Annotated in this window: 28 protein-coding genes and 1 tRNA gene; 15 read left to right on the forward strand and 14 right to left on the reverse strand. The window is 49.7% G+C overall.

All coding sequences use genetic code 11. The annotated features are described in order from the left end of the window. Positions 1-777: T9SS type A sorting domain-containing protein (locus tag BLR09_RS24810; protein ID WP_093209170.1), on the forward strand; the 777-nt coding region annotated here is incomplete at its 5' end. A 72-nt stretch (positions 778-849) separates the two neighbouring features. On the opposite strand, the gene BLR09_RS24815 is transcribed toward BLR09_RS24810, so the two are convergent. Beyond that, complete coding sequence (locus tag BLR09_RS24815; protein ID WP_143011218.1) at positions 850-1521, reverse strand: hypothetical protein; 672 nt, start codon at positions 1519-1521, stop codon at positions 850-852. Positions 1522-2550: 1029 nt separating this feature from the next. Between BLR09_RS24815 and BLR09_RS24825 the strand changes: the two genes are divergently transcribed. Beyond that, positions 2551-3198, forward strand: a complete 648-nt coding sequence (locus BLR09_RS24825; RefSeq protein ID WP_176785667.1) for a response regulator transcription factor — start codon at positions 2551-2553, stop codon at positions 3196-3198. On the opposite strand, the gene BLR09_RS24830 is transcribed toward BLR09_RS24825, so the two are convergent. After that, a complete protein-coding gene (locus BLR09_RS24830; RefSeq protein ID WP_176785668.1) occupies positions 3184-6495 on the reverse strand; it encodes a ligand-binding sensor domain-containing protein in 3312 nt (1103 codons plus the stop codon). The genes BLR09_RS24825 and BLR09_RS24830 overlap by 15 nt on opposite strands. Positions 6496-6600: 105 nt before the next feature. Further along, positions 6601-7923, reverse strand: coding sequence for a TIGR00341 family protein (locus tag BLR09_RS24835; RefSeq protein ID WP_093209184.1), 1323 nt, complete (start codon positions 7921-7923; stop codon positions 6601-6603). Positions 7924-8850: 927 nt separating this feature from the next. Between BLR09_RS24835 and BLR09_RS24840 the strand changes: the two genes are divergently transcribed. The 4 genes from BLR09_RS24840 (at position 8851) to BLR09_RS25385 (ending at position 13733) form a co-directional block, all read left to right on the forward strand. Further along, positions 8851-11535 (forward strand): DUF4347 domain-containing protein, encoded by a 2685-nt coding sequence (locus BLR09_RS24840; RefSeq protein ID WP_093209186.1) that lies wholly within the window; start codon positions 8851-8853, stop codon positions 11533-11535. A 2-nt stretch (positions 11536-11537) separates the two neighbouring features. After that, the gene (locus BLR09_RS24845; protein WP_093209189.1) at positions 11538-12596 is read left to right on the forward strand and encodes a T9SS type A sorting domain-containing protein; all 1059 of its coding nucleotides are present in this window, start codon (positions 11538-11540) and stop codon (positions 12594-12596) included. Positions 12597-13200: 604 nt separating this feature from the next. Next, entirely contained in the window at positions 13201-13470 is a 270-nt protein-coding gene (locus BLR09_RS24850) for a helix-turn-helix domain-containing protein (RefSeq protein ID WP_093209191.1), read from the forward strand. Positions 13471-13472: 2 nt separating this feature from the next. Further along, positions 13473-13733, forward strand: a complete 261-nt coding sequence (locus tag BLR09_RS25385; RefSeq protein ID WP_143011219.1) for a hypothetical protein — start codon at positions 13473-13475, stop codon at positions 13731-13733. On the opposite strand, the gene BLR09_RS25965 is transcribed toward BLR09_RS25385, so the two are convergent. Continuing rightward, positions 13682-13999: a recombinase family protein gene (locus BLR09_RS25965; protein ID WP_394331421.1), complete on the reverse strand. Its 318-nt coding sequence runs from the start codon at positions 13997-13999 to the stop codon at positions 13682-13684. The genes BLR09_RS25385 and BLR09_RS25965 overlap by 52 nt on opposite strands. A 757-nt stretch (positions 14000-14756) precedes the next feature. On the opposite strand from BLR09_RS25965, the gene BLR09_RS24860 reads away from it, so the two are divergent. After that, the gene (locus BLR09_RS24860; protein ID WP_093209197.1) at positions 14757-15029 is read left to right on the forward strand and encodes a hypothetical protein; all 273 of its coding nucleotides are present in this window, start codon (positions 14757-14759) and stop codon (positions 15027-15029) included. A gap of 317 nt (positions 15030-15346) precedes the next feature. On the opposite strand, the gene BLR09_RS24865 is transcribed toward BLR09_RS24860, so the two are convergent. From BLR09_RS24865 to BLR09_RS24905, 8 genes are all read right to left on the reverse strand, one after another. Continuing rightward, positions 15347-15434: transfer RNA gene (locus tag BLR09_RS24865), tRNA-Ser, on the reverse strand. Positions 15435-15481: 47 nt separating this feature from the next. Further along, positions 15482-16552: an asparaginase gene (locus tag BLR09_RS24870; RefSeq protein ID WP_394331420.1), complete on the reverse strand. Its 1071-nt coding sequence runs from the start codon at positions 16550-16552 to the stop codon at positions 15482-15484. Then, complete coding sequence (locus BLR09_RS24875; RefSeq protein WP_093209199.1) at positions 16549-17334, reverse strand: TatD family hydrolase; 786 nt, start codon at positions 17332-17334, stop codon at positions 16549-16551. Before BLR09_RS24875 ends, BLR09_RS24870 begins: the two co-directional genes overlap by 4 nt. 40 nt (positions 17335-17374) lie before the next feature. Then, the gene (locus BLR09_RS24880) at positions 17375-18100 is read right to left on the reverse strand and encodes a SanA/YdcF family protein (RefSeq protein WP_093209202.1); all 726 of its coding nucleotides are present in this window, start codon (positions 18098-18100) and stop codon (positions 17375-17377) included. Positions 18101-18140: 40 nt separating this feature from the next. After that, a complete protein-coding gene (locus BLR09_RS24885; RefSeq protein ID WP_093209204.1) occupies positions 18141-20786 on the reverse strand; it encodes a DNA gyrase/topoisomerase IV subunit A in 2646 nt (881 codons plus the stop codon). Between the two features lie 123 nt (positions 20787-20909). Next, positions 20910-21566, reverse strand: a complete 657-nt coding sequence (locus tag BLR09_RS24890; protein ID WP_245690016.1) for an NUDIX hydrolase — start codon at positions 21564-21566, stop codon at positions 20910-20912. Positions 21567-21745: 179 nt separating this feature from the next. Beyond that, positions 21746-23317 (reverse strand): NAD(P)/FAD-dependent oxidoreductase, encoded by a 1572-nt coding sequence (locus tag BLR09_RS24895; protein ID WP_093209207.1) that lies wholly within the window; start codon positions 23315-23317, stop codon positions 21746-21748. A gap of 856 nt (positions 23318-24173) precedes the next feature. After that, positions 24174-24635: a hypothetical protein gene (locus BLR09_RS24905; protein ID WP_093209211.1), complete on the reverse strand. Its 462-nt coding sequence runs from the start codon at positions 24633-24635 to the stop codon at positions 24174-24176. Positions 24636-24951: 316 nt separating this feature from the next. On the opposite strand from BLR09_RS24905, the gene BLR09_RS24910 reads away from it, so the two are divergent. After that, entirely contained in the window at positions 24952-25512 is a 561-nt protein-coding gene (locus BLR09_RS24910) for a helix-turn-helix domain-containing protein (protein ID WP_093209213.1), read from the forward strand. A gap of 1698 nt (positions 25513-27210) precedes the next feature. Next, positions 27211-28128, forward strand: a complete 918-nt coding sequence (locus tag BLR09_RS25820; RefSeq protein WP_245690017.1) for a glycoside hydrolase family 130 protein — start codon at positions 27211-27213, stop codon at positions 28126-28128. Here BLR09_RS25820 and BLR09_RS24925 read toward each other — a convergent pair whose 3' ends face one another. Together BLR09_RS24925 and BLR09_RS24930 are read right to left on the reverse strand one after the other, a co-directional pair. After that, positions 28129-30471 (reverse strand): glycosyltransferase, encoded by a 2343-nt coding sequence (locus BLR09_RS24925; protein ID WP_093209221.1) that lies wholly within the window; start codon positions 30469-30471, stop codon positions 28129-28131. A gap of 776 nt (positions 30472-31247) precedes the next feature. Next, positions 31248-36545 (reverse strand): SdrD B-like domain-containing protein, encoded by a 5298-nt coding sequence (locus tag BLR09_RS24930; RefSeq protein ID WP_218126717.1) that lies wholly within the window; start codon positions 36543-36545, stop codon positions 31248-31250. Positions 36546-37608: 1063 nt separating this feature from the next. Here BLR09_RS24930 and BLR09_RS24935 point away from each other — a divergent pair. From BLR09_RS24935 to BLR09_RS24960, 6 genes are all read left to right on the forward strand, one after another. Next, positions 37609-38268, forward strand: coding sequence for a response regulator transcription factor (locus tag BLR09_RS24935; protein WP_093209226.1), 660 nt, complete (start codon positions 37609-37611; stop codon positions 38266-38268). Next, entirely contained in the window at positions 38265-40235 is a 1971-nt protein-coding gene (locus BLR09_RS24940; protein ID WP_093209228.1) for a sensor histidine kinase, read from the forward strand. The genes BLR09_RS24935 and BLR09_RS24940 overlap by 4 nt, the downstream gene beginning before the upstream one ends. Positions 40236-40450: 215 nt before the next feature. Beyond that, positions 40451-41590 carry a sensor histidine kinase gene (locus BLR09_RS24945; RefSeq protein ID WP_218126718.1) on the forward strand — a complete coding sequence of 380 codons (1140 nt, stop codon included), beginning with the start codon at positions 40451-40453 and terminating at the stop codon, positions 41588-41590. Continuing rightward, positions 41587-42369, forward strand: coding sequence for a LytR/AlgR family response regulator transcription factor (locus tag BLR09_RS24950; RefSeq protein WP_093209231.1), 783 nt, complete (start codon positions 41587-41589; stop codon positions 42367-42369). Before BLR09_RS24945 ends, BLR09_RS24950 begins: the two co-directional genes overlap by 4 nt. 101 nt (positions 42370-42470) lie before the next feature. Beyond that, positions 42471-42869, forward strand: coding sequence for a hypothetical protein (locus BLR09_RS24955; RefSeq protein WP_093209233.1), 399 nt, complete (start codon positions 42471-42473; stop codon positions 42867-42869). Positions 42870-42876: 7 nt separating this feature from the next. After that, positions 42877-43475 (forward strand): dienelactone hydrolase family protein (locus BLR09_RS24960; protein ID WP_218126719.1); only part of this gene is annotated, 599 nt, incomplete at its 3' end.

Consider the following 43475-nt stretch of genomic DNA (forward strand, 5'->3'; position numbering starts at 1 on the left):
GCGGATGGATCTCAGGCCACCACATCCAATACTTCCGTCGCCCTGACTACCACCGGGCTGCCGGCCGGCAGTACCCTCTCCGGCAATACCGTCACTGTGCCTGGTCAGGGTACCTGGACCTATGATCCGGCGACCGGCAATCTTACCTTCGATCCCGAAACGGGCTTCGCCAGTGACCCCACTCCGATTACTTATACCCTCACCGAAACGGCGACCGGATTGACCAGCAATGGCACTGTTACCGTTGATTTTGACAGTCCGACACCGGTAACCCTTATCTCTTTCCGTGGAACGGACACGCCGAACGGTGCAGAACTGGTCTGGGTAACCTCGGAAGAGAGGAATTTCGATCGCTTTGAAATTCAGCGGGCCAATGACGACGAGTTACATTTTGCAGCAATCGGCACCGTCCGGGGCGGAAAGACCAATTACCGGTATACCGATGCATCGAAAGGCTCCGGCACAGTCTATTACCGACTGAAAATGATCGACCAGGATGGTACATCCAGCTATTCCCGCGTGGTTTCCATGCAGCGTGTTTATCTGGGAACCGTCTATCCCAACCCGTCGAAAGACTGGTCTGTCTTCCTTGACGTAGACCGTGTAGACTATTACCGGATAACCAATTTGAAGGGCCAGGAAATTGACGCCTCTGTTTCCCGGAAAGGAAGCCAGATTCAGGTCACGATCGGTCGCAATAATCCCGCCGGTATGTACCTGCTTACCTATCAAATTAACCATCTGCGTACGAGGGTCAAGGTAATCTTAACCGAGTAGCTTTATCTTTTAATACAAGAAAGGCGACGCGCTTCGGCGCGTCGCCTTTCTCGTATATATGCATTCATCCGGCTAAACCATCATGTTTCTTTGGCCGTACAAAAACTCGCTGATCGGATATCCTTCGAATGATCTCGCCTCTTTGCCGGTACAGTTATATGGCACGGCGCCGACGATACGCTGAGCCGTCAGGACATGAAACGGGAAGTGTTTATACGCCGGATAAAAACCGCCTACATGTTGCATCAGTTGGCGACATAATTCCCGTTCTCTGCCTGTTAGTTGTTGGCGGTACCAACTGCCAATATAGTTGGTATCCAGACCCGATAAATCACGGCAGTCCGGGGTTACGGGACAAGAGTCCGTCGCCATCACAAACCGATCCGAAAAGAAAACCGAAAAACAGGGTACCAGAAGGGACAGGTACACTTCAGCAAAGGTATCCCGTCTTACAATATCCCCTTTCTGGCAAGAGATGTGAAGCACTAGTTTCAGGCTTGGTTCCTGCAGGTGAGAAAAATCAGTTAATGCAAAATCCGGATACTCTCCTGCCAGGGTAGTGATCAGCTGTCCCCAGGGCACGAGGCGATTTTCCTTCCTCCGGGCCATTTTCCGGCCAACCAACACCTTCAACTCTTCGTATCCGGGAAAATCATCCCTCATCGAAGGAAAGCCAATGGGATAATAGTGGTTCAGGTCATGCAGCAGGGAATACAATGTATTCCGGTCGTCTTCAGAGCTCATGTGGCCGGATTCTGGAGTTTGGATAATTCGGGATCCGTTAATCAGCCACATTTCCAATAATTGAAACAGGGCGGATCCGGTCCTTCCTTTTCAGTCAGGCGGTTATCGGGAGCGGAAAACGCCGGCAATTTAGGTGTTCTCCGAGACCGGAGTGAGTCACAAAAGCTGGCAATCGCCGCTTTTATTTCTGACATTCTCAGCAGGATTGCGAAGATCTGATCCCTGACCGGAAAAACAAAAAAGACGCCGCTTCAGGGAAACGACGTCTTCCGACTTTCATTTATCCAACTCAAGAACTCTTTTGAGAAACTGCAACTTTTCCGGAGAATCTTCCCCGCTGTCGTCAAACAATTCAAAGCATATAGCCCGGCCGTCAGGTCAGGATCCCGTTGAAAGTGCTACCACTTCTGTAACTCATGCACAGACCGCGTATAGTGTTTACGGGGACTGACCATCGGAGTGCCCAAAAGACCTTTCATTTCCCCCTTACCTGAATAACTCGGTCATTTGCCGCTAACGGGTATACGTCTTTTTCAGACATAAGTGAATGTAGAGAGAAAAACCTGAAGAAACTCGTCACAATTGCATCAAAAAAAATTGTAATTGAATTGTGACAATATCAGTTTTTTGATACATTTTTCTTCAACAAATTCGGATAGTCTTTCAGCCCCCTTTTAGTGGCAAATGTGTTTCAGATTATTGGGCAAACGCATTGTTCATTTTCTTAAAAACTTCCCCAAAGACACCACAAAGGATACGCTGGATAACGACACGGTCCTACCCGCAGAATTACGTATCTTCTTTTTTAGTCACATCGGCGCCTCTGAAAAAGGACGAATTCCCTTCCCGGAGGCAGAATGGTCTGTAACAGCTTCGCCTTAAACAGCGTTTGACAGTATTTCATAGTCGTCTCCGGCAATTGATTTATCCGCAGAATAATTTTACCTATTTTGTCACATATTTGCGATACGTTTCCTCCCGGAAATTGGTGCAGATTTAGGGCATTTACTTGTTATGCCGATAAAATTGATGAAGAGAATTCTTATCGTAGAAGACCATCCGATTGTCGCAACAGCGACGACGCTGGCTGTCAGTCAATACCTGCCAGATGCAGTATGTGTTGATACCAACTCGTTCTGGAAAGCATTGGAACTGGTCGAAACCGAACCTTTTGATCTGGTAATTCTGGATCTGGGTATTCCTGGCGGAAACAGTATTCAGATGATCGAGAAACTTCGCAGCCGGCAGCCAAAGGTTCGCATCTTGATTTTCACCGGAATGGAGGAAAACGTTTACGCGCTACCGTTTGTTAAGGCAGGCGCTAATGGATTTCTTTCGAAAAAAGCATCTGATGCCGAGTTTCGGCGTGCCATCGATACGGTGCTGTTCCGAAACAAAATTTATGTCAGCGAAGACATTCACGATCTGACGCTCACTTCCTATTTCAAACCCAAAAAACGCGGCGGCGAAGAACTCGAAGCCCTGTCAGAGCGGGAAATGGAAATCCTGCAGCTGCTACACGCGCGAAAAGGAATTTCCGAAATCAGCACTATACTCAATCTTTCTACTTCTACGGTGAATACCCACCGCGTCCGGATTTTCCGTAAGATGGGCGTCGATAATTTGATTGACCTGGTAATGAAATACGAAGTCCTGATTCAATCACGTCAGCCATAAAGTCACAATAGTGCCATCGGAGCCTGATACTACTTCCAGTCGAACTCCGAGCAGATCTGTTATTTCTTTGACAATGATCAGCCCCAGCCCGAGATTAACCGGAACTCGGGGCGCCAGGTTTTCATTCTGTTCGGAAAACCGGAAATTTAGCCATTCAACAATTTCAGCAGGCATTCCGCTGCCAGTATCGGCCACGGTGATCAGCACGTCGCGGTTCGGTCCATACATTGCCTGTAGCGTCAGGGTACTTCCGTAAGTATGCTTAAGTGCGTTATCTATCAGGTTGTGAATGACGATTTCCAGCATCTGCTCACGCGTGGCGACCTTCACTGGTCCGTGATCAAGGACAACAATCCGTGTTTGGCTTTCTTCGGCTATTTCCTCGAAAAAGATTGCTTTTGCCCGAAGGATCGTCCTGACTTCCACATCATCCGAAAGAAGGCCATCGTTCTGCAGGTAGGTTGCCTTGGTGAATTTCAGAAGATTATCAGCGAAGTCGACAACTTTCCCGGTTGATTGGCGCAAACGCAGGCCGATTTGAGCCGTCAGTGAATCAGGTTTGGCGTTGTTGACCCGGTCTACGAAAACCGGAAGTGTCTTGTTCAAGAACCTAAGCGGCGTCAGCAAGTCATGATTCAGAGCACTGATGATCCGTAGCTGGATCTGAAGCTGCGTCTCCAGTGCGGCATCTGCTTTCCGGACATCGTCCAGCGCTCTCGAAAGATGTCGGGTGCGTTCGTCGACTTTTTCCCGGAGCGCTTCGTTTTGCCTTTTCAGGCGGAGAAAACGCCAGTGAATATACGCTCTGATCAGAACCACTAACATTAGCAATGCGGCCAACCAGAACCAGGCGCTCAGGTACCAGGGCGTGGGAATGTGTATGAAGATTTTCTTCTCAAGGTATTTTCCTTGAAAACCCGTCACTTTTTGTATCGTGAGCACATAATCGCCGGGCGCGAACGTATACAGCCGGAACGACTGATCCGGGTCGGCTTTTATCCAGCGTCCTTCTCCGGGTTCGTCACGTTTTTGTATCCGGTATTGAAACAGGAGATTTTCGCCGTTGTGAAACAGGGGAGTCGTAAGGCCAAAATTCACGTACTGGTAGTCGGACGGCAGTCGCAACGAATCGGCAACCGGTTGATCTGCCCCGTCAATTGAAATATGATCAATGAAAAAGGGGGAAGAAAGATCCGGTATCGGGACCGATTCGGGCCGAAACCATACCAGTCCGTTGATCGACGGAAAAGAGAAACGACCGTCGGCCAGTTTTGCCATACAGGGTTGACAGCCGCCGTTGAACTCATTGGTAATAAATCCATCACTGCGGTTATAATACACATAAAAGACAGAGGAAGCCCGCCCTTCCGCGTAGGCCAGCATGTCGGCTTTGTGTGCCCGAAAAAGTCCCTTATTGGTGGAAATCCAGAAGTCTCCGTTTCGATCTTCAGCGATGCAGTGCGCATGATTCAAAAATCCATCGGTATCAGACTGGATTCGGCGCAGATGCCCGTTATGAAACAGGTAGATTCCGTCTCCGTATGTCGTGATCCACAGCACACCGGGTGCCGAAGCATACAAGCTTCGAATAACGGCTCCCTCCAATCCGACAAAAGCCAGCTTACGGCGTGCCAGACTGGCAACAAACAAACCGCGCGTCGTACCAAACCAGTGCCTGCCCGGTATATCCTGGCATTGAAATCCAATCTGGGCACCGGTTGAAAATACGGAATCCCTGTAGATACCTTTCGCTGAAATATAGCCTACTTTACCCGTCCGGAACCCGAGCCATATTCCGTCGTCGAAGCCTTGATATAAATTGGCGGGGGCATCGCGAAAAGTGACCATCGATCTAATTGAACCACTCGCCGGGTCCACACGTACGATACTTCGTCCGTCCTGTATCCATACATTCCCGTCTCGCGCCTTCACCATGTTAAACCGGCCAAAAGCTCCTTTTACCTTCAGCTTTTCAAGCAGCCGCGTTTCTACCCTGTTTTCTTTTACTATTAATCCTTCAGGGATCATTATTCCGCCGTTTTTCAACGGCACCTGAGCATAAAAGACATTGTGAAAATCCTTGTTAACAGTATCCAGAAAGGTTTGAAAGGAATTTTGCCTCAGAACGAACAAACCCTTCGAGAAACTTCCCAGAAAGACAACCCGGCTCGCTTCATCGTAAAGCATGGTAGAAATCAGGTGCTCTTCCATGTCGAATCCAGAGATCAGGATTTGGGTTGTCAGGCTGCCGTCCTTCTCTGCGATGACCCGATAAAGATTATTTCCCAGAACAGCAAAAACCTGACCGTGGCACCTGTTTTGAAATAATCGGATCTTCTCCTTCTGCCTTGCGAAAAGGGGGTCCTGTCTGATCGCTCCCAGCAGTTGTTTCTGCTCCTGACCGTCAGAACGGAAACGCAGAAACTGGTCTCCCTCCCCATAGAGGTGATAATACAGTTCTCCTCCCAGACTGAAGAAATTATCCGAGCAGACAACCTTGCGGTTTTGGCGGATAACTCGATTACGCATGTTAGGCTCCGATGGAAATGGCTCAAAATAGGATTTCCCGGAAATACCCCGCTGGTACAAAACCTTCTCTTTATCAATCAGCGCCACCTTTCCCGGCAGAAAGACGAAATAGCGCCCGGATGAAGCAGGGATAGCAGCTGCCAGAGTTTTTTCCGGTAAACGAAGCAACCGTATAAACGGCCGGTCTATTACCGTTGCGGAATCGTAACGAACCTTACCCGCATGGATACGAAGAATCTCCCCATGCTCCGTTATTCCCACCAGAGCGCCGCCCTGAACCATCCGTGATAACCCGAATAATCTGTCACTCCTTGTCTTTAAAATGTCTTTGGAGAATGCCTGTATTCGTTGTCCGTCAAAGCGGGCCAATCCGGCTTCCGTAGCTACCCACAGGAATCCACCGCTTCCGACTGCAAGCCCTTTGATGCTGTTTTGCGGAAGACCGTTTTCGTCCGTATAATGCCGGACGGAATAGTGGGCGGTCTCCTGCGCACGAACGGTCAATGGCATCCGCAATCCAGTCAGGAGAAAAAACAGAAGTAACAAACGCGATCGTACTAACATGCGACCAGCAAATTGAAGGCAGGGCGGTGATTGTTGAAAGGAATTGAACGCAGCCAGGTTCCGGTTTTCCGGGTCCGGGACTAAGGCAGTTTCGCCCAAAACAAGGGGCCGTTTGTAAACATACCTATCTAAAGGAGAAGCGAAAAATAACAGTGGGAAATTTTTCAGTTTGCATGGCACATTTTCACTGCAACGTCTTTTCATCGTAGCTTGAAAATTTCCCTTCTTACCTGAATGAAAAGAAAACAACCCTCTTTTTATTGAATACATAGTCCATTTTCCAGCCGACTCCTTTTCTGGCAGACAGCCTTATTGTATAACCACCCTAAGCTCTTTCGCTTCGTACCTGGCACGAAGCCATTTGCGAAGCCTGTTTGCCTCTTTCGACGATATTGGCTTCCTGCTGGAAACCAGCGCGACCAGCGTCGTGTCCCGGGCCCTTCCATCTGCTCCGAAGAGTACCACGTCAGTCAATCCGAGCGAGCGGATTCCGGGATACAGTATATGCAGTTCCCTGGCAACAGCCGAATCAGCAGCGCGAATCCGGGATACTGCCGATTTCATCGTATCCGGCTTGCTTTGCCGGCCGAATACGTCTTCAAGGATACTGGCTTTAATTTGTGAGAAATCTATTTCCTGCCGGGCATTCAAGCCTTGTTTGACGTTTAGCCTTACCCGTGGCAGACCATATTCACGCAGATGTCCCGCCAGGGTATCAACTCTAGCTTGAGATATTTCCTTTCCGATAAGCAGTAAATTGATTTCCATACGATCCGGGTTGTAATTGAAGGATTTCAGGACAACCTGTGTATCCGGGAAACGAAACTTCTCTTCGACAAACCGGCGCGCATTACTTTCAAAAATGCTTTTATCGACGATGCGGTATGCCAGCAGAATACTCGGAAGAATGGTCACAAGAGTGATGCCGATCAGGTAGCGATTGACTCGCCTTTCAGTAGCACTATCCCGAAAATGCACGCGTTTGAGTCGCAGGTATCGCGCGATCAGAAAGGTGGCTATTGCAATGAAAACACTGTTGATGAAGTACAGGTAGATCGCCCCGAGTGAGAAAAACCAGTTCCCGTTTGCCAGACCGAAGCCCGTTGTACAAAGCGGTGGCATCAGAGCTGTTGCGATCGCGACGCCGGGAATCACATTCGTCCGCTCCTCGCGTGAGGCAGCCACCATTCCTGCCAACCCGCCGAAAAGAGCGATGAACACATCCCAGATCGACGGGGACGTCCGCGCCAGCAATTCAGATTGTGCTTCGTGAAGTGGAGTGATGCAGAAGTACAGCGTTGACGTCAGAATACTGAATAATGTAGCAATGAGCAGGTTTCTTCCACTTCTTTTTATCAGTCCGAGGTCATTGACGGCGATCCCCAGGCCTATTCCCATGACCGGGCCCATGATCGGGGAGATCAGCATGGCACCTATAATAACGGCCGTAGAATTGACATTCAAACCTATCGAAGCGATAAAAACGGCAAATATCAATGCCCATAGATTTGCGCCATGAAAGTCGACATTTTTTCGAATTCGTTCCTGAATCAGAGCATCGCCTTCCCTGCCATCCTGCAAACTAAAATTGCGGGCAAAAAAAACCTTTATTGTGCGAATAAAATCATTCATAGCCTGTCATCGAACGGGCCTCGGTGACGGGTACGGGGCCATAATAACACAGAAAGGAAAAGGCAAATCAAAACAACCTGTATCAATTCAGCTATTGCCGCCTGATTTTAACGAAGCGACAAATAACGCATAATAGAGAAGACCATTTTATCAGATAACTATTCCTCTGATGTCAGAATAATGTTACCATCTAGCAAAACAGATCGACTGTTTAGCGAATAATCGACATCGAAGATTTTCCGCGGCAATCCATTTTTGAATGCAAGTTACTTGAGGAAGCTGTCTTAGGCTCCATCAGAATGACATACCGGGCCGACGTGGCGGAACAAGCCGGACGGTATTGTCACCAATTTAGTTGAAAGGATAACGATAAACCTGGTTGTTCATGACGGCCAGGTTTTTTGCCTTACACACTAAGACGGCCCGTCCCCAGCTCAGAAGGGCAAAACGTCCGGTTAGGTGAACAGGAGCCTAAACCAGTTTTATAATATTTTTGCGACAAAACAGACGCTGCGTCTACAGGGAATTAACAGATTTATGATCCATACCTCATTTTCCTTTCGCGCATCTTTGCAACGTTACATGCTCAGCTGACATATTCCGATACGCCACCCTGTTCCGGCGTCCCTATTCAATCCGCCTGACCTGAAAATTACGCATATCTAAACGCGCGATTCATCGTCTTATATTGAAATTATTCCGCCCGTCTGCATCCGGTAAAATACATGTTTTGATGCTCTTTTGAGCCATTCAACGTTTAGAGTATCCCTGCCTGCGCGGAGTTATCGTCTGGCAACCCACCCGCCACTGATCGAATACTTTTTTCTATTCGTCGCGCGTAGATGAGGAGTCTATTGTTCCTGCTTTGTATGCAGTTCATCACACAGTTTAATATCATTTTCTGATTTATTCGAGCGTTCACAAGCAATGAAAAAATTAATACGTCTGACGAGCATAACAATGCTTGTTCACCTGATCTATTTGTCCTTGCCTGCTTTGGGAGAAGGCAATCCAATACTAATTGAGGGATTACCTCAATCGCAAATGCTTACTGAGGCGGCCTCCGGAGTGCCGGGTGTCCTGCATGTATTTGCACATGGGTGTCCTGGAGAACTCTGGCTCGATGGGGAGTGGGCAGATGCCGTCGCCATTGCCACAAAATTCCGCGACACCCGTCATCCTTTGGCGATCTGGGGTTGTGAGTTCGGAAAGGGGGACAAAGGCAGGCAGGCCGTTAGCTACCTTGCCCGCGTGTTGGGGGTTCCTGTTTCCGCTTCTGACGATATCACCGGAGCCGGCGGCGACTGGGAGCTGGAAGTCGGACCTCGGCTGGCCGTCAAACTCTCAGGCTATCCCGAAACCCTCCAGTGCCCTTCGTCCCCCACAGCCGACGATCCTGATACTGACGGCGACGGCATCCTTGATAGCCAGGATTTCGACGATGATAACGATGGCGTTCCTGACATTATGGAAGGTTTAACAACCAGCGGCAACTCGATCTTCAACGGCAATTTCGGAACCAACGGTACCTCTGGAAGCAATACTAACGGGTGGTCGGGAAACATTACCGGCTACGGGAGAACAGGCTGGGCCGCTCAGGGTGGTGGAGCCGGGACGTACGAGGATAACGCCAGCGCCTCAAATCTGTACCAAAATAATGTTGTCTTCAAGAGCACTGTTTCTCCGGCGCAGACAGCTACCTTTTCCGTTAGGGTAAACGCGAGCAATACGAGCGCGGGAGCGGGCGTAACTGTAGCCAATTCATATGGCTATCTGGATTTTTATCTCGGAACGGTAAGGATTTTCAGGGTATCTAATGCCGCAAGCGGTAGCCTCAATACTACAACAGCTACTATTACAAATATTGATGCTACTGTTGTTCAGACTCTGGCCGTGAATGGCAATCCCAGCAGCCGGAGTTTTCCAACGGGAACAACTTATGCTTCTATTGTCGTAACTGTTAAGACTGCATCGCTACCGATAAAAGGACAAGTGATCGCCCAATTTATTTCGGGGGCAGACGATTTTAACGTCGACGATTTCTCTTACACCTACCAGACGGGTATCGATACAGATGGCGATGGCATCCCGAATTACAAAGATCTCGATAGCGACAATGACGGCATCCCTGACGCCATAGAAGGCTGTGGAAACACCTCCGTCAGCCTGGATGCCAGTTGCCGTGTCACTTACAATGCGGCCACTGACGTCGACGGTTCCGATGCCGGCACCTGCAAGGATGGGTTGCCCGTTTCTACCTGCCCAACACCGCTCGATACTGACGGTGACGGTACGCCAGACTTTCTCGATACTGATAGCGACAACGACGGATGTGCTGATTTCAAGGAAGCAGGGCTGACCGCGGCACCCGTCTATAGCAGCGACGTCACCGGACTGACCAACGCCGCGTGCCACAAACCTGCCAATACCAACTGGATCAACGCATCCGCGAGTCCGGCTTGTATGCCTCCCGCCGCTGCTGATGATTCCAGTACCGGCAATACACCCAACACTGATGTCTCCGTCAATCTCCTGATCAATGACAAGCGGTCGGATGGCACACAGGCCAACATATCAAATACCTCCGTCACGCTCACTACTACCGGTTTACCCGTCGGCAGTACCCTCTCCGGCAATACCGTCACCGTGCCCAGTCAGGGTACCTGGACCTATGATCCGGCGACTGGTAATCTCACTTTTGATCCCCAAACCGGCTTCATCGGCAATCCCTCGACGCTCACTTATACCCTGACTGAGACCAGCACAGGCCTGACCGACAATGCGACGGTTTCCGTTACCTACAAACCCACTCCTCCCGTGGCTTCCGATGACAGGGGCTCGGCCGATATGACAGGCTCAAATGTGACGATTAACATCCTGACGAATGATTCCCTGGCTACTGGCAATCCAGCGTCCCCGACCACAACCTCTGTAACCCTCACCACAACAGGGTTGCCCGCAGGTAGCACACTCCTCGACAATACTGTAACCGTACCAGGACAAGGAGCCTGGACTTATAATCCCGCCTCAGGCCAAATCACCTTCGATCCCGAAACCGGCTTTAACGATGATCCTACTCCGCTCACCTATATCCTGACCGAGACCAGCACAGGTTTGACCGACAATGCCACTGTTACCGTGCATTACCTGGCAAGGCTTCCGGATTCATTTCCCGACCTCACTCCGTCTCAATTCTTCACTTCACTACAACTGAAAACGGCACAGTCGGTCGACTATGTCGTCGGTATCAGCAACGTCGGACCTACAGCCACTACTGGACAATTCGAGTTTTTCGTCACCCGATTCGGTACGGCGACAGGTCTTACCATGACACTGAAGACTTCCGCAACGGCCGTCATCGACGGAGAGACCTTTAACCTGGAAAATGATGCCTTTGATGTCACCCAGGAAACAACGCGATTCCGCTTTGTTTCAAAACCTGGCATTGTTATACCATCCCTGGCCGTCAAGTTCATCGGATTTACCATCTCACGCTCAGGCGGAACCAACGGTACCCTCAACAATACGGTCACCATTACCAACGGTACCGGAGGCGGCGAAACACCCACTAACAACAACGCCATTGCCAATCCTCTCACCAAAATCCCCTAACCATGCGCTTCCTGCTCAGACATCTCCTGCTTGTCCTGCTCCTGCTCTCCGCGTCTTCACGTCTGTGGGCTCAATCCGGTGACCTCGAGGTCGTATCGATTGATCCGGTCCCGGCCACCCTGGGTGTTGGCGCTCCCGGGGAGCTATTGCTTGTTGTGAATCAGAACGGCCCCGGTACGCTACCTACGGGATCCGCCCGGGTGACCATTACCATCAATACGACCGTCATCAACTGGCAAACGCCGTTTGCCATTACGGATGGTTGCGGCAGCCTCTGGAGCGTATTCACGACGACAGTAAACCCTACCACCACTACCATTCAGATCCGGAACAGCCAGCCACTCCCCATCGGAACGCAATGTGAGATTCATCTGCCGATCAGGGGTATGGTTGTCGGTTCTGCCGACGTGACCGTAGGTTCCACCGTGCTGGGCCCGGGTGTCAGCGATCCCCTCGGGACAAATCAGTCGGCTACTACAGTTGTTCTCGTGGAAGCGCCTACCCCTGTTACCCTGGCAGCCTTCCAGGCAAAAGCCAGCGGAAATAACGTCTATCTCGAATGGATTACGTCTGCCGAGCGCAACAATGCTTTTTTCGATGTACTTCATTCTTTCGACGGCAAAACCTTTGAGTCCATCGGACAGGTTGCCGGAAACGGCACTTCCAACCAACGGCATATCTATGATTTCATCCACCAGACCCCGGACAAGACACATATTCACTACTACCGCCTGCGGCAAGTCGACCTGGACGGCGCTTATCAACTTTCCGGAATCAAATCGGTGCAGTTTGATGGCTATACAGGCATTGCACTCTCGGCCTACACCGATCCGGCACGAAACGTTAAGGCAGTGGTTGTATATGGCGATGACCGCCTGGCCGCGGCAGCTACCCTGTCACTGCTTGATCTGAACGGAAGACCTCTGGCAACCCAGCCGGTACAACTTCAGAAAGGAAGGAATCAGGTAACCTTCCCTTCCGCCGGACTCAGTTCCGGACTCTATCTGGTGCGGTTCGAAAATGAAGCAAGACCTGCCTCGGTGCGCGTTATTATTCCGTAAATCAACTCTAAAAAGTGTTAACGGCCTCCTATCCAAATGATAAGAGGCCGTTTTGGCATGACAACACATGCTCTGATAGGAGGATTTGGAGTCTTGTTAAATGGCGACTGAAACTTGGGTGGTAAATCATCCGCCCCCCCATCATGCTAGATGAACCAACAGCTCCTACCTTTGCTTTTCCTGCACCATCTCAATCCTCTCATTCTTGGCTTGCCAGACATAGTCAACGTAATTCTGATATAGGATGTCACCTGCTTTTGGACAGGTCAAGCAGTAACTGTAGCAAAGGAAAACGATAAAAGTATTTTGATTGAACTATTTCTGGCAAATTTCTCCGTGAGGACGTTGGCCTAGTTAACCACATTTAAACATTCTCTGCTTTGTCTCTCAAAATCAACGTTTTGTGAGACGGTAACTCTAATTAATCAGTTGTCATAATACCATAGTCGCATCGACGAGGTATATTTTTAAAAGTTCCAGATATATTCGATATTGGTTTTGCCATTGACAGGCAAGTGGTTTTCGAAAAAATGATGTTTTTCGAAATTATTTTCACCATATATTCTTTCGCTTCTGATTGAGACACATATAATTTACTCTTTCCATGCAAGTCATCTGCCTCGAAGAAGCCGCCTTCTATGAATTAGTCGAGCAGGTCGTTGCCCGTCTGAAGGAAACAAATCAGCAGAATGTTGACAAATGGATTGACGACGACGAAGCCATGAGGTTGCTCGGGATCAAATCCAAGACCACGCTCCAGAAGCTTAGGGACGAAGGAAAAATTAGTTTCTCACAGCCGCAGAAGAAGATCATTCTCTACGACCGTGACTCCATCGATCGTTATCTCACTCAACACGCACGAAATACTTTCTAGCTATGGAAGATCAGAACAACACTCCTGATCCGCGCTACGTGCGTGGGTTCAACGATGGCTATCTCTTCACCAAATACCTGCCGGAGCTAGCGGAGAAACTCTCTCAGGCGGAAGCCAAAACACCTCGGATGGAAGGCTTTGCGGATGGAAGGAAAGAATATTTAGCCGAAAAGGCCAGAGACAAATTTCCGGACTGGCTTAAAGGCGACCGTCAGGAGCGACCATCGACAAAAGACAAAGGAAAAGATCTCGACAAATCTTGACGGGTTAATCTGCTATTTCTCCCGATCACCGATCTCTTTTGCTCTTCGGCGACTGCAGCGAGAATGTGGATGGTAAACCGGTTGGCATGTGGATTATCGACAACGATGATCTCCACATCCGATTTGACAATACCTGCAATCTCTTCGACGTCCCTGCCCAGTCTGTCCAGTCTGGCAACAATCAGTGCAACCTGTCGTTGACGGCATCTGTGCAACGCCTCCTGCAAACCGGGACGATCCTTTCGCGTTGACTTTACCTCTATCACTTCATCGATCAAACAAAGTTCTCCAAGCCGACAATAGCCATGTACAGCCTGAGCTGCGCTTCAAGCCCCAACCCACTTCTACCTTGACGGGAAGTAGAAACGCGGTAGTACGCGATAGTCTCTTTCATGAAAAACAACGGTCCTGTTCAGCAGTAAACGACCGTTTATATTTGAACAGATTTTCGTTAAAGAAAGGTTACCGTCCGCCAAAGCAACCTGATTATCAATAAATTATAGTTTCATTGATGGATCAGACTGACTGATTTCTGACTGGGAGTAAACGATGGTTTACTCCCGAACAAATTCGGGGAAGAATATTTTTTTGGCTGGGGGTAACTCCGTCAAACCCTAAGCAGTGCAAGCATCCGAACGAGGTCGTTTTTCCAGCCAGATCACATCCTGGAAGAAGTTCAGCGTATTCACCGAACGATACCATGCATCGGAACGGCCGAATTATTAGAGGTTGTGCGGGATTTTTTTCGGCGTCACCAGCTTAAACTTGGGCGCTATAAACTGCATAAGATGCTTAAAGACAATAAGATGCTGTCTCACAAGAAAAGCAAGCGCGTTAAGACAACTGATTCGGAGCATTGTTTTTACAAATACCCCAACGGGGCCAAAACACCTGCCCGATCGTCCCAACAGTCTTTTGGGTCGCCGATATGACTTATATTCCACTGGGTTCGGTTTTCATTTACCTATCCGTGATCATGGTACATATTTCCGTAAAATAGTCGAATGGCTTCTGAACAAAACAATGGCAGCCAAAGGCGCTGTGCAGGCCCTAGAAATGGCGCTGCAAGCGCGTGGCGAAACTGACGGTGCTCTGTTGCATCATTCCGACCCGGCCGTCCAATACTGCTCCTGGCGATATGTCGATCTGCTCCGAAACAACCATATCGCCGTCAGCATGACCAAAGCGGAGACACAAATGGAAATGCCATGGCTGAACCCGTTTTCTGAACCCTCAAGGAAGATTTTGCCCTCCGGGGCATCCTTTCTTTTCTGCGGCAAAAGACGCTACTCGTGACTCCATTCACCTCTATAACAGTACGCGGCCATAGATTGCCTTTTGTCAGGAATATGCGTTCAGCCTGCATTTTGAAACATTCTGCAAAGTTGCCTCCCCTATAAGGGGTGGCTACAGACTCAATTTCTTCGGCGAACAGCTAATATTAACCAGTTGGGATATCGCATAAGCATATTGATATATTATCCCTGTCGATAATAGCTGGCATCTTCCGCTTCTGGCAAAATGAGAAGTAAAAATGTTGTACCTATGTTGTACCAAGAATTTCAGGGAACAAAAAAGCCTGCGTTTCAGAAACGTAGGCTTACTTTTTCTTGCAGAGAGGAAGGGATTCGAACCCTCGATACCCTTTAGGGGTATACACACTTTCCAGGCGTGCTCCTTCAACCACTCGGACACCTCTCTTTGTGTTTGGGGCCGCAATATACACACAAAAAAGCCCCTTACGCAAGTTATTCCGTTAATTCTCCCCGGAGGGGTATGGCCAGCTCCTGCCTAATCTTCTCAGTGTCAGTTCCATATTTCCCCAGTAAGAACATAAATTTTGTCACCGCAGCTTCGGAGGTCAGGTCGGCGCCGCTGATCAGGCCGATTTCGTCGAGGTATTTGCTGGTCTGGTAGCGGCCCTGGAGTACCCGGCCGCCAATGCACTGCGACACGTTCAGGATCAGTACGCCCCGGTCTGATGCTTCCTTCAGTAACTGCAAAAACCAGGGTACGGTCGGCGCGTTACCGGCCCCGAAGGTCTCCAGTACGACGCCGCGCAGGCCTTCCGTCTTCAGCACGCTTTCGACAACCAGCGGGGATATTCCCGGAAACAGCTTCAGAATCACAACATGCGGATTGAGCGTAGTATGTGCCTTCAGCGGCACATTCGGGCGGTACGGCGCGATGTACGGCCGGTTGTACTCAATCGTCACGCCCGCTTCTGCGAGCGGCGGGTAGTTTTCCGACTGAAACGCATTAAACTGACTGCTTTCCTGCTTCCGGGCCCGGTTACCGCGCAGCAGCAACGAGTGGAAGTAAATGGCTACCTCGGGAACAAGCGGAGCGCCCGTCTCGTCGCACGCCGCCGCTATTTCCAGCGCGGTGATGAAGTTTTCGACGGCATCCGTCCGCGCCGCGCCGATCGGCAGCTGCGCGCCGGTCAGGATGACGGGCTTGCGCAGGTCTTCCAGCAGGAAACTCAGCGCCGATGCCGTATACGCCATCGTATCGGTACCATGCAGCACGACGAAGCTATCGTATTTATCGTAGTTTTTTTCAATGATAGTACTGATTTCCAGCCAATTGTCCGGTACCATATTCGACGAATCGAGTAGTTCATCCAGTACCAGTACGGTAATAGCAAACCGCAGGCGCGACAATTCCGGAATACGGTCCAATATCTGCTCAAAATCGAACGGAACGAGCGTCTGCAATTTCCGGTCATACACCATCCCAAAAGTACCTCCGGTGTAGATCACCAGAATCGAGGCATGGGGAAAATCGGGAGCGGCGGTATCTAGTTCAATGATTTTCAAGAGTGTATTGTATTGGTTGATGAAAGCAATGCAAGGGCGTTGGCCGTAGTCAGGCGGATTACCTCCGCAACGGAGGTCTCCTTCAGATCCGCTACCCGCTGAGCCACCAGCGGAAGATACGCCGGCTCGTTCCGTTTGCCACGGTAAGGTACCGGAGCCAGGTAAGGCGCGTCGGTTTCGAGTACCAGGTGTTCAAGGCCCACGTGGGGCAGAACCTTGTCGAGGCCGCCGTTTTTGAAGGTAGCGACGCCGCCGATCCCGAGAAGAAAATTCAGTTCAACCGCCTTGCGGGCCTCTTCCACCCCGCCGGAGAAACAATGAAAAATCCCCCGGAGATCAGGGTCGTTGTGCTGTTCGATGAGTTCGACCGTCTCCCAGAACGAGTTCCGGCAGTGTATGGCAATCGGCAGACGCAGTTCCCTTGCCCAGCCCAGCTGAATGAGAAAGGCCTCTTTCTGTTGTTCGACAAACGTCATGTCCCAGTAAAAGTCCAGCCCTATCTCCCCGATTGCCAGCCAGTTGCGGGAAGGGAGTTCGGCCCGTAACCGGTCGAGTTCTTCCCGGAAATTTTCCTTGACATAGGTCGGATGCAGTCCGATCATGGGCAGGCATTGCCCCGGATAAGCGTCGGCCAGGTTACAGAGGCGACCCAGCGTTTCAACGTCGCAATTAGGCAGCCAGAACTGGTTTACGCCGGCGTCGACAGCCCGTTGTATCATAAGCGCCCTGTCTTCGTCGAATTGTTCGTCGTACAGATGCGCGTGTGTTTCAATGATGTACATAATCAGACGAAAAACCCACGGCCGGAGCCCTGGGTTTCAGTTAAATCTCTTCCTGTGCCGGCGCCGGTTTCTTTTTCCGGTCAATCGGCTGGTTATGCCGGATTAATGGCGGGTTCCGGAAGAATACATCCACGACAGCCATCGGCCTGGCGAGGTATTCCCGGACGAGCGTCCGCACGGAGTAGCCGTTCGGTACATCCTGCGCCGCAAAAGCCACGGCCTCTACCCCCAGCTGATCCGCCAGAAACAATGCCCGGGCGTTGTGAAAGGGCTGGGAAATGACCGTAACATTTTTATGCTTGAAGACTTCCCGGCAGCGGACGATGCTGTCATACGTACGCTTTCCCGCAAAATCATGCTGAATCACGTTGGCCGGAACGCCCAGGCTGACCAGGGCCTGCTCCATATCGCGCGGCTCGTTGTAATACTCGGAATCGTTGTTTCCACTGAGTATCAGTACCTTAATCTTTCCTTCCCGGTACAGCCGCGCGGCGGCTTCCATCCGGTACCGGAAAAACAGGTTTTCCCTGCCGCTTGCTACGTATTTGCTTGTTCCGAGGACCAGCCCGACATCGTTGGCCGGAAGGCTTTTCACGAAGTAGTAGTTCTGGTCCCGCGTGCTCCAGACCACCCACACGTTACAGCTCAAAATCACGATGAGTACGACGAAACCCAGCTTGACCGACCATTTGATGACTTTTTTCACCCAATGGAGAGAATAGGTTCCGCGCCTGGACACACCGTAAAAGAGCGTTCGTACGTGCATAAGTCCGGTTAATTCTTCCTTCTAATCTCGGAAGAGTCTTTTATCCAAACAAATCCAACTGATTCTGGGACGATTTATCGCCGGCTTCGTCGGAGTCCTTTGAAAGGTCCTCCTCCCCTCCCGCGGACGCTGCCTGCGCCGTTACAGCCGGTTCGTCGTCCTCCTCATCGTCTTCTTCCCGCGTTTCTGCTTTTTCAACGATACGCGATGCCAGTTGCTTCACGTCCGTTACCTTAAAAGAAGACAGCTTGTTTCCAAGCGCTTTCCAGCCGCGTACTTCTACAAATTCTTCGACAAGAACTTCCACTTTTTCTACCGGGCCTTTGTCGGATTCTTTGTAGAGTACTTCAACTGTCGGGCGTTCGTCCACGCTGGCAAACAGCAATTTCGAGCCTTTGGATTCCCCGATGAAGTGGAATTTCTTATCGACCGTCGTTGTCTCAATCCGGAAGCGCTTCACGAAGTAGTTTTTCTGCCCGCCATCGTAATGCACAGCCGTGATGACGCCTTCGGGGTCAAACTTGGCGAGTACTGCAATGAGTTCCGGTTCGTACCGGTTGGTCAGTTCGAAACTTGTCAGTTCGTAATTACCGTCTTTGTAAACGACCAACACGTTGTCCTTAGCCTCGAAATTCCCAAGGTAAGAGCCGCGGTTATCCCGGTTGAGGCGTCCGATCGTCGGATCGTACCAGATTTCCACGCCGCCGAGCGTCGATACGCCGGTACGTTTCAGTTCTACTTTCCGGACCGGGTATTTTGTAACCTGGTTGCCGAGCGCCTCCCGGTTTTTGATCAGCAGCTTGGCAAAATTCCACTCAAACTGCTTCACTTTCGCCGTGCAGGACGCGGTGAGTTTGACTTCCACCGTTTCCGCTTCCCCGTTATCGTTGGCGGTGAACCACAGTACTTTCGACTTCGGATTGCCGGCCGTGAGGTCGTATTCCCGGTCGCGGGTAACCGCCGTCACCGAAAACCGCTTGGCATAGGTCACGCCGGATTTTCCGTCGTGGTACATCATGTTATACACCCGTCGGTCGTCCCCTTTCCGGAAAACGCCGCAGAAAATGATGTCTTTTCCGACGAATACTTTTTCCTGGATTTTCGTGACGAGGCATTTCCCGTCACGGCGGAAGACGATGACGTCGTCGATGTCGGAGCAATCACCGACAAACTCGTCCTTTTTGAGTCCGAATCCGATGAAGCCGTCTTCCCGGTTGACGTACAGCTTGGCATTGGTTGCCGCCACTACCGCTACGGAAACCGTATTGAAGTTCCGGATTTCGGTTTTGCGTTCGCGGCCCTTGCTGTACTTCTTCAGGAGGTTTTTGAAGTAGTCGATGGCAAACTGCGTCAGGTGCGCCAGGTGGTTCAGTACTTCGGCAAGTTCTTCTTCGAGACGCCGCATGGCCTCATCGGCCTTGAACGCATCGTATTTCGAGATACGCTTGATGCGGATTTCCAGCAGGCGCAGGATATCTTCCTGTACAATTTCCCGGTAGAAATCAGCTTTATACGGGTCGAGACCGCGGTCTACGGTTTCGATGACGTCTTCAAACGTCTCGCATTCTTCGATATTCCGGTAGATCCGGTTTTCGATGAAAATCTTTTCGAGGGAGGAGAAGAGAATCTTTTCCTGCAGCTCTCCGCGGCGGATATCAAGCTCCCGCCGGAGAAGTTCCTTCGTCTGGTCGGTGTTGTACTTGAGAATATCCGAGACGGTGGAAAACACCGGTTTCTCGTCGATAATCACGCAGGCGTTCGGCGAAATGCTGACTTCGCATTCGGTAAACGCATACAGCGCGTCGATCGTGATATCCGGCGAAACACCCGGCGCCAGGTGTACGTGAATTTCGACGTTTTTGGCCGTCAGGTCTTCTACCTTCTTGATTTTGATCTTGCCTTCGTCGTTGGCCTTGACGATGGAATCTTTGACGGAGGTCGTCGTCGACCCGAAGGGAATTTCGGTAATGACGAGGGTTTTCTTATCGAGTTCCTTGATTTTGGCACGTACACGTACTTTTCCACCCCGCTGCCCGTCGTTGTAGTTGGTGGCATCGATCATTCCACCGGTGATAAAATCCGGAAAAAGAGAGACCGGATTTCCACGAAGTATTTCGATGGACGCTTCGCAAAGTTCGATGAAGTTATGCGGCAGGATTTTGGTGGAAAGCCCCACGGCAATCCCTTCCACGCCCTGCGCCAGCAGCAGCGGAAACTTGACGGGCAGGGCAACCGGCTCGCGTTTTCGACCGTCGTAGCTCAGTTGCCACTCCGTGGTATCTTCGTTGAAAACGACTTCCTTACCGAGATTCGACAAGCGTACCTCGATGTACCGCGGCGCGGCGGCGCTGTCGCCTGTATTGATGTCTCCCCAGTTACCCTGGCAATCAAAGAGCAGGCCTTTCTGCCCGATATTGACGATTGCTTCGTTGATGGAAGCGTCTCCGTGCGGGTGATACTGCATGGTCGCGCCGATCACGTTGGCGACCTTGTTAAAACGGCCGTCGTCCATTTCCCGGAGGGCATGGAGAATCCGCCGCTGAACGGGCTTGAGACCGTCTTCGATGGCCGGTACCGCTCTTTCCAGGATTACATAGGAGGCGTACTCCAGGAACCATTGCTCATACAGACCGTCGACGGCTATCTGCTTGTGCAAGGAATCTTCCTGCTCGAATTGTTCGGACATGGGGAATAGAAATCAGTTCAAACGAAATGGGTAGCAGACCACTCCTCTATAGTTAAGAAACGTACTATTTGTAAAGATACGGCCTGTTTTTGATAGTCCGGCTCGAAAATCAGCAATCAGCGGCTATTCGGAGCCGGCAACCACGGCCAGCAGTTCGGCAATCATCATGGCCGTTGCCCCCCATACCTTGTTCTCCTGCAAAAGGTAATAGGGCGCATCAAAAATCACTCCGCGGGCTTCCCGCTGCTCGGTGCCAAGGATACCCCGGTCCATCATTTCCTGCAGACCAACTTCGAAAATCATGTCTACTTCAATCGGATCCGGGTAAAAATCAGGCCGGTAGTTCAGCGTACCGACAACCGGCAGTACCCAGAAGTTGCTCGGAGGAATGAACAGCTTCGTCAGCGATCCCAGTACCTTCACGTCGCTTGCTTTGATGCCGATTTCCTCCTGCGCTTCCCGCAAGGCGGTATGGATCAGGCTTTTATCGGTACGCTCCATTCGTCCGCCCGGAAAAGCCATCTGCCCGCCGTGTACGCCCTCGTATTTCGGACGCAGAATAAGCGGCAGAATAATCTCTCCTTTATAAGGATAGAAAAGGATCAGCACGGCGCTTTGCCGGGTCCTTTCGTTGGGCTGCACTTTGAACCGTACCCGGCTTCCCGTCGCCATCGTCTGATGGGCTGTTTCTCCCGGTAACGGCTGCTGCAGACGACGCACCAACGCTTCGGAAAATTCAGTAAAAGAAGCCGTCGTGATGTTCATATTGGTGCGCAACATTAGGGAGTGAATGCTGCAAGATACAGGTTACGACCGGGAAAACTATTCATTTTTTGCGGTCTTTTGCGGGAAATACCCGCCGTCCGGAGGTTATTTCAGCCTGAGAAAAGCAACAAAACAACCTGTCCATCAGCGCTTTGCATATAGCATCTTTCGAAAGACCGGACGGTTCTTCTGCATCATGCACCGTACCGGGCGACGAGCGCCTCGGCGCACCGCTCTCCGTCGACCGCCGCCGAAACGATTCCTCCCGCATATCCCGCTCCTTCTCCGCACGGATACAGGCGGCGTACCGAGATGTGTTCGTAGGATTCGCGGTCGCGCGGGATGCGCACCGGCGAAGACGTCCGGCTTTCGACGCCGATCAGTTGCCCGTCGTTCGACGCATACCCTTTCATCCGCTTTCCAAACTCCTGCAAACCGCTTTTCAGGGGTTGCGCGATGCGGTCGGGCAATACGTCTGTCAGATCGAGCGAAACCAGACCGGGCTGATACGAAGTTTCGTTCAGGCTTCCCGAAACAGCGCCGCGGATAAAGTCATGTACCCGCTGCGCCGGAGCCAGCTGGGTATTGCCGGCAGCGCGGCAGGCGGCCTGCTCGACCTCCTGCTGGTAGTACAGACCTGCCAGCGGACCGTGTTCGGCGTAGCGCTGCCAGTCGGGCTCGTTGACGGCCACCACCATGCCTGAATTCGCGAAAAAAGAATCACGCCGCGAAGGAGACATGCCGTTGACCACTACTTCGCCCGGCGCGGTAGCTGCCGGTACGATAAACCCGCCGGGACACATACAGAAGGAAAATACTCCCCGCTCCACTCCGCCGTAGCGCGTCTGCGCGACGAGGCTGTAGGAAGCCGCCGGAAGCAGTCCCCGATCGTCACGGTGGTATTGAAGCCGGTCGATCAGCGATTGCGGATGTTCGATCCGCACACCCATCGCAAAGGGTTTCGCTTCGACGGTTACGCCTCTGTCCCGGCAAAGCGTGAACATATCGCGGGCGGAGTGCCCGGTGGCCAGAATGACGCCAAGCCCGGCATACTCTTTGCCATCGGCAGTTACGACGCCCTTCATCTCACCGCCTTCCAGCAGAAAATCCGTCACGCGGGTGTTAAATACTACTTCGCCTCCGTATTCAAGGATGCGCTCACGGAGCGCCGCTACGACGAGCGGAAGCTTGTTGGTTCCGATGTGGGGATGGGCGTCGATCAGGATGTCTTCCACGGCGCCGTGATGCACGAGTATTTCCAGGATACGGCGGATATCGCCCCGCTTTTTTGATCGCGTATAGAGCTTACCGTCAGAATAGGTGCCGGCGCCGCCTTCTCCGAAACAGTAGTTGGAGTCGGGATTGACGATGTGGTCTTTGTTAATAGCTGCCAAATCCCGGCGACGGGTACGGACGTCCTTTCCCCGTTCAAGGACGACAGGACGAATCCCCAGCTCAATCAGCCGCAGGGCAGCAAACAGCCCGGCAGGACCTGCGCCGACTACAATCGCCGCCGGCGCTTTCGACACATCCCGGTATTCCGGGACAAGGGTACTCAGGGGTTCGGGCGTTTCGCCGACGTAGATTTCGGCTTCGACGTTGACGCGTACCTGCCGGTTGCGGGCATCGACCGACTGGCGGGTCTTTTGTACGAGCCAGTCTTCCGATTCAGCCGGAAGGCCCAGCTCATCCGCCACATAGTGCCGGAAACGGTCCGGATCGAGCGCAATTTCCGGCTCGAGGACCAGCGAAAGGGTTTTTCTCATGTGAGTAAGGTAGTTAGCCTTAAAGGTGTTCGAATATTTACAATATAAATAACTGTAAATCAGATATTTACCGACTTTCTATTTTCAATTGGTACAACAAATATTCCTCAGAGATTATAAGTAGGCACCATTCGACAGCCAATAAAAAGCGCCTCATCAGCCGCCAATTACTGTATCCCAAGAGGATTAATTGTCAAAGATCGTCCCTCCCAGGGACTCGATGCAAATGATCTTTCCGGAAAAACCACCTTTTCAGGGCCAGGTTGACAAATAGAGGTGTTTCGACAGGCTACTGACCCAAAGTCAGGAGGTTTGAAGTCAGGCCCTCCTACTCATTCCTACAAAAGATCGATTATCGACACAGAAGATATCTAGTACGATGGAATGGCGATACCAGTGTTCGCCACCCGTAATATGTGCAAGGCCTTCTCTTTTTCAGTTTCATCGCTTTCATGATTTTGTTTCATTTAGTTACAATGTCCTTCGTGGAGAAGGAGGCAGTCAACCTGAATATGCGGAGTTTCTCCACAATAAAACCACGAGATTTCGCAATCGGAGGAGAGAGCTATTCATTCGGGGAAGAGAACTCGGTATGCTTTAACAGGCGGAAGTGCGCAATTTACGATGAAGAAGTAGAGATCTGCTTTCAACACCAACCAGCGAGGAAATCAGAATGTTAGTTAACTGCTTCCGGTTTCATATTTTTTAGCATAACTATATGCCATTGCCAGGAGTCTGCTATTCAAAATAGGACAATCAGTGCATTTTCAATTTACATTCATTTAACTAGTTTTTTACTTCAATAAGATTGCTTTTTGTAACAATAAGCAAAAATAGAATCTGAATTTATCATCTTTCAATATTCATCTTTCTTATCTCTTCCAAAATATTTAATAGCCTCCTCTAATTCAAATAAGTCGTAATTAAATTCTCTTTTAAAGGAAAACCACACATCTGTCTTTGTTTTTGCAGACGCCTTTATTTTCAATTGAAGTTCGTCGTTTTTCTCCTCCAGCGCGAGCACCTCTCTATCGTATCTTTCTTTTGAGTATCTGAAATTCTTCAATCTGTTCTTCTTAAGCTGGCCAATTTTCAGCTTATTGTCATTTATTTTCATTTCCGATTCTCTCAGGAATCTGCGAAAATCTTCCGCTGAATCTATTTTCGCCATTCCAAGGTCAGCCCTGGCATCCACAAGATCCTTTTCCATACTAGATACATCTTTTCTAGCTTTTGCTGTCTCCCTCTTTTCCTGCGCAGCTACCGTAAACGAATAGCTTAGCAAAAGGCCTGCAATGACAAATTTTAAAATTTTCATAAAAATTATTTTTCGTGAAGACAAATCACCTTATATTCATCTTTGGATCTGTTACATAAATTTCCGACATTCTTACATAAACCACTGGTCTGCAAATTTTGCCGCCTCAGAGGTATTAAGTGCTCCTGTCGCGAGGTAAGTACTTCAAAACTTACTCAGATCATTGCCCTCCCCTACGGAAATCCTTATATTGAGGGAATGTGCCAGGCATTCATACCGTGCATGACATACCTGCCCCGATTCGATTTCTGTCGTTTTTCTGTTCCCTCGCTTTCCGGAGCGCTCTCACCCGCCAATTTTCAATGTATCCCGGGATATGAAGCTGTACATCAAATACATGGTCAGCTTACGTTGTAAGATGATCGTCAAGGAAGAGCTGAGGAAACTGGGTCTGCAGGCCGTGAGTATCGATTTGGGGATGGCTGAAGTACCGGAGCAGATACCTGACGAAGTACTGCGCCAACTGGCCCGGAATCTCCTGAACTCAGGCCTGGAGCTGCTCGACGACAAAAAGACCATTCTGATTGAGCGAGTTAAAAACCTGATCGTTGAAACCATTCATCACAGCAACGAATTACCAAGCGTCAATTTTTCCGATTTTATCGCCGAAAAACTGGGATATGACTATACGTATCTTTCCAATCTGTTTTCAACGGTAAAAGGAATCACGATTCAACAGTTTATTATCATTCACAAAATCGAGCGAGTGAAAGAATTATTGCTTTATGACGAGCTGAATATCAGCGAAATTTCCTACAAACTTGGTTACAGCAGCGTAGCTCATCTTTCCAATCAATTCAAGAAAATTACGGGACTGACTCCTTCTTACTTTAAGAAAATAAAAAAAATGAGAACCGTCAATCTTGAGAATATGTGATATGTGTAAATGCAATCTATCCGAATGTAAATTTTTTTGTTGAATATTCCCCAACTTGCACAGCTCAAAATAGAGAGGTTGACCATCATGAAATCAGACCACTCCTGAAACGGGAAATTCAATGGGTAATAGATGCTCATTTTTATCATTCTTGTATGACGCTCAAAACGACAACCAATAATACATAAGTCATCAACTTTCAATTCATTATTTTATCTGTCCATTTCGAGTTCAGTAAGGTATCAGGTTTTCTACCTGATACTTTATTTAGTAATTGTCTATTTTCATTTCGGAAATATTTCTTATATCGTAGAAAACTCGGAACTCGAAAAATCGAAGATATTTATCATAGTTGATAATTCTGGGATACATTCCCAATTCGGTTGTTATCAAGACAATACTTCGAAAAAACCACAGGAAATGTAAGTGTCGTTTCATTCAACTGAGGAGAAGCTCTAACAGAAAAACTTCTCCTTTTGATACATTCATACAGGTTATTGAAGGTTCGAAGGAATACAAACGACGAATGAGCTTCGATGAAAAAGACACCTACTTTGACACTTTTTCAACCTGCTATCATGCGCACCGGAACGAATTATGGGGTAATCCGCTCTTTGCGAGCAGACAGGAAGCGATCAGCTCCTCTGTTCTCTTCCAGTCTTCCTCTTAATGGGGCGATACACCTCTATCGTTCTCATTTTTAACGAACTAAGAATCAGTCTCACTAAAAACTAATGAAAAAGGGTATCGCCGACCACCAACACAACTACCAGGAAGGCCAAGTGGTGTATGCACTTGAACATCCCGAAATCGCACTCATTATCCGAAGATACATTGATCGGATTTATTACTGTCAATTTCAAAAAGATCCCGTTCAAAAAGACGTCGTTTATTTTGGGAACGAGTTATTTTCTTTAGACGATGAATAGTTTTTTATCATTCTTTTCACTTCTTATTTAAAAACATGGACACAGGAAAAAATTCTCAGAAGAAAAACGTCAAGAAACAGGCGGAGAAAACACTGAAAGAAAAAAGAGCAGATAAGAAATCAAAAAAAGAAGATAAGAAGAGAGAGAGCTAGTATTTATTCCGACAATTTCCATCCTTCTTTCCATATGTTTCATGCCCCTTCGCATAATTCGCAAGAAAGTTGCCTTTAAACCTGACGCCAGTCGCGTAATTGCCTATTTTTTCTTTGCCGACAGGGAAAGAGGCACACAGGTCATCGGGCAGATCCTGGCCCTGACAGATCGACAACAACGAGAGCTACTCAGCGATGTATTAAGAAAGTACACCAAAAGGCATCGAAACATTCTCAAAATATTCGAACGTCATTTCCACAAATTGCTGGACAATATCGATCCGTCTTCTCATCCTTTCACGCATCTGGCATTTTTCCAGAAAATATTAATCGGCTCGTATTTTACGAAGGAGTATTCCATTGAATCCGCTGCTTTTTTTAATCCCTCTGTTGTAGAAGCCCCTTATCAGTACGGGTTAAAAACCGACCAAAAGAGGCTTATCCTCAGTTTCAGAGCTACCGGAGAAGGCCACATTTCGTCCATTGTCTTTCGGTCTGCTGTTATTAATCAACAGGGGAAGCTGAGTGTAGAGCCGGCAGGGCGGTTGCTCGACACGCCGGATCATGTGCAAAAGCACCTTTATCGGAAGGATTCATTTCTGGAGAAACTATCCGAGATGCAGAGTTTTGAAAACAAGGCATTTGATCGCATTCATGCCAAACTTCCCTCGTCCTTTACCTATGAAGAATTAAAGCGATATGTCAGAGAAACGGAGTCAGAGATCGACATGACGCCTGAGTGTCAGACTTCCCTGCAGGAAACCATGTGGCTGGCATCCTCTCATTACGAGATTGACTTTTCCCTCGACACGGATATTTCGGAGCGCGTTATTTTTCCGATTGCAGACATAGAAGTGAAAGGTATCGAGGATGCCCGGTTTGTCCGGTTTGTTGACGACAACGGGGAGATTGTTTATTTCGCCACCTATACGGCTTACGACGGTGTCTCGATCCTTCCCCGTCTGCTGAGAACCACCGATTTTTACCATTTTACCTTCCTGCCGATTTATGGGGAAATAGCCAGAAACAAAGGGATGGCGCTTTTCCCCCGTAAAATCAATGGAAAATACGCCATGCTCTGCCGGATTGACGGAGTAAATAATTTCATCGCCTTTTCAGAAAATGTCAACATCTGGAGAAGCGCGACGATGATCCAATCCCCTAAATACCCGTGGGAGTTTGTTCAGATCGGAAATTGCGGATCTCCCCTGGAAACCCACGCCGGGTGGCTGGTTATCACACACGGCGTGGGCCCTATGCGGGAGTATGTTCTGAGTGCCTCTCTGTTTCAGCTGGAGCACCCTGAACAGGAAATAGGACGGATGAAACTTCCCTTGCTGGCTTCGAACAAGAAGGAACGGGAAGGCGCAGTCCCGAACGTGGTTTACTCCTGCGGAGCTATTATTCACCTTACCAAACTGATCATTCCCTATGCCATGTCCGATTATGCTTCTACTTATGCCATTATGGATCTGGAAGAGTTATTATCGGAATTGATTGCTTCACATGCGGACCTGTTATCGCCAGCGGCGTAGCTACAGACTGGCGATACCGTTTGGATGTATGGACTCCTCTATTCCGTCGCGTCCGCCGGACAAGATCGTTTCCAACGTTCCTTCCGTTCTGTTTTGATATTCTTCAATAACGAGCCGGGCCATCAGGCAACTCACCGTTGATTCGGCCCCCTGATTCAAATTCACCTGCGTTTCCTCAAGACCATCATAGCACCCGCCGGTGCAAGGGTTATAAATGATCTGATTCAGGCGATTTTTACCCAAAAACCAGGCAAAGGCTTCGTTCATCCGCATAAAATAACGCTCTTCGGCAAATGTCTCTCCAAACAGGGATAGGGCTAAGATGGTATAAGCGACGTCAATGGGCTGCTCACCAAAACCCGTCACCTCTTCTCCTTTCTTCAACCACTGCTGATTGGGAATGACGTTGATTCCCTCCCCTCCGAAGGTGCGACCAAGTAAAAAATCGAAGGATTCTATGGCAATCTGCCGGTAGCTCTCCCTGCCGGTCTGAAGGTAGGCACAAAGCATGGCCTCGGGCAAAACGCTGTTTCCGTACGTCAGGTAACTTTCGTACCATGACCACTTTGTTTCTGCTTCATGCAAATACATTCTTTCCATTCTTTGAGCGAGTAATTCAAGCATTTCCTCATACTCCTCCGAATGATTTTCAGTGAGGAAATGGTAAAACCCCTTGATGGCAAATGCCATTGCACGGGTCGAATGGACATCTGTCCAATAGCTGGCAGCCTTTCGGAAGATTTTGTCGGCGCGGCCTGAATAGACCTGAGGAAGAATTCCGTGTCTCGACAATAGAAATCCGAGCGCCCATAACGCGCGGCCGTTGGCATCATCCAGATTGCATTCGTCGTTCTGAGAGGTGAATACCCCTGCTTCATCCACATAATTTAGAAAGCTCCCGTCATCTTGCTGGCAGGTCTCCATAAAATTCAGATACACGCCAAGCAGTGGTAAGTCGGTGTCGTCACCAGTCAATTCATAGTGCATGCAAATAGCAATCAGCGCCCGGGCATTGTCATCCAGCGTATAGCCTGTACTTAAGTCAGGTTTGTTGGCTTTTGAAAATTGTATCATGCCGGACTCCGTCGTCAGGTACCGAAGGTGATGAAGCTCAATCGGCGGCAGATCAAACTTCAGCCTGGGAACAGATTTCAGGGTTTTCGCAAATAGCCTTGCATAGGCAATTGCTACATTTTCCCAGGCTGTCGGCACCATTTTCTGAAGGGCTCTCAGACCTATTGAGATCCTTGCTTCTTTACGAGCCAAAAGCGGAATGGCTTCTCCCGCCAGTTGAACCGGATCCCGGAACGCCGAAATCACGCCTGCCTCCTGGCTGAGAACTTCCAGTGCGTGTGGAATAGGTGTCGAAATAATCGCACATCCGCAACTCATGGCGTAGGAAAACGTGCCGCTTACGGACTGACCGGGGTCCAATGATGTAAACAGGTAAATATCTGTTAACTGCAGGTATTCCAGCAGTACCGGAAGCGACAGATAGGCATTAATAAAGCGAACGTACTCTCCAATACCGAGGACTCTGACCATTTCCCGGAGCTCTTCCCGGTACTTCTCCCCGTTTTCAAGCACGACTCCGGGATGCGTTTTGCCGATGACGAGGAAACAGACCTCAGGATGAACACGGATGATCGCCGGCAAGGCCTGCAGGGTTGTTTCAATCCCCTTGCCCGGTCCGAGCAGGCCAAACGTCGACAGTACCTTCTTTCCCCTCAATCCATATTTTTGTTTCAATGAATCCGGATTCCGGTGCCTGACAAGGTGGGTTCCATGCGGAATGATCTCTACTTTTTCCGGTTCGATGCCATACACATCAGCCAGGAGCTGGGCAGAATGATGGGTCATGACGACTACCCAATCCGACAGCATGGCCATTTTTCGGACCTGTGCGGCTATGCGTACATCCGGATCAGCTAATATGGTATGAAAAACGAGGATAACCGGCTTGGAAATCAACTCAAGCAAGGTGATAAAATCAGACTCCCCTGACGGCAGGAAAAACCCAAATTCATGCTGAACCACCACAAGCTCAATATGGGGATCCGCGTTGATCGCCCGGGCAATACTAGAGTATTGCCCTGATTTTGAAGTGTTTAATCTAAACTTTACTTCCGCAGGGTACCCGGACAACGGCAAATTCGTTTCGAGTGCACCTATTTTAAGTGAAAAGGCCCGGCTGAATTTCCGCTCAATTGCTTTGAGCAAATCCTGGGAAAAAGTAGCGATACCACATTCGCGCGGCGGATAGGAGGAAAGAATCAGGACCTCGGGCCGGGAATCGGTGGAAAGCTCGGATGATTGCCAAAATGGAGACGAGACTTCATGCATAGCGGGTGGATAGAACGAAGTTCTGTTGAAGATAAAAAAGACTGACGCACCTGGCCGGCCATTGTTGAAAGCGTCGGCGGTCGTTCCTGTGGTTTGACGGGGATAGGAAAGCATCCTCCAGGAACACACGAAGAAGCACCACCGCCTGAGCCGACGATACGTGACACACAGAAAATACTAGCTGATTCTGATATTCCTAAATGCCGCCGGGAAGAGGCCGGCATTATCGTTTGAAGTTTCCTTCTCCTACGAGAAGATTCATCTGCACAAACCCATCTGTTCTGCGGGAAAGCCCCTGCGGGGTGACTGGTACTATTGGACGGAGATTATCCGTTCATCAACGCCTTCAGCATAGCATAAAGATACCTCCTTTTACTGTAGATCCGCTGAATGGCCTCGTTTTAATTACATACAGACTAAATGATCGTTTTGGCGGCTGGGATTTTCAACCATTTTCGGTGTCCGGTCAGGTAGCGGGAGCCGTAATTCCGACCCAAATCGTCCTATTGTTTTATTTCAACCTCGTTCCCTCTTGTTCAGGCGCACGAGGAAACCGTTGACAGGGTAAGCAAATGATCGAGCGGAATTTTCAAAGCAGGAAAGGGACCGAATTAGGCCAAAAAAAAGAGCCCTAAAATAGGGCTCTTTTTCAACAAACCTTTCAACTGAATCTACTTCAGTAACCGCACCTGTATGCGTATTCAATTGCGTGGGTTGGAAAAAGACCGATATGCTGGAACTCTTCTTCCGAACGAGCAGCTCCGGTTATCACTTAATTATTTGTTGATAACCAGCTTGCCACTGAACTCCTGCCCCTCTTCTGTTTCTCCTTTAAGCAGATAAAATCCACCCGGCAGGTTTCCAACAAGCAGTTTTTCGCCGGAAAGGATATTCGAGAAAACACCGACTACCTCACCCCTGCCATCATAAATAGTCACTTTTTTCAATCGTTTCTGACCGGTGAACTGCACCGATTCCGCAGCCGGATTGGGGTAAAAACGAATAAGCTCCCGGCAATCGGTTACGAACGAAAGAATACGGCTAAGGCTCGCTGTTCCGTCTAGATCCACCATTCTCAGACGGTAATACGCCGTTCCGTTCGTTTGAGCCGGCCGGAATGTGTATCGGCTGTTGCTACCGGCGGCGGCAACGCGCCCTGCAACCTCAAAGGCCTCCCCGTTTGGACTGTAAAGAATTTCGTAATGGCTGAAGCTCTTTTCTTCCGCGACGGTCCAAAAGAGTTCGACTGCACATTGATTGCTTCTTCCGGTGAAGCTTATAAGCGTAACAGGAAGCGGAGTATTGGAATGGATCCCCGCATCTACATCCGGTAAATACTGATTGTAGCTTAGAGTCACTGATCTGGAGCGACCGGTATTCACATTTACATCACTGTCAACACCGCTTCCGGCACCGTTGCTCCCCGCGTCAGCTCCCTGCATGGTAAAGACATATCCTCCCGGAAGATTTGTGAAGCCCACTTCGTAGGTGTAAAGTTGACCAAACGGATCGTACGCGTCGAGATTATCAAAGAGGTAATTTCCATTCTGATCCGTGACGGTCTGCGTCAGTAGCACACCGTTCCGGTATAGTGTAACGGATACCCCCGAAACCCCGGGTTCACCGGCGTCCTGAGTACCATCCCGATCTGTGTCGTCCCAAACACGATCACCCAGCGACGATTTCTGACATTGATTTACGGTCAAAGTGGCGAAACTGCTCTCCTGTCTTACACCGCAGGATGTGGTCGTCACGACAATCCTGAATCGCACTCCGTTGAGCGTGGTGTTGTCACTAATGTGAAGAGTCAGCGTGTGGGCCCCGCTGTACAACCCGCCGTCGGAAATATCTTCCCAGGCTGTGGCAGAACTGTTAAGCTTTTGCCATTGATACTGGTAGCTGAACCCGTCTGAAACGCTTGCAGTAAACGTAACGGGGCTGTTCGGGCAGCCCGCGACACTTTCCGGCCCGGCGGTGATGTAGTTCCCATCCAGGTAGTCTACTGTTACCGTTCCTGACGATTGAGAAGAACATCCCGTTGCCTGATCTGTCACTGACAACGTGTAGGTCCGGGTTGAATTCGCTGCTACTGTCGGAGCCAGAATATACGGGTTGCTGAGGTCAGTGGCCGGACTCCAGGAGTAGCTGTAATTGCCTGATGTCGGCGAAATCGAAGCCGCCAACGTTAGAGGCGTCGCCAGACAGGCGGCCACATTCGGAACGCTGACAACGGGAGCGGACGTCGGAAGCACCGTTACGCGGTACTCACCGGATGCCACGCATCCGGTCGCAATGCTGGTTACCTTGCGAACATACGAATACAAACCAGGGGTTGACAGCGTAATCTGCGGGTTACTTTCGAAGGGGCTGCTGAGCCCCGTTGACGGAACCCATTCATAATTATACCCCGGCGCCGCGACCGTACCAATCACACCTGTTCCACCGAGGCACACTGTAGCGGAGCCAGACGCGGCCGTGACAGGAGCAGCTACGGTGATGGTCACCTGATCCGCATTTGTGCATCCGTTGACCGTCTGCGTTGCGGTGAAGGTATATGTTCCGGCAGGCGCAGTCCCATTGCCGTTGAACGTGACGACGGGGCCGCTCAGACTGCTTAAATAGGTCGTCCCGGGACCGCTCCATGTTGCAGAAGCATCGTTACCGGGGCTTCCCAATTGCGTAGAAGAACCGTAGCAGATAGTTCGGTCTGATCCGGCGTTTGGCGCTGAAGAGGGAATTACTTTTACGTGTGCCGATCCCACGCAGCCATTGGTATACGTGACGGTCAACGTGTATTCAGTCGGCACAGTGACCGTTGTCGTAGGATTCGCCAATGTCGCGTTATTCAAACCCGTTGCAGGAGTCCAGGAATAGGAAGATACACCGGTCGTCGGCGCACCACTCCCAATCGCAACCGGACCGGCCGACGGGCAGTAAACAATGTCAGGCCCCAGATTAATACCCGGATTAAATGCACTTACTGTAACCTGGTCTATTGCAGTTGCCGAACAACTTCCGGGGAATGTAGCCGTTACGGTGTACGTCACGGAAGATCCGGCACCCCCAACCGTCGCCAACGGCTGAGCAATCGCAGGGTTGTCAAGGCCAGTCGCAGGAGACCAGCTGTAGGTCACCCCCGGGAGAGCCGGAGAGCCTATCCGGACACTCGATCCGGGGCAGGCATCCGTAATATCCGCCGCGTTTGTAATGGTGGGACTGTTCGTCACCGTGACAGTCGAATTGGCTGTCGCAGTACATCCGGAAGGATTGGTCACGGTAACCGAGAAGGTTGTGTTGGTTGTCACCAATACTTCCGGTTGCGCTGAAGAAGGTCCGGTGCCATTTTGCCACGCGGCAACGGCGGGCGTCCAACTGTAGCTCCACCTGCCGCTGCTGGGATCAGGCGCTCCCAGCTTAATGAGTGCATTTTCGCAAACGATCCAGTTGTCCTGCGGAGCCACGACGGTTTCCAGGGAAACATTTACTGAACCTGTCGTGAAACACCCGAACGGGTTTCCAGGGTTGGTATCTTCTACCTTTACCTGATAGACACCTGCTGTTTCAGCAGCTACGGTAAGCGAAGGTGAAGACGAGGAACTGGCAAACCCTCCCGGTCCCGTCCATGAATAGACGTACCCGCTGACTGTGGGTGAGCCGATTGTTACGGTGGTTCCGGCACACGCCGCCACGTCGGGAGCGGAAAATACCGGATAGCTCGCAGCCGGTGGATTCACCACCTTCGAGATACTACAGGCATCCATTGGATTGGAAACGCGTGACTTGGTCAGCGTGTACGTCCGGTTGACACCATCCAGGAGGTAGACAATCGGGCCGGTAGTTGCCGACAATCCTGCGGCCGGGCTCCATGTGTAAACAAATTCGTCACTACCTCCGGCGTCAGCGATGAGCCGGAGCGGCTTTCCGTTATACACGAGGCAATTGCCTCCCTCAGCTATGAAATCTACCCCGCAATTGCCGCAGATAGGCACCACAACGGTGTCTCTGCAGGTTGTTCCGCCATGGCTCACTGCCAACTCGTAAACATCAGCGCCCGAAGCAGTACCGGAAACCGGCACCCGGGGCAGATTGGTGGCGCCGGTAAAATTTCCGGAGCCGTTGGAAAGGCCCATACGCACCCAGCTGTAGCTTTCATTTACGTTGGGGGTCAGGTCTACAGTTCCGATCAGACGCGGCCCGCATCCATCCAGTCCGGCATCTGCGCGGATGACGGTTGCAATCACGTCATCCGTATACGTACAAGTGCCGTCTGTCGCCGTAACCGTGTAACGAATAGGATCTACAATTGGAGGGAAGACTGTTCCGGGATTAAAAGTGACCTGAGCTGCATTGTTTTGCTGGAGATAGATACCGGGAGACCAGGTATACGTAAATCCAGGTTGGCCGACCGTTCCCAAAATTGCCGTAGTTCCGGAACAGATCGTTTTATCAGGACCGGCAAATCCGGCAGCCGGGGCTGCCGCAACGCTTACTACGACCTGATCCGTTACCGAGCAGGGCTGTCCGTCGCTGTTGGTATAAGTCACCGTAAGCGTGTAGGTAGTAGGTGCCGTCGGTGAAGCCAGTGGCCGGGCTATACCGGGATTATCCAAACCGGTTGCCGGCGTCCAGGTATAAGTAACGGCTCCAAAGCCCAGCAGGGGATCTTTTCCGATTCTAACCCCTTGCCCACCGGGGCAAAGCGACACATCAGGCCCGGCCAGCGCCGAAGGTGGAATATTGACAATAGCCTGATCGGTTTTTCGGCAACCGGCAGCATCGGTGACGGTCAATGTAAGAACGGACGAAGCAGAGAGCGTTGCGATCGGGTTCGCTTTCGCAGCATCGTCAAGCAGTCCGGCATTATCCCAGGCATACGTATAGGGAGCGGTTCCGCCGGATGCCGGAGGCGTATGCCCCAACGCGATGGGAGAACCTGCGCAGGTTGCATATGGCCCGCCCATCGTCAAACCAGGGGCCTGACGCGCATCAATCGTAACCACCGCGGTATTACTGGTGTCCGCGTGACATTCCCAGCGGGCGATGCGCCTGTAGTACAGCGTATTCGCCGACGGCTCGGGAAGGTAGTCCTTATTAACGCCGACGCTCAGGTCGCTCCACCCGTCAACGCCATTGCTGCTCCGTTGCCACTGGTACGTAATGTGATCGGGGTATAGATTATCGTCGTCGGTACCGGTAATTACCGTCGGCGTACCAAGTATACATGCTGTTTGAGTCGCCGGACTGATGTTGTTCTGAACGGTTTCGGTTGAATAGGCGCAGCCCAGTTTGAAGACCCAGATATCATTTTTCCCTTTGGATGGGACAACCTTATCTCTTCCGACCGGAGCATCGCTGGCTACTGCCATGATCACTCCTCCGTCAGGTTCGGCAAGCAATGATCCAGACCTAGCATTATAGTTATCATTATTACCGACTGTCTTGTCCCAAATTTTTGTACCGGAGGCTGCTAGCTTCACGATCCACCAGTCGCTCGAAGTAGGCGAAGGATCTGTTTTGTCTCCACTAATACCGCCATAAGACCGACCTCCGATGAAATAACTCCCATCGCTGGCCTGAGCCAGGCATGTGGGATCGTCATACCCTGTTGTGCCATAGGCGACATCCCATTGGATATTACCGGCACCATCCAATTTCACCAACCAATAGTCCAGACTTCCTCCTCCGGCCGCTGTGCGATCTTTACCCGTAGACGACGAACCCGCAAGTACCGCAAAACCCCCATCTTTTGTGGCCAGTAAATCGGTAAATTCAACACCCGAAACATCACCAATACTCTTATCCCACAACTTGTTTCCAAATTCATCGATACGTACCAGCCAGATATCTTTACTCCCCTTGCCGGGTCCAGTGCGCTCCAGGTTTTGATTATCGGTCGTACACCCTAACAAATATCCTCCTGTTGAAACAGATACAATCCGGTGCCAATACGTTGGAAGATTGTTGCCAATCTTCTTCTCCCAAACTTTTTGTCCGCTGCCATTTACCTTTACGAGCCAAAACGACCCGTCTTTGTCTCCTCCCAGCAGAAACCCGCCGTCCGGAGTTGGAGTCACGCAATCAAAAAACGCTGAAGACGATGACTCGCCCACTCGCAGATCCCACAACTTATTTCCGTTCCCATCCACCCGAACCATCCATCCATTATAAGATCCATCATTTACTATCTGACCTGGATCCGACATATCTCCCGCCTCGAAATTTCCGAGGTCTGCGTAGTCTTTGTACACAAAGCCAACAACAAGTCCGCCCCCATCCGTCGTCGGCACCATGTCTGATGCGCTTTCGTACCAACTCGATCCATAGGCACGACTCCAAATTTTCTGCCCTGTCGGACCGGCTTTTACGAGGAAAAAATCGTTGGGAAAATTGTGACCGTTATCAGGCACATCCCCATCATTGCTCCGGCTCGCGCCTATGGCGAAGAAATGGCCATCTGTCGATCTTATTATGGAACCCTCCAATTCGTACTCCGATCCTCCGTACACCTTTTGCCATTGAACGGACGGAAACACCTGCCCCCAAAGAGGCACAGACGTAGTCGCCAATGCCACACAGATCAGCATCATGGGAACATTGACACTCAACAGCTTTGTCCGAAACCGGAAAATCCACCCGAGGCGTCTCGTCCACGGTATGTAAAAAACAGGCTGACCTGCGGCCGACATGTGAGGTAAAAAAGATTTAGCCATAAAGATGTGTATGGGTAAGTTTCCGGTTGAATTGTTATGGTGAGAGAATGCCACTCGAACTGGATCGGGTGATTCCCGATGGTCGGGAAATAGCATCAGAACATCTCAAGGCTGCAAGTTTGGCAGCGCGGAAAGAAAACGCGGCCTCTGTTATTCAAAAGAACATGTTTATGCTACATCCGAATGCCAAAAGAGCATCAAAGTGCGCATCGAACTTTGGCTGAAAGAATCAAGAGACAGCTTCATGCATGGATCAAACACAGAAGAAGCTGTAGCGGACTTAAGAGCAACGTTACCTGAATAGCAAGACTAGTATACAGAAACTATACACGTTTAAAATCACATTATTTCACGCACACGTTATTTGCAGGACTATTTCATTGTATTTTAGCCATAAAATACCCCCATCCCTTTCAACTTTATTTCGATGATAGATTTCTCCTCATTTGAACAACTACCCACAAAGGGAATCGCGGTTATCCTGGACGACCATTCACTTTTCGCTGAATCCTTTTCCGTCTTTTTGGAAAAAACAGGTATTTTCAAAAGCGTATTCGTCTTTACAGACGATTCCAAAGCGAATTCGTTTCTACTTCGATTGTCGGGTAATATGCATGTTTTTGTTTTCCTTGATTATTATCTTAAAGAGAAAACAGGCCTTCCTCTGATTAGCGAATTCAAACGCATATACAAACCTCTCTCGCTTATTATTATCAGCAGCATGACCAACCCCATGTTGATTGAACACGTCATGATTCATCCCATTGACGGCTTTCTTGGCAAGTCATCCGAGGCCTCAGAGATTATTCAATGCATAAAAATGATTTGTCAGCAGGGACGCTACGTGTCCCCCCGGATTGAAGAAATGAGACTGGAAAGAAATCAACCGGGCACTATTCCCTTCACGGACCGGGAGATTGAAATACTCGGCTATTTCGCGGAAGGGTTGAGCGTCATCAGGACGGCCGAAAAAATGAATCTCAGCAGCCATACGATCGTCTCCCACCGACGACGCATGATGGCTAAGGCAAAAGTCAAAAGTATTACTGAACTTCTGTGGTTTGCGCGAAAACTCGATTTGATATGATGACTTCCAGGCAAAGCAATATGCTCGTGCTGGCCATTCTGCTGCTCGTCACACCTTGCAGTTATAGTCAGCAACCCGTCCATACTCACTCCCGCAACTTTCAGTTGCTATATGCCAATCGAAAGAGCGACGTCCAGTTTTTGGATTCGGCGAATACATTACTAAAGTCTTTATATTCAAAAGGGATATTCTTCCCAAAGGACACACTAATACAAATACTTAAGCCCTATAAAGAACTCGCGTGGAGCGGCAATGCGACTTTTCTTCCATACAGAACCTACTACTTCGACCATCTCGCCAATAATGCCAAAATGCGAAATAAGCTCGGCGAAGCTATCTATTTCTTCGAGAAAGTTGAACAGGAAAGAAAACTATCAGGAAATGCAGACGGGAAGGATGTTTTAATGCAAAAATGCTACCTGTACACTCAAAATATGCTGCTCGACAAAGCGGTACAGGAGTATGAGAAAGAACGCCATTATTTTGAAGGTCTTCCGGATAAGATCAGAAACGGAAAGGTAGACCGGCAACAGATCTCGAACGCTCTTTATACGTTGAGCCCCATTGCTTCCGCTTATTCTTACGCAAAAGATAGCGCAAAATGCGCATCTGTCATTCACCTTTCTCAGTCAATTCTTAGCGCTATCAACGCCAAATCAGGATTATCTGCGCATGACCTGCCATTATTCAAATTTATTCTACTGGGAATGAAATTTTATCATTATCGAAACCTCTCGAATGAAACCAAAGAAACACACAATAATTTAGAAAAAACGGGAAATTTGATAAAATCACTAGGTCCGGAATCTCAGCACCTCAAGCCCTTTTTTGAATTTAATCTGGCAACATGGTATCTCGATTATTTCACAGAGCATAAAAATGCTGACAGCGCGTCTTATTACCTGAATCAGCTTATAAAAATGCCGCCCGTTATGCCTGAAGAGGATTTCAATATTATGGTCGATTCGTACAGGCTAAAAATATGGAGTATTCGAAAGGGTGATTCCAAAACGACTGCTTTAATTGATCACCTTTTACAATCCAAAGACACACTTGCCAAACGAAAAAACGAAGAATTGTCAGATCTGCTTTACGCCTTTACCGATGCGGAATTCAATCGGGATGAGCTGGAAAAATCCCGGATTGACAAACAACGACGCACTATTTGGGCGCTGGCCGCTGTGTTTGCAACTACTCTGACCGGCATTCTTTTTTATTCGATCTCCCAGCGGTCAAAAAGAAAACTAAAACAAACGCTATCCACCCTGAACAGCACAACAAACCTTACAATAGCTGCGATGAAGGAAAGTCATCAGCAATCTCTAAAGGCCGAGCGTGAGCAATTTGCCCAGGATTTACACGACGGATTTTCCGCATCGGTGGCTGCTGCAAGCCATCAGGTACAAGCCCTTATCGCCGAAACCGACGACCCGGCACTTGCCAATAAACTTGAAACACTGGGGATCCGATTGCAGAACATCTATCAACATTCCAGAGCCAAAAGTCATTCCTGGTATCGCGATTCTCTGGTAAGGCAGCAAGCCTCCTTTACGGAGACTATTCGTTTCATCACAGACAGCGCACTTCCGGATTCGCAGTATAACAAGGATATCCAGCTCGAACCTGAGGCCGTCTCGCTTCTGAATTTCGAACAGCGCATTGTTCTTATCAGGACTACACAGGAGGCTCTTACCAACGTGCTAAAACATGCCAGAGCATCAGAGGTAACGATATTTCTCTTCCGTGCAGATGATCATATAATCTTTCAACTCAGCGATAACGGAGTCGGCCTAAGCCTAAGCGAGGATAAACTCAGAAGATTTCAGCATAAAACATCCGGACTTGGGTGGGCCTCCATGAAGTCGGGCATTGAAGAGGTTGGCGGAACGTTTTCAATAGCTTCTGAAGACGGGTTTACACTGACAATCGGCTTCCCTGTGAGAAATACGGAAGGCAAAACCGCGTAGTCTATATCTGTCGTCATACAGGTAAACTGCCGACGATGGACGATTCCGGCTCATCCCACATACTTTTTTTCATCTGAAAATTGCAGACTCGCCCATATACCTGGATCGAGGTGTGCACGTTCTACCTATAACTATACTTGGATGACGGGATGACGCCCCGTTATGGCTCAGCCAACAGTTACTGATTTAGCACAGTAACTCTCTGACTGATAAGGTTGCAGAGCATCAATACGTTTCAGGAAAACCAGAAGCTTCCCGTCATTTCAACCGCCATTTTTCCAGCTTCGCCGCTGGAGTTGGTTTATTTCAATCACGAAATCAATTCCTTTGCAGGCAGGATGAAAAACGAGGGGAAAATCTTTTTCTACAGTGCCTTACTGATCACACTGATTGTTAATGCCGCCAAACTCCTGGCGCTGCAGTCAGACGGCATCATTGCCAGATATTGGCAATTCAATACCTGGGAATACAGCTTTCAGTTCCTGTATAATTTTGCTTATTGTCTTATCCTGTTTCATCTGAATCTGGACAAAAGAAGCCCGCTGAACGGGATGCTGAAAGACCGGAAATGGATGAAACTTCTCCTGTGTAATGTGGTTTTTGTCTTCGCCGCGATCGTAATCGGGAGTAAAGTTCACACGGCGGGTTTTGGAGCGGCCCCGGTTCCCAGACTGATCGCCAGAGGTTATCTGGCGAGATTTCTGCTGAGCGGGGCGATGGTCGCGGTGATCATCCGTCTGGTCCTGTTAACACGCGAAAGCCGGCAAAAAGACCTCATTAACAGCCAGCTTAATTCAGCCTATCTGGCGGCGCGTCTGAAGGTTTTGCAGGAACAGCTTGATCCTCATTTCCTGTTCAATACCCTAAGCAGTCTGTCCGGTATCGTGCGTGAGAATCCGCAATTGGCCCAGCATTATATCCTGCATCTCTCGAAAGTGTACCGACATACCCTTGTTAAACCGGGAAATGAACTGGCACTCGTTTCCGAAGAGCTCAGCCATCTGGCTTCTTACGCAAAACTGGTAGAGATGCGGCTGGAAACTGCCTTCGAGCTCCACATCAATGTCAGCAGTGCAGTGCTTACTGCGAGACTTTTACATATATCCATCCAGCCTTTGGTTGAAAATGCGATTAAACACAACCGGGCTACCCCGGAACATCCGTTGATGGTAGAGATTTTCGACCAACAGGGTTGGCTGATTATCCGCAACAATATCCAGGCGGTCATCGGAGCCCCAGGCGGAACAGGTGTCGGATTGGCCAACCTGAATGAGAGGTTCAGGTTGAAGACGGGACGCGAAATTGAAATCCGGAGAACCGAAAACTGGTTCATTGTCAAGCTACCCCTGTTATGAGAACAGAACTTCGCGTCGTGATCATTGAAGATGAAGCTGCAACGGCGAGGAATCTGGTCTATGTCCTCAAAACAGTTGATCCGGATATCCAGGTTTTGGTTTCCTTAGCCAGCCTTTCGGACGCTGCGCACTGGTTTTCGCTGCATCCTGAAGGTGAATACGACCTTATTTTTTCGGATATACGGCTCAATGACGGACTTTCATTCGAACTATTTACGGCAAATACAATCCCGAAGCCGGTCATTTTTGTGACGGCCTATCACGATCATGCCATCGAAGCCTTCCGAAATAACGGCATTGACTATATCCTGAAGCCCTTTGATACCGATGAAATCAGCCGTGCTCTGGCTAAATACCATACCCTGCTCAACATCAGCCATCGGTCGAATTCTGCCAGCTACGGGAACGTGCAGCGGCAACTACAACAAGGCATCATCCGCTTCAAACGGTCCTTTCTGATTCATCACCGTGACAGGCTTATTCCCGTTGAAACAACGCAATTACAGTGGTTTTATACCAGCCATGATGTCGTACATGCCTGCACCTCGTCCGGGATGCAGTATATAATTCCCTTTACCCTTGAGCAACTGGAGGACCAGCTCGATCCGGATCAGTTTTTCCGGGCAAACAGGCAATGTATCGTGAATCGGCATTCCATCGGTTCGGTCGAGTATTTTTTCAACGGCCGTCTGTTGCTAAAGCTGCTTCCTCCACCACCGGAAACGATATTGGTAAGCAAAGCGAGAGCCATGCTTTTCAGAAAATGGATGGACCAATAAGCCGCTTCGCCCCCTGATTTTCCAGTCTCACCCGGTTTGCCGAGCGCAGGGCTGACCGATGATCTACATTTGGCCTGACGAAATCATTTTAAAATTCAATCATGATCAACAAAGCCAGAAAGCACGCTATAACGATCCTTACGGCGATGCTGTTTTCCATCGCATCGGCATCGGCACAGTCGCCCGTTTCCACCGGGAAAAGAACGCCGGAAGAGCGGGCCGGTATGCAAACAGAATGGATGAAAAGCCATCTCATACTGAGTCCGGTCCAGCAGCAGCAGGTTGAGGCACTCAACCTGAAATACGCCCGGAAAAATGATCCGATCCTTTTGAGCACCAGTGGAAAACTGAAAAAGTTCAGACAACTGAAAGCGCTGCAACATGAAAAAGATACCGAATTGAAGACGATTCTGGATCAGGTGCAATACAAGAAATACCAGGAACTAAGAGACCAGATGACGGAAACATTGAAGGCCAGAAGACATGCAAACCAGAATTAGCAAAACAATGTTGACGAACGCGCTATTCCTTCCGTTTTTTTTGCTTTTCCCGCTGGTATCCTGCAGTGAGCGCGATATTGAAAATACGCCGTCTCAAACGGACAATATTATCCAGGGTCCGATACAAAAGCCCGTATCAGGTTACGGATCAGACGGATCGTACGAAGTAGCGGAGATTACGTTTCCCAATCCGGAGTATGCCGGTACTCAGGTCAGCATTTTCTATCCGAAAGGGATCACTACTGCCCGGCCAACGATCTTTTTTTCGCATCCGTACGGCGGAGATAAAAAGGAATACAATCGTGGACTTTACGATTTTATCGCCCGAAAAGGATATGTCGTGGTATTCGTGCCGTATCGCACCATCGACATCAGCATCGATCACCGCTATCAGACACTTTGGGAAGGATTTTTGAAAGCCGCCGCTGATTATCCCCGGATTATTGACACCCGAAAGGTTGGTTTCATGGGGCATTCGTTTGGTGGCGGAGCCAGTATTGACCTGGCTTTTAAAGCGTTTACAGAAAAGGGATGGGGGCAGGACGGACGTTTCCTTTTTACGATGGCGCCATGGTACGTGTTCAATTGGGACAGTCCACTCACAAC

The sequence above is a fragment of the Siphonobacter aquaeclarae genome (assembly GCF_900103285.1).
In the GTDB taxonomy this organism is placed as follows: domain Bacteria; phylum Bacteroidota; class Bacteroidia; order Cytophagales; family Spirosomataceae; genus Siphonobacter; species Siphonobacter aquaeclarae.

Coding starts and splice junctions, on each gene's coding strand:
- BLR09_RS24815 (WP_143011218.1), bottom strand. CDS start 1,521: ATGAGCTCTGAAGACGACCGGAATACATTGTATTCCCTGCTGCATGAC.
- BLR09_RS24825 (WP_176785667.1), top strand. CDS start 2,551: ATGAAGAGAATTCTTATCGTAGAAGACCATCCGATTGTCGCAACAGCG.
- BLR09_RS24830 (WP_176785668.1), bottom strand. CDS start 6,495: ATGAAAAGACGTTGCAGTGAAAATGTGCCATGCAAACTGAAAAATTTC.
- BLR09_RS24835 (WP_093209184.1), bottom strand. CDS start 7,923: ATGAATGATTTTATTCGCACAATAAAGGTTTTTTTTGCCCGCAATTTT.
- BLR09_RS24840 (WP_093209186.1), top strand. CDS start 8,851: ATGAAAAAATTAATACGTCTGACGAGCATAACAATGCTTGTTCACCTG.
- BLR09_RS24845 (WP_093209189.1), top strand. CDS start 11,538: ATGCGCTTCCTGCTCAGACATCTCCTGCTTGTCCTGCTCCTGCTCTCC.
- BLR09_RS24850 (WP_093209191.1), top strand. CDS start 13,201: ATGCAAGTCATCTGCCTCGAAGAAGCCGCCTTCTATGAATTAGTCGAG.
- BLR09_RS25385 (WP_143011219.1), top strand. CDS start 13,473: ATGGAAGATCAGAACAACACTCCTGATCCGCGCTACGTGCGTGGGTTC.
- BLR09_RS24860 (WP_093209197.1), top strand. CDS start 14,757: ATGGCAGCCAAAGGCGCTGTGCAGGCCCTAGAAATGGCGCTGCAAGCG.
- BLR09_RS24875 (WP_093209199.1), bottom strand. CDS start 17,334: ATGTACATCATTGAAACACACGCGCATCTGTACGACGAACAATTCGAC.
- BLR09_RS24880 (WP_093209202.1), bottom strand. CDS start 18,100: ATGCACGTACGAACGCTCTTTTACGGTGTGTCCAGGCGCGGAACCTAT.
- BLR09_RS24885 (WP_093209204.1), bottom strand. CDS start 20,786: ATGTCCGAACAATTCGAGCAGGAAGATTCCTTGCACAAGCAGATAGCC.
- BLR09_RS24890 (WP_245690016.1), bottom strand. CDS start 21,566: ATGTTGCGCACCAATATGAACATCACGACGGCTTCTTTTACTGAATTT.
- BLR09_RS24895 (WP_093209207.1), bottom strand. CDS start 23,317: ATGAGAAAAACCCTTTCGCTGGTCCTCGAGCCGGAAATTGCGCTCGAT.
- BLR09_RS24905 (WP_093209211.1), bottom strand. CDS start 24,635: ATGAAAATTTTAAAATTTGTCATTGCAGGCCTTTTGCTAAGCTATTCG.
- BLR09_RS24910 (WP_093209213.1), top strand. CDS start 24,952: ATGAAGCTGTACATCAAATACATGGTCAGCTTACGTTGTAAGATGATC.
- BLR09_RS25820 (WP_245690017.1), top strand. CDS start 27,211: ATGCAGAGTTTTGAAAACAAGGCATTTGATCGCATTCATGCCAAACTT.
- BLR09_RS24925 (WP_093209221.1), bottom strand. CDS start 30,471: ATGCATGAAGTCTCGTCTCCATTTTGGCAATCATCCGAGCTTTCCACC.
- BLR09_RS24935 (WP_093209226.1), top strand. CDS start 37,609: ATGATAGATTTCTCCTCATTTGAACAACTACCCACAAAGGGAATCGCG.
- BLR09_RS24940 (WP_093209228.1), top strand. CDS start 38,265: ATGATGACTTCCAGGCAAAGCAATATGCTCGTGCTGGCCATTCTGCTG.
- BLR09_RS24950 (WP_093209231.1), top strand. CDS start 41,587: ATGAGAACAGAACTTCGCGTCGTGATCATTGAAGATGAAGCTGCAACG.
- BLR09_RS24955 (WP_093209233.1), top strand. CDS start 42,471: ATGATCAACAAAGCCAGAAAGCACGCTATAACGATCCTTACGGCGATG.